Below are 57,671 nucleotides of genomic sequence, written 5' to 3'. Positions count from 1 at the left end.
AGATCAATATTCCGACAGTGCATTCAATGGTTTTGTTGGTATTGGTGCTAATTATTGGGATAGCCTCTATCCTACTGCTCGCCCAGAACTGCTCAAACCTTTCCCTGCGATGCAAGTGGGCAGTCGTGAAGCGCCTGCAATTGAATATGATTTATTCGTGCATATTCGCAGTGATCGTTACGACATTCTGCATCTAGTGGCTAATGAAATCAGCCAAATGTTTGAAGACTTAGTAGAGTTAGTTGAAGAAGAGCGTGGCTTTAGATTTATGGATAGCCGCGATTTGACTGGTTTTGTCGATGGCACCGAAAACCCTAAGGGGCGCCACCGCCAGGAAGTGGCACTTGTGGGTGATGAGGATCCTGAGTTTAAGGGTGGCAGCTATATCCATGTGCAAAAATATGCCCATAACTTGAGTAAGTGGCATAGATTACCAGTTAAAAAACAAGAGGATATTATCGGCCGTACTAAGCAAGATAATATCGAGTATGAATCTGAAGATAAGCCACTGACCAGCCATATCAAGCGCGTTAATCTTAAAGATGCCGATGGTAAATCAATGGAGATCCTGCGTCAGAGTATGCCCTATGGTTCGCTGAAGGAGCAGGGATTAATGTTTATCTCTAACTGCCGCACGCCAGAACATTTTGAAAAGATGCTGCATAGCATGATGTTTGGTGATGGCGCAGGCAATCATGATCACTTGATGCATTTTACTAAGGCGATGACAGGTTCATCTTTCTTTGCCCCCGCACTAGATTTTATGCTGCAGTTCGACGAATAAGCTTTCTATAATCAAGCCGGATTAGTATCAATCGAGACGCACTTAAGCTAACGCCTAAGTGCGTTTTTTATGCTAATGTGCGGGAACCCATTTTTTGATATCGAGCTGCCATTGCAGGGCGGTGAAATCGATAAAAGCGCGCACTAGATTTTGCTGATAACTGCGGGACAAATATACCGCCCACAAGGTTTGGCCTGGTGTCGTAAATTCGGGTAGGACTTCTTTGAGCTGACCACTGGCAAGGTATTGGTTAGCCAAGTCACAGGGTAACCGCACTATGCCATGTCCACGTAGCGCCGCACTGACCAACACTCCCATATCGTTAGCCCTAAGATTCCCTGTAACTTTGACGTGCTCGGCTTGCAGTTCTTTTAGAAAAGACCAGTTTTGTTGCACTGAGTGTATGAGGCAGTTGTGGGCCAGCAGATCAATGGGTTCGAGGAGTGGCGTTGCGCTATCAAGATAGCTCGGCGCCGCGCAAAGTACCGCATCTATGGTCATCAAACGCCGAGCTATGAGATTTTCATCGGGCTGCTCAGTATAACGTAGCGCCACGTCGACTCTTTCATCTACCAATTGCGCAAAACTGTCCGACATTACCAGTTGAATGTTGACCTTAGGATGAATTTTAATAAAGCGATCGACGACATCAAATAGACTGTGCTGCCCAAGGCCAATAGGCGTAGCGATACGAATACTGCCTACCAGTTCACTGTTATGGCTGTGGGCACGGCTCTCCATGGCAGCAACTTCACTTAAGATCCGCTGGCAAAATTGTAGCGCTTCCTCACCCTGCAAAGTCAAGCTGGCGCTGCGCGTGGTGCGGTGTAATAAGCGTAAACTCAACCACTGCTCCACTTCTTGAATATGACGGGAAACCTGTAGGCGGCTGAGGTCTAAATGTTCGGCAGCTTTGGTAAAGCTGCCACAGTTTGCGACTTCGACGAAACTGCGTATTGCGGCAATTTTATCCATATTAGTACCTCAAACTGAAACAATCATGCTCATTTATTGATGTTTATCACGTGAAACACTGCAAGTAAACTGGCTTCAATGTAAATCATCAGAGAGAGTTAACGAAATGAAAATCGCAATTTTAGGTGCAACAGGTTGGATCGGTGGTGCAATTTTAAAAGAAGCATTGAGTCGTGGGCACCAAGTAACAGCGTTAGTGCGTGATCCGAGTAAGTTATCCGCTACCAACGTGGCTGTGCATGCTGTGGATTTAGAGCAGCCATTAGTGGCAGAACCCTTCGCTGGCGTAGATGTTGTTATTGCCTCTGTTGGTGGCCGCGCACAACAAAATCATGGCCTAGTGGCGAGTACAGTTCAGCATTTACTGGATGTGCTGCCCAACGCTAAGGTGCCACGTTTATTGTGGGTTGGTGGTGCAGGCAGCTTAGAAGTGGCACCGGGGGTGACTTTGGTTTCTAGCCCAGATTTTCCCGCTGCATATAAAGATGAGGCGTTAGCTCAGGGTGAAGCCTTGCAGGTATTCCGTGCGGCGCAAACTGCAATTAATTGGACCTTTGTGAGCCCAGCCGCTGAGATTTATCCTGGCGAGAGTGAAGGTCCATATCGCCTTGGTGGCGACAGCTTCTTTACCGATGCTAATGGTCAAAGCCGTATCTCTGTAACCGATTACGCAAAAGCCATGGTAGATGAAGCCGAAAAGGGCGCTCACCCAAACCAGCGCATCAGTGTGGCTTACTGATATCGTTATAGTTGAGTTAGATATTGTGAGTTAGATATTGTGCTGGAATGTGTAACGTAATCGGGACAATGGCCAAATAACCAGCGCTATATTGCACTTCAAAATGTACAGATAAAATAGAACAGGTCAGCTCACTGACCTGTTTTTTTATTCTGCGTAATTGAATAAAGATTTGATGGTTTCTAAGGTATCGGCGATATCTTGGATGCTCGATGGGCAAATAAAGATAGTGTCATCACCGGCAATCGTACCCAAAATGCCTTCTGGTTTACCAATAGAATCCAATAAACGGGCAATCAGCTGCGCGGCACCTGGGCTAGTTCGCACGACGATCATAGCTTGGTTGTGATCGACGTCGAGTACCAAATTCTTCAGTGGGCTACCCGCGGTGGGTACGCCTAATTCGGCTGGTAAGCAATACACCATCTCTTGCTTAGCGTTGCGAGTCCGCACTGCGCCGAACTTGCTGAGCATGCGTGACACTTTTGATTGGTTAATATTACCAAAGCCTTCAGCTTGCAAGGCGGTGACGATTTCACTCTGAGAGCCAAAGCGCTCTTCTTTTAAAATCGACTTAAAAATTCTAACAAGGTCATCCTGATTCTTGGTTGTTTGCATAATATTATTATTCGTTATTCAAAAAAACAGGCCCATTTTGAATATTTTTAGAAAAATTGTCAACAAATAACCAGATTGGTTGAATAAAAATTCACTAAGCCCCAGTGGTTAAGCGTTTGTAGGGGGCGTAAAAATCCCAATTTGAGTAATTGTTCTACATTGCTTCTACGTTATTCCGGAATTCTTTTGTCCCACGACTAAGGGATAATTGAAATTGTTGTGACATTCCAGTAATGTGACGCCAACGCAAATTAGATCCATGTCACACATATCCGAGAAATAACGGAGATAACTATGAAAGTTGCTGTACTTGGTGCTGCTGGTGGTATCGGCCAGGCTCTTGCCCTACTGTTAAAAACTCAATTGCCTGCGGGTTCACAATTGTCTCTATATGATATCGCACCGGTAACTCCGGGTGTTGCGGTTGACTTGAGCCACATTCCAACTGCTGTTGAAATCAAAGGTTTTGCTGGTGAAGATCCAACGCCTGCCCTCGTGGGTGCTGACGTTGTTCTAATTTCTGCTGGTGTTGCGCGTAAGCCTGGTATGGATCGTTCAGATCTGTTCAATATCAATGCGGGTATCGTTCGCAACCTGATCGAAAAAGTAGCGGCAACTTGCCCTACGGCTTTGGTTGGCATTATCACTAACCCAGTCAACACGACCGTAGCTATCGCTGCAGAAGTGATGAAAAAAGCGGGTGTTTACGATAAAAACCGTCTGTTCGGTATCACGACTCTAGACGTGATCCGTTCTGAAACTTTCATCGCCGAATTAAAAGGCCTGAACGTTGCTGACGTTAAAGTCAATGTGATCGGCGGCCACAGCGGCGTGACCATTCTGCCATTACTGTCTCAAGTTGAAGGCGCGACTTTCACTGACGAAGAAGTGGCAAGTCTGACGACTCGCATCCAAAACGCGGGTACAGAAGTGGTTGAAGCTAAAGCCGGTGGCGGAAGCGCGACTCTGTCTATGGGTCAAGCGGCTTGCCGTTTCGGTCTGTCTCTGGTTCGTGGTCTGCAAGGCGAAGCTAACATCGTTGAATGCGCCTATGTTGACGGCGGCAGCGAGCATGCTGAATTCTTCGCACAACCTGTGCTGTTAGGCAAAAACGGTATTGAAAAAGTACTGCCTTACGGTGAAGTGAGTGCATTCGAAGCTAACGCTCGTGATTCTATGTTAGATACGCTGAAAGGCGATATCAAACTAGGCGTTGATTTCGTTAAATAATCTTTCGGATAATCTTTTTAGATTATGACGAATTAAAAACGGAGCCATTGAGCTCCGTTTTTTTATGCCTGCGTTTTACTCTTTCTAAAGCTCATTCAGCGGCGCTTAGTGGGAATTTGGCAGTTATCATCGCAGCGGGCTTTGCCCGTCAGTAAATAAGAGATGCGATATCTGTGTTTTGCGAATCTGAGATAGCACCAATCGGCGACAGTTTTAATCACGGGCAGGCGTAATAGTTGGATCCAAGCGCGCGTCCCTGTCAGTGCCCACGCTTTACAAGTGACATCTAACCCGAGTAACACTTCGCCCGTTGCGGTTTCGCCATGGAGAATCGTATTAGCGTAGTCTCTATCGATATGGCTGAAGCGCTTACTAAAGTCTGGCGCATTTAAATCTTCAAGCGCAATCAAGTTCTTCGGATCGCGCGCTTTCAGTTGGCGCATCTCGGCGCTACATAATGGACAATTTCCATCGTAAAAAATCCGCAGTTCCATCGGTATTACCTCTGATGACTTGATCACAATACTTGGTCTAAGCTCTTGGCTTGAGTACTTAAGCTTGGTTTTCTTCTACCCTATACGCAGAAGAAAGGGTTTTAGATCGAGGTGATTGTAGAACGGATCAGCATCTCATTTGGCTTTTTGTTAGGTTAAATTCAAATGAGTGCAGTAACATCTTGGTTATTCATCAGTTTAACTTGATTGCTGATTTTTAAGCGAACAAGGTAAAACCTGACCAATAACGACTCAAAAGGATAGGTATGACATCTCCCATCATAATCACAGGCGTGGGTAAACGCATAGGTTACGCCTTAGCTAAACATTTTCTCGCCCAAGGTCAGCGTGTGATTGGTACTTATCGCAGCCATTACGCTAGCATCGATGAGCTTAACGCTTTAGGTGCGACTCTGTATCCCTGTGATTTTTATGACGATGCCCAAGTGCAATCCTTAATTGCTGAGTTAGCTAAATTGCCGCAAATTCGCGCCATTATTCACAATGCCTCAGATTGGCTGCCTGATCCTGTGCTTACAAAGAATGAGCCTTTAAAGAGTACCACTTTTGCGCCGAGCCAAGTGCTGCAGCGGATGATGCAAGTGCATGTGAGCGTGCCCTATCAGTTGAACTTGGCCTTAGAGGCGCTGCTACGTGCGGCTGCTGGCGATGAAATCGGCGGCAGTGATGTGATTCATATTACTGACTATGTGGCAGAGAAGGGCAGTCAGAAGCATATCGCCTATGCCGCCAGTAAAGCCGCGCTGCACAATATGACGCTATCCTTTGCCGCCAAGTTTGCGCCCGAGGTCAAAGTGAATTCGATTGCGCCAGCGATGATCCTATTTAATGCGGGTGATGACGCTGCCTATCAGCAAAAAACCTTAACCAAAGCGCTGTTGCCGAAAGAGGCGGGAAATGAGGAAATTATCGACTTAGTGGAATATCTGCTGAATAGCCGCTACGTCACCGGTCGTTGCCATAATGTCGATGGTGGCCGGCATTTAAGGTAGAGAAGGCTCTAGAACGCCACGGCATGGCTCTAGATTCTAGAAGGAGCGAACGACTGCATGATCTATTTTGTTTCATACCCAATGTGACATTTTCACCCTCCAAAGTGGTCAGATGTAGGAGGTAGAATTCTTTAATAGAAAGAGTGCAGGAGCAGTTATGGAGCGACGCTCTGCTTTTTCTAGCAGCGAAGCGCCCTAGCTTCTAGTTTCTAGATCCTTCTTTTTCAAAACGTCAGTACCCGACTTGGGGTGATGATGAACGGTAAAGGCACATCCCAATGTTCGCAAGGTAAACTCGTCACTTGCTGACAGTCGTGGGCGTAACCCATTGGCAAAGGTTTACCTTTAAGCTGCCAGTTTGCCAGCGTCCTATCGTAATAGCCGCCGCCCATGCCCATACGATTTCCCATTAAATCAAAAGCCACTAAGGGCGTGATAACAACATCTAACTCTGTCACTGGGATAATGGCGCGCACATCTAATTTAGGTTCTAAGATGCCGAATTGATTGGGTTGCATGGGGGTGTCTGCGGTGTAATGCAGGAATAATAATTGTCCGGCATTGAAGGGATGTAACCTAGGCAGATAGGTGTTTATGCCCATTTGCCATAGCACAGCGATCAGCGGTGGCGTGGCGAGTTCGCCATCATGGGTGAGATATAACGCCACATGTTGCGCTTTGTTGGCCTGCAATGCATCGAGCATTCGCTGGCAGGCGTTTAAACTTGCTTGGGTTTGTTCTATTTCGGAGAGAGATTTACGGGCGGTGCGAATGGTTTTGCGTAACAGATTGCGGCTTTCTTTTGTATGGAGTGCGATATTTGCCGCATAGTTTGCGACATCTACGGCATCAGCGACTTCTACGGCAAGGTGCGCCGTGTCGCTTTGGGTATTCAAATGAGAAAGTTTGGAAGATGTAGACATAGAATTAAGATGCTCCCCAGAATGCCGCTACCGGTGTAGCCCTTGAACCGTAGGTTCAAGGCGGGTAAATGATTACCTCCTAAGGCTTCTCGGTACAAGCCGAGCATGCACAATGTCAGTAAAGCATTCACCCTGAGATAAAAATTATCGGCACAGGGACATTACCAGTTGGCATGCATCCCAGGGAGCAAAACGGTATTGAATTGCTAAAGCATTGGTTTATTTAAATAAGCCAGTTTAGCCATTCACTGTGCGTCAGTTGGTTTAACTCAATGAGTGTTAAATCACTAAGGTGCACAGTTTAAATCTATTTAGTTGAACGCTCAACTAAGGCACTTTCGAGGGTCGACTGCAGCAAGCTGATCCTGTCGTCCATCTGTTGCATGTAGTGCTTATTTTTTTGCTTTTCTTGGAACAACTCGTGTCCAATATTCAGCGCCGCCATGATCGCAATTTCTTCACGGCTTAGGCTATTGGTTCGGGTTTTTAACGCACTGAGTTGTTGTTCAACTCCCAACGCTACCGTACGTAAGGCATCCTCTTGACCTTTCGGGCAAGCGATAGAGTAGGTGCGCCCAAGTAGGGTAATTTCAACAGCACTGTTACTCATGTCGCGGGTGATCCTTTCGTTAGCCTCTTAGGGCGGACTATATAGGGCTGATCTTAAAAGTGCAAGGTAAGCCGCAAATGGATTGGTCTTTGACGGTTTTGTTTGCTGTTTGTGTGAGCAGTTGGATAGTTTTTTATCAGGGCGTGGCCGATTTCGCCATTATTGGGATTCAGTATTGGTTCAAGTCTTTATCTCTGCTAGCATTGCTGCTGGAAAAATCTTATTGGGATCTGATATGGCAACCCCTCCTTCGTTACGTATCGACAGCTTAAAACTCGCCTTAGATGCGGCTGAAATCGGCCAGCATCCGGTAGAAGTTCACGGTGCTTTAGTCGGTTTAATCTGCGGTGGTGTAGAGCAAACTGGCGACACTTGGATCAAGCCTTTATTCGACCTGATGAACGATGGTCAACCTTTGCCAGCGCAGTTGCACCAATTAGTGTGTGATTTGTTTAACGATTCAGTGACGCGTTTAGTGGATTTTGAATTTGGTTTCATGCCGCTGTTGCCCGAAGAAGAAGAGCCGCTCAGCCAACGTGTTGAAGCCTTGTCCCTGTGGACCCAGAGTTTTTTGACTGGCATGGCGATTATTCAGCCGAAACTGAATCAAGCCTCGGCAGAAGTACGTGAAGTGATCAAAGACTTGGCGGAAATTGCCCAAGTGGAATTTGATGTTGCCGACGATGAAGAATCCGAAGCCGCTTACACTGAATTACTCGAGTTTGTCCGTATTGCAGCCATCATGTGTTACTCGGAGTTTGGTCCTGAGCTTCCCCATGGCGAGGCTGATGATACTGCGGTGGTGCATTAATTTACCGCGGTTGTTTAATGTTCAATAAGTTAACACAGTAGTGGCTTCATTAGATGTCAAAGGTGGGCAAACCTGCCTTTGAGTCCATAGCACTGGTGTTTTTGAGTGCATAGCATTGATGTTTACATCTTTTATGTTTACATGCCTTAGTGTTATGCCAAAGCTTGAATGAGATCCCCATGACGGCCACAAATCACATGGATACTTCAGTTCAACACGTCGACATCGCAATTGTAGGCGGTGCGATGGCGGGGGCGACCCTAGCGTTAGCTCTCGCGCGTCTTTCTCTATCCGCAGCTCGGCCACTTTCTATCGCCTTAATCGAAGCGCACCTTCCCGATAAGCAACACCCCGGGTTCGATGCCCGCTCTATTGCTATCGCCCACGGTTCTATTTTCGAATTATCCCGTTTAGGTTTATGGCAAAAGCTCGCCCATTTGGGCACGGCGATTGAAAATATCCATGTGTCGGATCGCGGCCACTTTGGCATGACAGAACTCAATGCGGCGCAGTTTCATTTAGATGCCCTAGGCCAAGTGGTTGAGCTTGAACGGGTTGGCCAAGTGCTGTTTAACGAGTTGAATAAGAGTAATGTCAAACTCTATTGCCCCGCCAAGCTTGCCCAAGTAGAACCCGCCGTTGAAGGTCACACCTTAGTGCTCGATACGGGCGAGCGAATTCAAGCCAAACTTGTGGTCGCCGCCGATGGTTTGCAATCCAAAGTGCGCAGCAGTTTTAATTTGCCCGTGACCCAAGTGGCCTTCGAGCAAACGGCCATTATTGCCAATATTCAAACTGCCGATTTGCCAACCAATAGGCCTCATAAACATTGGGCCTATGAGCGCTTTACCCAAACGGGTCCCTTAGCCTTATTGCCTATGGCCGATATTCAAGGTCAACCTCGCTTATCTCTCGTGTGGGCGCTCGATGATGCGCGGGCTAAACAGATGCAAGCCGCGCCTAAGGCCGAGTTTTTAGCGGCGCTGCAACAGGCCTTTGGTTATCGTGCGGGCACGTTTATCGATGTCAGCGCGCGCCATGCGTATCCGCTTAATTTGTCCTATATGCCAAGGCCAATTCATCACAGATGTGTGTTTATCGGCAATGCGGCGCAGACACTGCATCCGATTGCGGGGCAAGGATTTAACTTAGGGTTGAGGGATGTGGTGAGTTTGCTCGAGGTGATCCAAAAGGCGCTAGCACAGGGCGAAGATATCGGCTCCGCCGCTGTGACCCATGCGTACCTTAATGCCCGCGAGCATGACAGAAACAGCACTATCCGAAATATCGAATTTTTAGTCCGTGGCTTTTCAAACCAATATTGGCCTATGGCGCTGGGGCGTAACTTAGGATTACGGCTCTTGTCTTGGTTTCCGCCACTGAAAACCCCCGTCGCTCAAAAGGCAATGGGCTGGAAATAACTCCGCAATTTACTGGTATCGCAACGCGAAAAGGATGTACCCATGTTAAGTTCACAAGCCTATGACATCGCCATTGTGGGTGGCGGCATGGTGGGACTCGCCACCGCGATTGGATTGGCGCAGGCCGATCTGAATGTCGTCGTTATCGATGCGGGCCACACAGAAGCCGTGAGCGGCGAGCCGCGTTTACGGGTGAGCGCCATCAATAAGGCGAGCCAGCGCTTGTTAGAAAACTTAGGGGCATGGAGTTATTTAGACACTTCCCGCGCTACGCCTTATCAAAAAATGGCGGTGTGGGATAAAGACGGTTTCGGTAAAATTGCCTTTGATGCCAACAGCATCAGCGAAACCAGTCTCGGCGCGATTATCGAAAACGATGCCATTAGCTTTGCCCTCGCCAAACGTGTCAGTGAGTTTGACAATATCACCCATATTCAAAACCAACGCTTAGAGCGCATTGCTTTTGGTGAGCGCGAAGCTTGGTTGACCCTTGCCAATGGCGCCGATTCTGAAATAGAAAGTGTCAGTGCTGCACTTGTGATAGCCGCCGATGGCGCCAACTCTTGGGTGCGTGAGCAATGCAAGATCCCGCTGACATTCTGGGATTACGGCCACCACGCAATCGTCGCAACTATTCGTACCGAAATGCCACACCTTGCCACCGCCCGCCAAGTGTTTTTGCAGGACGGTCCGCTAGCATTTTTACCTCTGTTTGAAGACAATCTCTGCTCTATCGTCTGGTCGGTGCCGCCCGAGCGCGCCACTGAGTTATTGGCAATGGATAAAGTGCAATTTGAGCGCAACTTAACCGCTGCTTTCGACGGTCGTTTAGGGATTTGCAAGCTGGAAAGCGAGCGCCACGCTTTCCCATTACGGATGCGCTACGCCCGCCATTTTGCCCGCCACCGTTTAGTATTAGCAGGCGATGCTGCCCATACTATTCATCCGCTGGCTGGCCAAGGGGTGAACCTCGGCTTTTTAGATGCGGCCAGCATTATCGAAGTGATCAGCGAATTACAGCAAGCGGGTAAAGATATCGGCGATTATGCGCAGCTGCGTGCACTTGAACGTTGGCGCAAAGCCGATGCAATGGAGATGATCGCAGCGATGGAGGGCTTTAAACGCCTATTCGAAGGTTCAAACCCAGTCAAAAAGGCGATTCGCGATCTGGGATTAAATCTGGTTGATAATGTCGCTGGGCTGAAAACAGTGTTCATACAACAGGCCATGGGCAATAAGTCGGCACTGCCTAAGTTGTGCCGTTAGCCTAGGTTGCGCTAATGTGATCAGAATTGCCGCTAATATCAGCATATTGACTGCAAGCTGCGCAAATCTGGCCTTCGCATGTAAAAAAATTACATGTTGAAGATGAGAAAATCTAATGACAATGGCTTCGGATTAGAAAAATCTCCTGTATACAAATTTGTGACGCAAGGTATAATTTCGCCGCATTTTAGACCCTAGTATCTACACCCTACACTAGGCAGAGACCTGAAAAAGGCCGCAAAAAGGGATAACAATGGCTAACAAAACTATTCTGTTTAACAAGCACTTAGAATCAAACGCTAAGATGGTCGACTTCCACGGTTGGGATATGCCCCTCAACTATGGTTCACAAATCGAAGAACACAACGCTGTGCGTCAAGACGCGGGTATGTTCGACGTATCCCACATGACTGTGGTTGATGTGATAGGTAGCGACGCTGGTGCATTTCTACGTAAGTTGCTGGCGAACGATGTGGCTAGACTTAAAGTGCCAGGTAAAGCCTTATACAGCGGCATGTTAGATGACAATGCCGGTATCATCGACGACCTCATCACTTATTACCTCACTGACACTAACTACCGCGTGGTAGTGAACTCAGCGACCCGCGAAAAAGATCTCGCTTGGATCGCCAAGCAATCCCAAGGTTTTGATGTCACTGTGACTGAGCGTCCTGAGCTGGCGATGATTGCCGTTCAAGGTCCTAACGCAAAAGCGAAAGCCGCTGCCGTGTTCAGTGCCGAGCAAAACGCCGCCATCGAAGGCATGAAACCTTTCTTCGGTAAGCAAGCAGGCTCACTGTTTATTGCGACTACGGGTTACACAGGCGAAGCGGGCTACGAAATTATCGTCCCAGAAGATGAAGCCCAAGCCTTGTGGCAAGCATTGTTAGATCAAGGGGTGAAACCTTGTGGTCTCGGTGCCCGTGACACACTGCGTCTCGAAGCCGGTATGAACCTTTACGGCTTAGACATGGACGAAACCATCAACCCATTGGCCGCCAACATGGGCTGGACTATTGCATGGGAACCAAGCGACCGTGACTTCATCGGCCGTAAAGCCCTCGAAACACTTCGCGATGCCGGAACCAGCAAACTTGTTGGTCTAGTGATGGAAGAAAAGGGCGTGTTACGCCATGATATGCCAGTATTTTTCACTGACGCAGCCGGTGTAGAGCAACAAGGCGTGATCACCAGCGGGACTTTCTCGCCAACATTGGGCTATTCTATTGCGATGGCACGTGTTCCTAGCTCGATTGGGGATACTGCGGAAGTCGAAATGCGTAAAAAACGTGTGGCTGTTAGAGTAGTGGCGCCAAACTTTGTGCGCAACGGTAAACAAGCATTTTAAAAAAACGGAACAAGGAACAAGAACAATGAGCAATATTCCGACAGAACTGAAATACGCCTCTTCACACGAATGGATCCGCAAGGAAGAAGACGGTAGCTACACAGTAGGTATCACTGAGCACGCCCAAGAGCTGTTAGGTGACATGGTTTTCGTTGAACTCCCAGAAGTTGGCGACACTGTGACTGCGGGTGAAGACTGTGCTGTAGCTGAATCAGTAAAAGCGGCGTCTGACATTTATGCCCCTATTTCTGGCGAAGTGATTGCCGTGAACGAAGCGCTGGAAGATTCGCCAGAACTCGTTAACAGCAGTGCTTACGGCGAAGGCTGGTTCTTCCGCGTAATGCCTTCTGACGAATCAGAAGTCGACGCTCTGCTGGATGCTGAAGGCTACCAAGCTGTCATCGACGAAGAATAATCGTCGACGCTAACGAAGCCCTAAGGGGCTTCGTTTGTTTTAGCGCAAGATTGACATAACAACAGTCCGTTAATCAGTACCCTACAGTTCTGAATTTCGGCAAATCTGGAACAAGGTTTATCATGACCAAGCAAACCCTCACTCAGTTAGAACAGCACGATTTATTCCTACGTCGTCATATCGGCCCAGATAGCAGCCAACAGCAAGCCATGCTGAACTATGTTGGTGCTGAGTCTCTGGACGATCTGACCGCGCAAATTGTGCCTGAGTCGATCCGTTTAAGCCAAGATCTGAGCATTGGTGATTCCTGCGGCGAAGCCGAAGGCATTGCTTACATTCGTGGTTTAGCGAAACAAAACCAAGTATTTAAGAGCTATATCGGCATGGGTTACTACGGCACTCAAGTGCCAAACGTGATCCTGCGTAACGTATTTGAAAACCCAGGTTGGTACACGGCTTATACGCCATATCAGCCAGAAATCGCCCAAGGCCGTTTAGAAGCCATTCTAAACTTCCAACAAGTGTCGATGGACTTAACGGGTTTAGATTTGGCTTCTGCTTCTTTGTTAGATGAAGCAACTGCTGCTGCCGAAGCGATGGCGCTGGCAAAGCGCGTTTCTAAAGCGAAAAAAGCCAATATCTTCTTCGTTGCCGATGATGTGTTCCCGCAAACCTTAGACGTAGTGAAAACCCGCGCTGAGTGTTTTGGTTTTGAAGTGGTGGTTGGCCCTGCATCTGAGGCCGTTAACCATGAGCTGTTTGGTGCTTTGTTCCAATATACTAACCGTTTTGGTCAAATCACTGACTTCAGCGAATTATTCGCAACTCTACGTGCGAAGAATGTGGTTGTGACTGTCGCCGCCGACATTATGTCCTTGGTATTACTGAAATCACCGGGCGCTATGGGCGCCGATGTGGTATTCGGTAGTGCGCAGCGTTTTGGTGTGCCAATGGGCTTTGGTGGTCCACACGCGGCCTTCTTCGTTGCCCGTGACGAACACAAGCGTTCTATGCCTGGCCGTATCATTGGAGTGTCAAAAGACGCCCGTGGTAACCGCGCACTGCGTATGGCAATGCAAACTCGTGAGCAACATATCCGCCGCGAAAAAGCCAACTCAAACATTTGTACTGCACAAATTCTGTTAGCGAATATGGCGTCTTTCTACGCCGTATTCCACGGCCCAGATGGCCTGAAAACTATCGCATCACGCATTCACCGTTTCGCCGACATTTTAGCGGCAGGCTTAAAAGCGAAGGGCGTGAACTTAGTCAACAGCACTTGGTTTGATACTGTTAGCATCAAAGGCTTAGATGTTGCTGCCGTCAATGCACGCGCACTGGCTGCTGAAATGAATCTACGTTTCGATGCCGATGGTATTGTGGGCGTGAGCTTAGACGAAACCACGTTGCGCACAGATATCGAAGCCCTGTTCGATGTGATCTTAGGTGCTGGCCATGGTTTAGATGTTGCCGCGTTAGACGCGCAAATCGTGAGCCAAGGTAGCCAATCGATTCCGGCGGCACTCGTGCGCCAAGATGCGATTTTAAGCCACCCAACCTTCAATCGCTATCAAAGCGAAACCGAGATGATGCGTTATATCAAACGTCTCGAAAGCAAAGACTTAGCACTTAACTACTCGATGATTTCACTGGGCTCTTGCACCATGAAGTTAAACGCAGCGGTTGAAATGCTCCCTGTGAGCTGGCCTGAATTTGCCAACATGCACCCATTCAGCCCACTGGATCAAGCCAAAGGCTTTACTCAGTTGATTGAAGAGTTGTCGACTTGGTTAGTGAACATTACAGGCTACGACGCTGTGTGCATCCAACCTAACTCTGGCGCTCAAGGTGAATACGCTGGCTTGTTAGCCATCAAGAAATACCATGAGTCACGTGGCGATGCGCACAGAAACATCTGTTTGATCCCGCAATCTGCCCACGGTACTAACCCTGCATCGGCGCAATTAGCCGGTATGCAAGTGGTGGTGACGGCCTGTGACAAGCAAGGTAACGTCGATTTAGAAGATCTGAAGACGAAAGCTGCCGAAGTGGCTGAAAACTTGTCTTGCATCATGATCACTTACCCATCGACCCACGGTGTGTATGAAGAATCTATCCGCGAAATCTGCAACATAGTGCATCAGCACGGTGGTCAAGTGTACTTAGATGGCGCCAACATGAACGCTCAGGTCGGCTTAACGTCTCCTGGCTTTATCGGTGCCGACGTATCACACCTTAACCTGCACAAAACCTTCGCGATTCCACACGGCGGTGGTGGTCCAGGTATGGGCCCAATCGGCGTGAAATCACACTTAGCCCCATTCGTTGCGGGTCACGTTGTGGTTAAACCGGGCCGCGTGAGCGACAACAACGGCGCCGTATCGGCTGCACCTTACGGTAGCGCGGGCATTCTGCCGATCAGCTGGATGTACATTAAGCTGCTTGGTTCAAAGGGCCTGAAAAAGTCGACCCAAACTGCGCTGTTAAACGCTAACTATGTGATGAAGAAGTTGTCTGAACACTACCCAGTATTGTTCCGTGGCCGTAACGATCGCGTGGCGCACGAATGTATTATCGACCTACGTCCACTGAAAGAAGCTTCAGGCGTGACTGAAATGGATATCGCTAAGCGTTTGAATGACTACGGTTTCCACGCGCCAACCATGAGCTTCCCTGTTGCGGGAACCCTGATGATTGAGCCTACGGAATCTGAGTCTAAGGTGGAACTCGATCGTTTCATCGACGCTATGGTGTCAATCCGCGCTGAAATCGCCAAAGTGGAATCGGGCGAATGGCCAGCGGACAACAACCCGCTGCACAACGCACCGCACACTATGGCCGATATCATGGACCCAGAGTTCGATACGCGTCCATACAGCCGCGAAGTGGCCGTGTTCCCAAGTGCAGCAGTGCGTACTAACAAGTTCTGGCCAACCGTGAATCGTATTGATGATGTGTACGGTGATCGTAACCTAATGTGTTCGTGTGCACCATTATCAGACTACGAGTAATAATTGCTGCTTAGGCTAGCTACTGCGGCGTTGAATCTCAGCTTTCGTGCTCATTGACAGGAGTCAACTCCGCGCGAAAGCTTTCAATCCGCCTTGCATTAGCTTCGCCAGCAACGCAATTATGGTGTAGTTGGCTTCAGCGAATTTGAAGCATAAAAAAGCGACCGAAAGGTCGCTTTTTTATTGCCTGCCGCAGGCTTCCGCATTCTTTTATATTCGCTACATCAGTGACTCGCCGGCAATAATTTAAATATTAGTCGTCCCTGTAGGCTCTACTAAAACATCATATTTTAGAAGGTCACTGGTGCAACAATGCCTGTTCTGGTGTAACGGTTTAGTACAGAGTTATGCTTGTTCTGACATTTCCCAAATACAAGACGCTGGCTGATAAAACGGAGGTGTTACAGGCTTGCCAATAAGCTATTAACAAGCTCGAAACCATACACCTCCATTGAGGTATAGTTATTATACTCAGAGACAGGGATTCGTTTAATTTCTTTCTCTCCCTTATATAGCCCTCCTGCGTAATTAAAGATCCTTAATTCGTCTTTATCTTCGGTCAGGTCTGCATGTCCAATTATCTCCCAAGAACCATTTTTTACATTTTGATTCCCAGTAAATATAACTTTCATCTCTTTCCCCATATCCATGATAGGAAGAGGGCGAAGTACGTCATCACTTTTAAAAACTTTATTATCCTGTACAAATAGGACGCAGAAACCTATGACTTGCTTAAACTTCCCTTTTGGGGCAAAAACAATTTGGCAGATGGCAAATTTACCCTCTGTAGGAATAATAAAAATATCACCTTCTTGATATCTCATTTTCACAATATTTTACCTCTTAGAATAGAAAGAGCATCATCCAGTATCTTATCACCTCAATCACAACTTTCTACTTTAGAAGGGTTAAATTGTGCCGTCCACCTTTAATGATTTGAATTTTATTTCTGCTGAGTTTAGTGCTGCGAAATAGCTTTATCATGGCTTTTGGCAACGGTATTTCCTAATTGCCTGCCGCAGGCTTTCGCACTGTTACACAAGTGACTCGCCGTAGATACATCCCTGTAGGCTCTACTAAAACATCCATGTTTTAGAAGGTCACTGGTGCAACAATGCTTAATCTGGTGTAACTGTTGAGAGGAGAGTTTTGCCTGTCCTGACTTTTGGTAATTCGGCAATTTTATTGAAAATATCTTCGTTGATATAAGTTTAGATTTTAATGCTTAATTAGATGCTTTATTTTTTCTTGATAGAAGCGATAGGAGTTAACGGGGCATTTTGAGATGTATACTCCCATTCTATTCTAAGTATTTTTAATTGCTTATTAAGCTCGTCATCATCTAATTTAGTTTTTATAGTATTAAGTTTTTCTAGTTGTCGTCTCAACTTTCCATAGCAACCTGCCGCAGAACGATGCTGCTCAGCTTTCTCGGCGAATCTAGCAAATGAAACTACTCCTGATAGTGTGGCAGATAAAATACTCATTAAAACTAGTAGTAATTTCCAACATCCTTTGGCATCCATAAAAAGCATAGCCGTCACAATTGTTGAACTAATAATCAAAGCATAACCAGTCTTATTTGCAGTAGAATAAAGTTTTTCTGAACAAGTATAGTGGCCAATTTGAGCATCATGAAGTCTAGTTAACCATTGGTTTATCAATTCATAAATTTTTGTTCTATCATTTGTCGATGTGACTTCATGTGAAACTTCAGTTTCAGGCGCATTAATGTTTTTATCTGTGTTCATTCATCGCGGCTCAGATAGTAGAAATGTTAAACGAAGAGCGCTTTAGTAAACGCTCTTCATTACAATTAAATTCTATTGTATTCAAAGACATTTTTGATATTTTGATGGTGGTAAGTTCCAGCAGAGCTAGAACTCATTAATTCTTCATAGATATGGTACGGTACATTAAAGTATTGATATGTACCACTTCTAAACTCTATTTCAAGAGTAGAAGTATTTTCATCGTAACCAACAGAAACTAAGTTGCTTGATTCAACAGGTTGTCTTTCCATGATCTTCTCCAATATATGGTGTGAGTTAATGTTTTTTTGTATCTTGTAGTCGCCAAGATGTTACTAAGTCTACAAAATTATGGTCGGTTTTGTCTTTAGACCAACTTTCTGTAACTTTAGGGTCATGACTATTAGGAAATTGCCCTTCTTTTGGAATTCGAAATTTAAATCTCATAGGAAGTTTTGCTGCTTCTCCAGTGACAATTGCTTCACCTGTTCGCAATATAGGGAGTGAATCTACAATTCCAGATAGACTGTCGGACATAGCTGATTTTACCCGTGCTCTATCTGTAGCATTACTAATGCGCAGTGAAAATAACGTTCCACACTGAGATAAAATCGTTTCATCAATCTCAGAAGGTCTTTGGCTTATTAACATTGAACCCACGCCGAATTTCCGCCCTTCTTTTGCTATCCTTCTCACCATTGATTTTGATAACCCAGAGTTTTCAGTTGATAGATATCGATGCGCCTCTTCCATAACTAGCAATAGTGGATTTTTTTTCATACCCACATTTAAATTCTTACTCCAAATCGCTGATTCAAAGAGAATGTCGAGCATGGATCCGAGTAAAAGATCTAGTCTTTCTGAAGGCATACCTGATAGGTCTAATATGGTTATAGGCTTATCTCCGCCAACCCAATTAGCTATCAGTGATGAAAGGTCTTTTTCGCATTTGTTTTCTTCATTAGGGGTCCAATCTCCTGGTTTTAGGAAGAAAGAATACTGAGAGTCAAGTAACCTCGAACGCATTAAATCTAGATTTTTTTTCCAACCGCTATTACCTGTTCCTTTCTTTACTCTTTCTTCTTTCTTAGTGCACGCTGCTTTAAATCTAGGTGGTTTGAGTTCTTTTACATTACCTTCGTCAGTATAAGCAGGTTCGGTCATGTCCTCATCTAACCAGTTAACTGAATAAGTATGAAATAATTCATACCAAATCTTATCTAATCTAAAGGGAATTGGAGTGTAAGCCGTTATCTTGTTGATGTTTATTTTTATGTTGTCATTAGCATTCACGAAATTAATTTTTTCATCGATAATGAGGTCTATAAAATTATTTTTTAGATCAGTACTTGGGCCGCAAAGAAAATCTATAAGACTATCTGGAGCAACACACCAATATGGAATGTATAGATTTTCAGCGTCATTGTCAGCATTTATTGAAAACACATTTGCAATATCGCTTAATGCTGATGAGTATTCACCATGTAAGTCGAATAGAACAATTCTTGCTGATGGCATCAAAATATTTTGAGTATGTGAAGTTATAATAGCTCTTAAGAGGCTTGCGACACTAGTTGACTTACCTGAACCTGTTGAACCTAAAATTGCACTATGTTTGTTAACTAAATTATCTAGATCAATACTGACATTAATACTATCTGAGCTAGATAATTTTCCTATGACAATTTGACCTTTTTCCTGTGTCCCATAAATTTTCTTTAAGTCTTGTTCGGTTACAAGGTGAACCTCTTCTGAAATAGAAGGAAACTGACTTATGCCTCGTTCAAAATCATTACCAATAGCCTCACCAACCAACTCAACTTTAAGTTGTCTACGAGTGTTTATTTTCCCTGATAAATCAATTGAATCTGTATTTTCAACTGTTTCAGAGATAATGCCATAAAGGTTGTTGTAGCCTTGAGGTATTCTTACGAAGCTACCTACTTGGCCAATTCTGTGAGTTTTACCTTCAATAACTAGCAGGCCAGACATTACTTGTGGAGTCAACTCTACGAAAATCGAAGCTCCAGAAACTGATATAACTTTTCCTAAATATGTCGGTGGCTTAGTCATTGTCACTACCTTCGTCAGTTTCACTTTTAGCGACTTTTTGGGTTAAAGATAACGTCCCCCCTGAACTGGCTAGAAACTTAGTGAATGTGACAAAATCACCGAGTTTGAAATGTCTAGATGTAGGTGACCAATATTCATTTCTGATAATATCCCAATTCTTACTCGGTGGCTCACCTATGACCCACGGTGCTCTAACTCCATTAATCACAGCTCCATCAGCGCAATAAACACTAATATTTGGTGTTCTCATTGCTGCTTTTATCGCGAAAGGTTCTTCTTCTAATTTTCTGTATTGAAAAGCAAAAATCGCAGAGGATCTATTCTCTGATAAACACTCATCTAATTTGGCGGTGATATGAGCATCTGCGAATGAGAAGCCTGTTGTTAAAAGTAGGGTGTCAGGTTCGAGAAGAAAATTCTTTAATCGTTCAAACAGTGAAGAAAACGGTGCTGATTGTGTTTGGTCATATTTAATGTGTGAAGGATAAACCATAGTCCCTTCAGCTTCACTATTTCCTCTTATGATCTCTCCGTTATCATTTCTAGTCCAGTTTATGGAACCATGAAGCTTCCACAGCCGAATCCATTTTGCTGGTAGATCATTACTTGAAATACTGGAAGGGTCAAAAAAAGCATTTTTGGCACCTGAAAAACCATCGAAATAAGGGGTTCTGGCTCTTTCCATTGCTTCTTCTAAAAGAAGATCATAATTAGTTGTAAATATTTCAACAGCTGAATCACGATTGATACCATTAATCCATGATATTAGATGACTATAGGGGTTTTCATTTTCAGGGAGCTGCTTATTAACAACTTCTTTTATTATATGGCATATTTTCTTTGAGAGATTTTGATACCCTTGAGCATCAAGACCATGAACTTTAAATATCCCTATTACTTCAGCTAGCGAGCGAACTCTTGAAAGTATAAGCTCAATGTTCTTGTCACCGATTTCGTGGGCTAATGCATCAAAGGCAGGTTTTTCTGTTACTTCCTCCAATCCTAGATACACAATCCTAGTTAGGCCTGCAATATCAGGAATTAACGGTTCCCTTTCTGCTGCCCCAGCCTCAGCTACATTAATACTGAAAGGTGCACCAGCACCGATTAGTATGCCAATCTTCTTTTTACTGTGTGCGAGTACATGACGAAAATCGTACATGTACTGATCTGGATTATGTACCGTTGTAGTTGGCATATGACTTTCCTTGGTCAAAGCAGTTTGATATGTGTGGTCAGATTTAACTTTATTATGATCATTTCCCTACCTCGCTTTTACTCAAACATCTTTGGGCGACTTGGTAGATGATGGTGTCGACTTGTTGCTGGGTAAGGGCTTGGGTTCTGAGTGTTGGGATCGTGCCGACTAATTGTTTGTGGTTAACGATCGGGAACGGTGGCTTGGTCTGGCAGGTGACAAACCAGCCGGGGAATACGAGTACTGGTGTGGCGGCGACGGGTGTTCCTGTGGCTTTGGTTAACCATTGGCTGACCCATTTGCTTTGCCGTTCGGCTTGTTCTATGGGCTTGGTTTCAGTCCATGAGGGGAAGTTTAAGCGCCCGTCTTTATAAAATACTTGATAGCCTTTTTTGCCAGAGCTTGAGCCATTGCCATTGGTTTGGAGTAGGTCTTTGTTCCGTTTATGGCGGCCTTTGGTTTCAATGGCGAATACGCCATTTTTGCCTACGACAAGATGGTCGATGTTAAAGCCGTCGGCTTGGACATCGTGAAACACTTGATAACCCAATGCTTGTAAGCCTATGAGTTCATTGGCTGTGGCGATTTCTGCTGTATGACCTAGGCGTAACTTGGTGAGCTTTGAAAAGTTTTTCCATGTTTTAAAGCCGCAATAGGTTAAGCCCATTAATGCTGTGATGCTTAATAACCAAGGGAATTTACCTACGGCGATATGTGCTTGAATGCTGTTGAGTGCAAAGGGGAAGCAAAAAATCACGGCTCCCATCATCATGTAGCCCATTAAATCTAATTGCAGATCTTGGATTTGCTGTTGTAATCCATAGGCGGGGATGCGGATCAACTGCTCACGATCAACGGGTAGGGTTAGCGTTGCATCGCGATATTTAAGAAACACATGTAACACTCCAGCGCCGACAAACAGACTGGATAGAATAATTACAACGGATAATAGATTGCTGCCGAAGTCTGCCATTTACGTCCCTGAAGTAATGCGAGTCAACAGCCAATCTAATGACATAACCCGCTAATAAAATGTACTTATTATTTTGGAAAGTGGTGGCAGACTTGTCTGTTTAGAGTTTGGGCGCACATTGCTGATTTGCTTCTTCTTCCCTAAATGGCGTGCTCGATGATTGAGTTCGAGTTTGCCCTGCATTTTCCTTAAGTGGTCACACTTTTTACTTTGTGGTCACACTTTAACCTGCTCAATACGGTTTAATCAATGCGCTTTATCACAAAAATGTATTTTAAATAACAACTTGTATACAAGTTACTCTGCGGAAAAGATCTGATAGGCATCATTTGTCGCGTCGCGTTTTTAGATTCTGATATTTTTCCTTACTAAACTTGCCGATCTACACAAGTGTTAAACAAGATTAAGCACTTCATGTAAATAACTGCCCGTAGTAAGGATATTTTATATCACCTCATCGGACTAGTTTCAGGTGTCAACATACTAATTATAATATTTTTTTGAGTTTTTTATCATTATTCTCCCATACTTAATATTTATTCTGATATTGGCTGTGACAAAACTTATTAGTCTGTTGAATGACTAGGTTTCTCAATTTTAATTTTATGGCCAATTTATGTGTGTTGATTTTATTTTTGTTAAGGAAATGTATGAATAAGGCTTTATTATTTTTTTCATTAACCCTACCTTTTTCAGCTGCTTGGGCTGCTAATGAAACGTTTAGGGATGATATGGAGAGCCAAACTAGCATATTGGAAACGCTTAGATCTGCGGATATCGATGAGATAGATGATATAAATAATATAGATGAGACAGATGGTCCAGATAACCATTTGGAAGCTGGTCACAGTCATACTTATATTCGTTGTTGGTATAGATTAGATCAAACGCATAATAATCCTGCAACTGAACATAGGTGGGCAAAGCAAAAGGACAGTGATGAATATTATTCTATTCAAGGCGCTTGGAGACATAAGCTTTCGGGTAAAAATATGTTTTATACAGAGACGTCACAAGATGAAATCATGCAACGGTGTGTCGATACATTAGGGGTTTCAAGCAACGAAGTCGCAGATATTACCTTCTTTGCTGCTAATGAAAAATTGTCATTTAATCAGACTATCTGGACGCAAGATAAGGCGGATCAAGGGAATAAAATTAACAAAATCATCGCATTTGGTGATAGTTTGTCTGATACGGGAAATTTATTTAATGGTTCTGAGTGGCGATTTCCAAATCCTAACTCTTGGTTTTTAGGTCATTTTTCTAATGGATTTGTATGGCCGGAATATTTGGCTAAATCGCAGAATATTCCTCTGTATAATTGGTCTGTTGGCGGGGCCGCAGGTATTGATGAATATAAGGTTATTCCCGGTTTAGGTCATCAAATACAATCCTATTTTCATTATTTAAAAAAGGCTGAAAATTACCAGCCTGCAAATACGTTATTTACACTTGAAATTGGCCTTAATGATTTTATGAATTATGATCGTGAGGTTAAAGATGTGAGTCAGAATTTAAGTGATGGGTTAAAACGTTTAGTTGATGAAGGCGGGGCTCAGCATATTATTTTATTCACGTTGCCTGATGCTACGCGTGCACCACAGTTCAAGTATTCTACTCAAGAAAACATTGTGAAAATAAAATCAAAAATTGAAGAGTTCAATGGCTTTATTAAACAGCAGGCTCTGTTGTATCAAGCAAAAGGTATAGATCTAGTGCTGTTTGATGCTCATTCTATCTTTGATGAAATTATTCAAAATCCTAAAGAGTATGGTTTTGTTAATGTCACAGATGCTTGCTTAGATATCAATAGAGATAGTAGTAAGGATTATTTGTTGTCACACAGCTTAACAAAAGATTGTGCCTACTATGGCTCTGATAAGTATCTGTTTTGGGGGATCACTCATCCAACGACTGCCGTGCATAAAGTTTTTGCGGATAAGATTATTGAAACAGGTTTTTTTAATCGTCATTAACAGGCGAATAGTCGTCGAGTAAGATATTTTGGTTAAATATATCTCTAAATAATCAATAATATGGAGGTAAGCCAGTCAAAGCTGCTTTACTTCCATGAGTCAATTGAGTCAGTTATAATTTAAGCCAGTAAAACCACATCTTTTGCATTTTTTAGCACCGCTGTTAAATTGCCCGAATAATGCTGATACTTTGAACAGTGGTGAAATCATGTTACTTGACGTGTTGCTCGCCGAGTAGAATGAGCTGCTAAGTAGTATTAGCTAGCTTATGCTTTGTTTTATTGAAGAAATTGCTCGCAAGGCCAATCGTGAAGACAAGTATTAAAGGTGCGTTTGGGGAAGGCCGCTTTAAATCTCAAGCGCTGTTAGACGAGTAAGCGCTGCCCGCTTACATGATGTACATGAATTCAAAAAGCAGCATAAGGGTAAAAAATCGAGTCAAGCTTAACATCCTTAAACTCAGGATGTGTAGTGTTCATGGATTTAGTTTATGTTTAGTCCGCTGTCAGTATGAGTGGCGACTCTTCAGCTGCGTGAGTTTTTGCTGGTAAGGCTGCATGTATAGTGCTGCGAATAAGCTCTAGCTGATAGCTGCGTTTGGCATCGAAGCGGATTAATGGCAGTTTGGCGCTTTCGCAGGCTTGCTCGATGAGGAGGTCGCGTTGCTGAGTACGTGTTTGCTTATGGCTTTTATCGTCGAGTTCGATGGCGGCGATAACTTCAAGTGTATTTTTGTCGCAGAGTAAGTAATCGAAGTGCTTGGCTGAAATTCTATTAAAGGCAATTTGCCAGTGTTTGCGGTTCATGCCTTTTTCTGGTGTGATAACGTCGGCGATACGCACTTTGCCCAGAACTCGGAATTGTTCGCCTACAGCTTGATCTAATATCCCGAGAAAGGATCGTTCAGCACTGGAAAATAGGGCGTCTTGTTTACGGTAGCGATAGTTATTATCTGAAGATGGGATAAGCAGATTAGTGAAAATGCGTAAGAGTAGCGGCACGAAAATGATAATCGCCAAACCCAGCCCGATAAGTATTAATTGATTCGAATTCATCATTACATCCTTGTTTAGTATTGTCATTGTAACTTGCTAAGTACATATCCGTTAGCTGCTAGTACTTTTATGCCAAAAATAATGAGTCTCTGAGTGTAGTGATCACATCTTGTTAGCCACTACATCAACAGTCGTACCGATATTATCAGTACGCATACATCTTAACGATAAAATGCTTCAACTGTGCCTTTTACTGCGAGTAAAAGAGGTTGGCCACGACGGTCTAAGGATTCATTATGGATGGCCATTTATTTTAATGTTTTATGCACTTTAGTTTTCGATTTTTTGAGTTATGCTAAATGCAGCATATAAATTTGCGGGTATCTCTATGTATTTTAAAAGTATCCTTGTTTCGTTGCCTTCTGTTTACGCAATTTTGTGTGTGCTTGGTTGTGGTTTTTTCGCGGGCATCATTGTCGCCGCTGAGGTGCAATCGGCTACTTTTTCTAACGTGTTGCGTGCCGATTTTCGGCATCGTCCTCCTGAGATGGTGCTTGATGAGCGAACTAATACTATGACGAGTCCGTTAAAGGATATTCTTGAGGAAGCGGCGGCTAAGGTCGGTTATCGCGTCGAATGGAGCGCGCGTCCTTTTGCACGCAGCATTCATGAGTTGCGGGTAGGCACGGTCGACATTGTGCCGCGCACGATACGAGACGAAGAGCGAGAGGCATTTGTACGGTTTCTTGGTCCTATCGGCACTCAGACTCGCGATATTTTGTTTCTCGTAAAAGCCGGCGAGGAAGGACGGATTAAGTCCTATGAGGATTTGTATCAGGTTACTGTAGGGGTTAAACGGGGCACAGTTTATTTTGAGCGTTTTAATACAGATCCCGCGCTACGTAAAATTGAGTCTACCGATGATGAAAACATGGCTCGCATGTTTATCATGGGGCGTTTTGACACTATGGTGGTGCTCGATCGTGCCGCCATTGAGAATGCCTTCAAGCAGCTCGGTTACGATCGTTTTAGCTATGCCGATTACCGTCAGTCGAATCGGATCGAACATTATTTTGGTATGTCCCGTAACTCTACCCATGCTGCTATTTTCGATGAACTTAATCGGGCGCTGCTTGATATGGCTGCATCGGGCCGTGTAAAACAGATTTACCAGGCCTATGGTTTAGCCGCAGAAGTAGAATAGGCAAACAAAAACGGCCAATATTAATTGGCCGTTTTTATGATCTAGCTCTTTGCAAGCTTAACGATAAAAGGCTTCAACTGTGTCTTTTACTGTGAGCAAAAGAGGTTGGCCGCGACGGTCTAATAATTCATTATGGATGGCCATTTATTTTGTCTTTATTTTGTCTGCCATTTATTTTTTTATAAACAAAATGCTTGCTGCGATAGGGATGATTTGTTATTACTGGCGCATGAAAAAAATATACGTAAGCGCAATTAACACCACCACTACCACCACGAGAATTCTCGGGGGGTAGTTTTTTGCGTCTTTAAAAAAACCCTCTGAGCGACATCGCCAGAGGGTTTTTTTATACCTTGGTTTTGTATTTCGCTCAGATTTTACTCAGATTTTACTCAGGAGAGAATGATGAAAACACATCGCGAAATTGCAGAACAACTTGACCTATTTCACTCTGAACCACAGGCGCCGGGTATGATTTTTTGGCACCCGAATGGCTGGGCGTTATTCCGAGATATTCAAGAACACATGAGGCGCGTGTATCGCCGAAATGGTTTTGAGGAAGTGAACACGCCTGTTTTTATGAAGAAGGAGTTATGGCAAACGTCTGGGCATATGGACATGTTTGCAGAGAACATGTTTTTCGGTGGCGGAAAGGAAAACATGGATGAATATGTTTTAAAACCTATGTCTTGTCCTGCCCATATTTTGCTGTTTAAGCGCGGGGTACATAGCCATAGAGATTTGCCACTGCGACTATTTGAGTTTGGCTTGGTGCACCGTAATGAATCCTCAGGCTCGTTAAATGGTTGCCTGCGCGCACGCCAGTTCACTCAGGATGATGCCCATGTTTTTTGCTGTTGGTCTCAGGCAGAGGAGGAGATACGTGGTTTTCTCCAGCGTGCAAAGCAGGTTTATGGTGATTACGGCTACCATAATTTAGACGTAAAAATATCGACTAAACCTGAGAAGGCATTAGGCAGCGATGAGCAATGGTGCCGAGCACAAAAGCTATTGGATTCAGCCTGCCAGATTGAGGGCTTTGATGCCGAGTATCAAGCTGGCGAAGGGGCTTTTTATGGTCCCAAAATTGAATTGTCACTGACAGATTCTATGGGAAGACGCTGGCAGTGTGGCACTATCCAGTTTGATTTCAATTTGCCTGAAAGATTCGATGTTCAGTACACAAATGAGCAAGGGGAATTCGAACGGCCAGTGATTATGCACCAAGCTATGTATGGCTCTATCGAGCGTTGGTTGGGGATTCTCTTGGAAGTCTCACAGGGTAACCTTCCTGTTTGGTTACATCCTGTACCTGTTGCTATTGCCTCTGTAAATGAGTCAAACAGCCAATTTGTCCGTCAGTTAGCCGCACTATGTTTAGCACGAGACATGCGAGTGTTGGTTGATATCAGTCAAAACTCAGTTGCCCGCAAAATGAAACGCTTTCACAAGCAAAAAGTGCCTTATATCTTAACGGTTGGGGATAAAGAAGAGGCCGAGAAGTGTGTGTCAGTTAAGTGCCGCAAAGACGGTGTGATGACACACATCCCTCTTTCTGAATTAGCTGACTATCTTGCGGATAAACTAGTGCGCAAACAATAACCTAAGGAAGGCGGTGTTTGTTATCTAAGGCTAGCTAGGGTTCCCACGGCTAGCCTTTACTCATTTTATGATCCGGCTCTTTGCGCTAAGGCTTAACGATAAAAGGCTTCAACTGTGCCTTTTATTGTGAGCAAAAGAGGTTGGCCGCGGCGGTCCATGATTTATTGCGGATGACCATTTATTTTTTGTTTAAATTTTTTCAAAGGTAACATTTTTAGGAGGGAAACTATTAGGTAATGATCCTGATCTTATTTTTCTTAACAATAAACCAGTCAATAGAGAGGTTATATTTTCATCAAAATATTCTACATCTGGCGATCTAGATGCGATTATTGCAGTGCCCCATGTCTCACTGTCTTTTAGATCGGAAACAACCCAAAATATGCAATCACCATTATCCGTTACGCCTATTGGTAAAAGGCCATTAATTTCTGGATAGAGGTTATATTTAAAATACTCTGGGTCTTCATTATTAAGGTAATTGAAATCCTCAATGATTGATTTCTTCTGCTCAAAAAAATCAAGGTCACAATTCGTAGTAAATGGATTGAATATCGCTATAAAATCGGCAATTCTTCCTGTGCCATAACGATTAATAAACGCAATGTAATCCCTGGGAAAACTAAGACCTTCATCTATAGAAGGCCAAACTTTACCAATCCCAGATTCATTAGGGAAGTTAGGGGGAGTTAAAATGCTATTTAATACTGATAGGGTCATGATCTACATTCCACGAGGATTAAGAAGAGCAATGCTTTCAAAGAAACCATCACTATCTTGAGCATTTACTGTTATACCTGCCGATATTCTGGAAGGACCTTTATATATTGGAGTTACCGAGACATCAACTATTTCTCCTCTCTCTAACGCTTTCTCTAGCGAATCCCCAAATAAACTTGATGATATTCAAATAAGTAGGCATGCATAATGCTATTTGATTTAATCCATTTCGCCAAAAATCGACTAAATAGCTGTTCCGAATAGTAGGCCAGTACACTGGTGCAGTTTCAGCAAGTAGTATTGAGTTAGTATCACTTGCTGCTGGGCAAACAAAAACGGCCAATTAGATTGGCCGTTGTTATGATCCTGCTCTTTGCGCTAAAGCTTAACGATAAAAGGCTTCAACTGTGCCTTTTACTGTGAGCAAAAGAGGTTGGCCGCGACGGTCTAAGGATTTGCTTGGCACTTTTACCCAACCTTCACTGATGCAATATTCTTCGACATCAAAACGCTCTTTGCCGTTGAGCTTAATACCGATATCGTGCTCGAAAATTTCTGCCACATGGTGTGGGCTGCGTGGGTTAACGGAAAGGCGATCCGGTAAAGCAGGTAATGATGTTGTGTCGGTCATGGTCGTGATCTGTCGTTGTCTATAGTGAAAAAGCGTGCGCTATTGTAGGCAATCCCAGCGCAACGCTCAAGACTTTAACAGTGACTGATTACGCGCCTTGCGTTACAAGGTTAGGTTGTCCTGTTAGGACACTGCTGTTAAGACACTGTGCCGCAGCTGGAAAAGGCTTTCAGCACTCGGCCGTTTTCTCTGCCCATGACTGATCGCAAATAAACCTTGGCTAATGTGTCGGCATTGATTGCACTAAAACCGGGAAAATAGTCCTGATAGCTCGCTAACGACTCGCTTAATACCGTTGGGCTGACAATGTTTATTCGCTGCTGCGCAGGTAATTCTCCCGCGACGGCGGTAACAAAATGCTCAAGTGCGCCATTGATTGTGGCTGCACTGATGCCATCTTTTACTGGGACATCGGCAATAATGCCACTGGTCAGTGTAAAACTGCCCCCAGCGTTGAGGTATTGGCTACCTATTTGCACTAACTGTATTTGCCCCAATAACTTACTTTGGAGCCCTGTATACCAGTCTGCTTGAGTCATAGCGTTGAAGGGTTTAAACACGACGTCACCCATGGCCGAAATCATTGCATCGACTTTACCGATTTTTTCTAGCCCTTGATGGAGTGAATGTTCATCCCGAATGTCTATCAGGACATCCCCCGTTGTTCGCCCTACCTGAATCACTTCATGCTGAGTTGAATGGAATAAGCGGACTATGGCTTGTCCGATTGTGCCTGATGCACCCACTACGACTATTTTCATGACATGCTCCTAAATTGAATACGAATTGAGGATAGTCTGGTTAATTAAATAGAAAAAGCGCATATAATCACCACATTGTTTCGTTAATAGGTTTAATTGATGAATCTCACTCATCTGCAGTCATTTATGCTGGTTGCCAAAATGCACAGTTTTAGCGCTGCGTCTGAACAACTCGGTGCTTCTAAAGGCTTAGTGTCGCGCCATGTTAAATCCCTTGAAGATGAAATGGGTTGTCAATTACTCCACCGAACCACTCGGCGAGTATCAATGACCGAAGCAGGGCAAGCGTTATATGGTAAAGCCTGCGAAATCGAGAGGCTGGCCAATGAAGCTGGACGTTTAGTGCAGGATTTAACGCAGGACTCCTGTGGCACTTTAAAATTCACCGCTCCAACGGAACTGGGCAAAAAATTGCTGAGTCCTATGCTGCTTCAGTTTATTGCTGCGTATCCTCAAGTGAAACTCGAACTGTGTTTTGAGCAGAATGTTCAAGATGTTGAGTTCGGTAAGTTTGATCTCGCCTTAAGAACAAGCATTGCGCACAGCGATAATCTGATCGCCAGATATCTTGGCAGAATTCGCCATGTCTTAGTGGCTGCGCCCGCACATCCCGCCGCAGAGGTTCGTCACCCTGATGATTTACGCCATTATCGTCTATTGTCTTCGGGCGAAACACAGTGGGTGTTTGAACCGCTCGCAGGGGACAGTCTCACGCTCACTTTTGAGCCTGCACTGTGCAGTTCAAACTATGCCACTACGCATCTGCTTACTTTGAGTGGTACAGGTATCGCTAGCCTGCCTTATTATTTGGTAGAGGAGGATATCGCTCAGCACAAACTCACTTTGCTCGTTCCCCAATGGCAATGCTATCCACATGAGTTGTATATGGTTTATGCCAAGCAGAGCCATTACCCAAAGAAGCTGCGCGATTTACAACATAAGCTACAAACTTGGTGCGAAACTCACTCAAAATATGTGGGTTAATGAGTCATACCAATCACATTAAATATCTAATCAGTTCAGAGCCTCACAGGCATTTCAATCCAAGGCGCATTGACGCAGAAATGGTCATTCCCTTTTAAGTCAATGCAACACGGGAGTGGGATGCCTGTGAGGCTCCCGAAGGGCGGGTTTCAACACGCTTTATACTGCGTTTAAGGCTTTCGACAGAGCACCACTATGCCTTCAAGCCTTCGCCTTGTCTAAAGCGCGTTGAACTCCCGCTGAATGAACAGATATTTAATACGATTGGTATCAAAGCGTCATCGCATCAAATCTTATCCGGCAGAGGGCGGAGCTTTTAGAATAAAGTGAGTCAGAGTACACTGCCGCGCATTGAATTTTTGTATTTGAATCTAAAGTCGAGCATGCTTTTCCCATGCAGGCATAAAAGAGCGGCGATGAACCAAGCGTTATGAACGACGACATTAGTATCTCGCTGCCCTCGCTGATTCATCGAATTGGACGGGAGGCGGTTAAACAAGCTCAAGTGATTGCAACCCAATATGATTGCGAGCTTAAGCGTGTGCGGCGTTCAAGGAATTGGTGCATTGTTGGCGCGGCGATCAAGATCCAATCCTGCTGTGTGCATTTACAAAGTGAGCCATTGCTGGCGCAGCAGTTAACAGCTAAAGATGGCCAGTTTGGTTATCTTATCAAAAAGTTGGAGTCAGCCTTGCTGCAACATGCGGACAAGCTAGAGCCCTTAGAGGCTAAGTTGATTCGGCTTATCACAGAAAACCCTGCGATTACCTTAGGTGAGTTGATGCAATTGACTCAATGCACAGTCACAGAGGCCAGATTGGCACGTTTTCAAGCTGACTCTTGGTAGTTTGTCCGCTGAGTGTTTTTGCTTTGAAGGTTTATTTATGGCTTGTTGTTTCTAACACTTTTATTTGATTTTCGATTTGCTCGGCTTCAGCGGTCAGCATTGAGTAGGATCTAATATCGCCTTTTCTCTGGGCATGCATAGCTTGTTCAAGCTTGGCGTTATATTGCTGAGTTAATTTTTTTAAGGGATTTTTCTTAAATATTGAGAACATGGCCATTTCTATTGGATTGGGTAGTTGGACTTATATACGTAGGCAATGGGATTTAAGTTTTACTTTTTGAAATTAAAAAATCCCACAATCCTTCAATTCCACTGCCATCGGCCTTAGCAAGGCTGAGACCTTATCTTACATTTGCAGCAAACTAATGGGTTGCTATGTCTTATTTAGCTTACAACCCATTGAAAATATTTTAAATCTTAAACTGACCGACGAGCTTACCTAAGTTAATACCTTCCTGCGACACGGTTTGGCTGACTCTGGCAGCATCTTCGCTGGAATGGAGTAACTCATTTACTATCTCTTGGATGGCGAACACATTACGGTTGATTTCTTCGGTCACAGAGCTTTGTTCCGTGGCCGCCGTCGCAATTTGGGTGCTCATGTCGTTAATTGCCGTGACCGCCGATGTCACTGAACCAAGGCTTTCAGAAATTGCACGGGAAGAGTCTACCGAGCGCACGCAGCTTTGCTGACTTTCTTCCATCGTTTTTACTGCCAGTGCGACAAGCTTGTGCAGTTCAGATAGCATCTCATTGATTTCTAAAGTACTTGATTGCGTTCGGCTCGCTAAGTTACGCACTTCATCGGCCACCACGGCAAAGCCTCGGCCCTGTTCTCCGGCGCGGGCAGCTTCGATGGCGGCATTTAATGCCAATAGGTTAGTTTGCTCAGCAATACCGCCAATCACTGACAGCACGTTGTTGATTTTTTTAGACTGTTCGCTCAAGGATTGAATACTGCCCGCTGCATTGTTGATTTGCGCCATGAGTGCCGAAATTTCTTCTAAAGAAGCATCGACGCAGCGCTGAGCATTGGCTACATCGCCAGTGGCAGCGTGAGTCGCTTCAGCCACTTGCGTGGTATTTTGCGCTACTTCGCTGGCGGTGGCTGACATTTCAGTAATAGCGGTAACCACTTGATCAGTTTCATTGTTATGACTGATGAGTTGGCTCGACATGACTTTGGTTTGATCGTGAATCGCGTTGGCGGCGGTTTTAACTTTAGCCGTCGCGTTTGCCACATCGCCTATGATGGTTTGGAGTTTATCGACAAACAGATTAAAGGATTGACCTAGTTGTGCAATTTCATCTTCACCTTTCACTGTGAGGCGTTTAGTTAAATCGCCTTCGCCTTTGGCGATATCGTTTAAGTTGTCCGCCATATTTTTAATTGGCGCGACCATACGTTGGGCAGTGATCAGAATAACAACGGTAGTAATCGCGGCGAGTAACAGCGCAATTAACAGAATGGCATAGGATTTTTCGATCATCTGCTCAGTGACCGTCGCACGATAATCCTCAACGACAGTGTCGATATCATCGATATAGACTCCCGTGCCCAGCATCCAGTCTGTGCCAGGGATCATCATGGAGTAACCGATTTTTTCAATTTGCTCATTGGTATTGGGTTTTTGAAAGTAGAACGAGAAGTTACCGTCCCCTTTTTTAGCGGCATCGAGTAAACCGACAATGATTTTAGTGCCGCGGGGATCTGTCATATCAATTTTATTTTGCCCTTCGAGGTTGGGCATGACGGCATGGAACAGGTTTTTACCTTGGGAGTCGTAAATAAAGAAGTAACCAGAACTGCCAAAACGGATATCACGTAGCGCTTGGTTTACATTGCCATTTTCTTTTAAAGACAATTGATACTGCACTATTCCTGCGGCAATTTCGGTGGCTTCTTTTATTTGTGTTTTACGTTCACCGATGAGCTTAGTTCTAAAGGTCGTCACTTCATCTGCAAGGGCGTCTTGTTCGACATAGTAAGAAACTGTCATGAGTACGAACAAAGTAAAAATTAAAGGGAATAACGACAACAGCAGTAATTTATTACGTAGGCTGAAATTAGACATGCTTGACGACTCCATGATGAACATCTCTTTTATTGCAGGGCAGTATAGCTAATTTCCCATATTCTTAAGTGCTTAAGTTAACAAAAATATAATGGAAACGACAAAAAATACGCTTTTTCTTATGCCTTATGGGTTAAGTTGGGTCACTTGGGTTGATTTTAATCAAGGCCCTCTGGGGTAAATGCGTTCACTATATTAGTTAAATTTGATGCAAATGGCGGCTAGGATTTTGCAAACCTTGAGCAGATATCTAAACTTGCAGCGGGTCGGCAGCAAAGCTACATAGCGGCGAAGGGTAAGGGCGGAACAGTGACAAATGAAAAGTTGATCCTAACGCTGAAAATCTGCATTACTGTAGGCATTTGTCTTATTGCGCTGGGCATCTACTTGCATAACTTTAATGAAACTGTTGAGGCGATGGGCGTGCAAGGGATTATTATCAGCGCCATGTGTGTCGCCTTTGGCATGGCCTTGTCATTACCGACTAAGATGTATTTAACCTTCCTGTTGGTTAAGCGCGAAACTGAAAAACATCCATAATGTGTTTTTGCACAGAGTGTTACTCTGCGACTCATTGGTTTCCTCGCCTTCTTGATTCTCAATCTAAGTACTCGCTTAACCCTACTATTCAACCCACCAAGCTCAGCCGTAAATGCCCTGATTATGGTTTTTAACATAATTAACCCAAGACTAATGGGCCAAAAACACCGATAATTCCCCCTTAATGACTCATTACCAATGACGCGACTTGGTCGATGGGCTGCTACAGACTCGCATATTTAGTGGAAATCATATTCAATGGAAATCAAAGTTAATTTTCTCGACAATCTTAGACTTGAAGCCAAGTTTGATGATTTTACCGTGACCGCCGATCAGCCAATCCGCTACAAAGGGGATGGTTCTGCCCCTAGTCCGTTTGACTATTTCTTAGCATCGTCAGCCCTGTGTGCGGCCTATTTCGTGAAGGTATATTGCAAAGCCCGTGATATTCCAACGGATAACATTAGATTGTCGCAGAACAATATTGTCGATCCAGAAGATCGCTACAACCAGATTTTCCAAATTCAAGTTGAGTTACCCGAAGATATTTCGGAGAAAGATCGCGAAGGTATTTTGCGCTCGATTGACCGTTGTACGGTTAAAAAAGTGGTGCAAACGGGTCCAGAATTTAAAATTGAAACCGTCGAGAACCTAGATTCAGACGCCAATGCCATGTTAATGGGCCAGCCTAATGGCGCATCGAGCACCTTTATTCTGGGTAAAGATCTGCCGCTGGAGCAAACCATTGCCAATATGACGGGCATGCTCGCCGATCTTGGAATGAAGATTGAGATCTCTTCATGGCGTAACATAGTGCCGAACGTGTGGTCACTGCACATTCGTGACGCCGCTTCGCCAATGTGTTTCACCAATGGTAAAGGCGCGACCAAAGAAAGCGCGCTGTGCTCGGCACTCGGCGAGTTTATTGAGCGTCTGAATAACAACTTTTTCTATAATGATCAATTCTTCGGGACTGAAATCGCCAATAGCGAATTTGTGCATTATCCCAATGAAAAGTGGTTTGCGTTAGAGGAAGATGATGCGCTGCCAGCGGGTATTCTCGATGACTATTGCTTAGAGATTTATAACCCAGATGACGAGCTGTGCGGCTCGCACTTGATTGATACTAACTCAGGGAATATTAAGCGCGGTATCTGTGCGATTCCTTACACCCGTAAATCTGACGGTGAAACGGTTTACTTCCCGTCGAACCTGATTGAAAACTTGTTCTTAAGCAATGGTATGAGTGCGGGTAATAACCTGCAAGAAGCCCATGTGCAGTGCTTGTCAGAGATTTTTGAGCGTGCTGTAAAACGCCAAATCATTGAGCAAGAAATTGTCCTGCCCGATGTGCCTATGTCTGTACTAGAAAAGTACCCAAGCATCCTCGCGGGCATTAACGGCTTAGAAGAGCAAGGTTTCCCAGTTGTGGTTAAAGATGCCTCACTCGGCGGCCAGTTCCCAGTGATGTGCGTGACCTTAATGAACCCGAAAACTGGCGGCGTGTTTGCCTCCTTTGGCGCGCACCCAAGCTTTGAAGTGGCGTTAGAGCGCAGCCTAACTGAATTGCTGCAAGGCCGTAGCTTTGAAGGCTTAAACGATGTGCCAAAACCGACCTTTAACAGCATGGCGGTCAGCGAGCCAGAAAACTTTGTTGAGCACTTTATTGATTCAACAGGAGTGATTTCATGGCGCTTCTTTAGCAGTAAATTTGATTATGAATTCTGCGAATGGGATTTTTCTGGCACCAGCGAAGAAGAAGCTGACGGCCTGTTTGGGATCTTAGAAGCGTTAGGTAAAGAGGTGTATATCGCCGAGTTTACCGATTTAGGCGCATCGGCGTGTCGTATTTTAGTTCCTGATTATTCTGAGATTTATCCAGTTGATGACTTGATTTGGGATAACACCAACAAGGCGCTGGCGTACCGTGAAGATATCTTAAATCTGCATTCGTTAAGCACTAAGCAATTGGCTAATTTGGTCAACCGTTTAGAAGAAAGCCAACTCGATAACTACACGGATATTCGCACCTTAATCGGCATTGTATTTGATGAAAATACTGTGTGGGGAAAACTGACGATTATTGAGCTTAAGATCCTGATTTATTTGGCACTCGGTGCACACGAAGACGCGATTGAGCTGGTCGGTGAGTTCCTACAGTTTAACGACAATACCGTTAAACGTGGCCTGTTCTACCAAGCCATGAATGCTGTGCTGGAAGTGACCTTAGATGAAGAGTTAGAACTTGATGATTTTATCCATAACTTCAACCGTATGTTCGGTAAAGAAGTGATGGATAATGTCGTTGGCTCGGTCACAGGTAAAGTGCGTTTTTATGGTTTAACTAAAACCAGCATGCAGCTCGAAGGTATTGAGCCGCATTTAAGATTGATTGAAAGCTATAAGAAGCTGCATCAAGCCCGTAAAGCTGCGAAAGACCTGAATTAATTCTGTTATTTGGCATTAGCTTAATGTGTTTAAAAGCGAACCTTTTGGTTCGCTTTTTTGTTTGTTGCTCTTTTGATTCGCGCTTCTTATGAGCACTTGTGGCTATCACTTATTAAGGACGCTTGTTATTGCTATGTGTGGTTTGAAATGTTCAGTCCACTCAGGCTGTATTTGATATAACTCGATTTTTGCCGTTACGTTTAGCTTGATACAAGGCGGCATCAGCCCGCTTAAGCGTTTCTTCATAGGACTTATCCAATGGTTCGATAGAAGCGACTCCAATGCTTACGGTAGCAAACAAGCCATTGACCGCATATTTTTGCAGTTCAGTGTAAAAGCAATCGCAGAGGTATTCTGCAAATTCAACCGCTTGCGAATGCTCTACCCCAGGTAGGGCAATCACAAATTCATCGCCACCAAAACGATACGCGCTATCGGTTTTTCTAAATTGAGTTCGGCAGGTTTCGGCAACTGCGATGATGATTTGATCGCCTGCATAGTGACCCAACTGATCATTGATGGACTTTAAGTGGTCTAAATCGAGGATCAAGATTGAGGTGGGAATACGGTGGCGCTGAAATATATCGAATTGGAAGGTTAAATCACGTTCTAAGCGGCGACGGTTATAAAGCCCTGTCAGTTGATCGGTATCGCTTAGTTGACGAAGTTGCAGTTCAAGCTCATGCCGCTTGGAAATATTACTGGCGACCCAAAGCACCACTGGCTCATCATCAACCAGAAAGTCTAGTGCTTGAATGCGTCCCTCAAACCAAATGGGTTGTTCGGGGCCTATATCGGGTAAGCCTTTGACATCTTTATTGCTCAATTCATATTCTTTGATCAGTAATTTTCGGCTGGTTAATGCACTTTCGATAACCTGTAAAAAGTAATTGAGTTTATCAGCCTTTAACACATCGTTAAGATACAAGCCGATTAGGCCGCTACCATCGTGGTAATAACGGTCATCTTTACCACCGAAGACGGCAATGTATTTACCACTTTTTGACAGAACAAAAGTAGGATCAGGAAGTGCATCAAGGACTAAAGCCATTTCTTCTATTTTGATCATCGATTAAAATCCCTGTGGAAAATCACCCAACCTTAAGTCCGCTTGTCCAAGTTATCATAGATAAACTACTCTTTGGCGCTTTAGCTGCGAATGCATCCTGCGAACTCATTACAATTTAGCCGCTTTTGTGGGTAACAACAAACCATAACAATATGCCGTACAATTTATTTGTCGTCGCGATTTTACCAAGGCATCAGAGCGTTTGATGGCGCAGAGTTGTATCCCTGTTGAGGCTTAAAACCTAAGCCTTGCGATCGTATCGAGTCAGTCGTGATGTCTTGAACTTTAGCGTTTGTGCTTATGTTCAAAAAGCTTCATTGCGGTGTTTAGTAGACAGATGATTTTCGAGTAGAATCTAGGGCCTTAATTGTGGTTTTAATTTTACACTGGGATTTATAATGCATACTGCAGATGATTTTATTGAACATTTAGCGCTAGAGCAGCATGTTGAAGGCGGTTATTACCGCTCATCCTATCGTTCAGAAACGGTATTTGATCAGACTCGGGCATTATGGAGCAGTATCTATTTTTTGCTGCGTACGGGAGAGGTTTCCCATTTCCATCGTCTGACAGCTGATGAAATGTGGTATTTCCATGCGGGGCAATCGCTGACGATTTACATGATTGATCCTGATGGGGTGCTAACGACGGCGCAATTAGGGCTTAATTTAGCTGCGGGCGAGCGGCCACAGTTTTTAGTCCCTAAGGGCTGTATCTTTGGTTCAGCCATGAATCAAGATGGTTTTTCATTAGTGGGCTGTATGGTATCGCCCGGTTTTACCTTTGATGATTTTGAGCTGTTTAGCCAACAAACTTTATTAGCCCAATATCCACAGCATAGTGACATCATCCAACGTCTGAGCAGGTAGGGAATCGCTAAAGTCAGTTAAATTTAGCCAGTTGATTCGTTAAATGGTAACTTGGTTGACATTGCCTCATTCGGCAAAACCAAGGTCGCTCTGAGTCATTAAATTTGACTCAATAGTAAGATATCCCCGCGACAAGGCTTGTCTATTGGCGTTTAACCACGTAAAACATGCTTTTTGGCGTACCTCTATGTACCAAGTGTTATGGAGTAATTGAATTTGGAACACTTAGTGTGGGAGCTCGATCCTGTATTAATCTCGTTTATGGGACTAAAAATACATTGGTATGGAGTCCTGTTTGCTGTTGCTATTACTGCTGGTTTTCAGGTGATGAAGCGGATTTATATCAAGGAAAATCTCGATCTTGAGTCCCTTGATAATTTACTGATTTATTGTGTGGTTGGCATTATTGTGGGCGCGCGTTTGGCCCATTGTATGTTCTACGATCCGACTTATTACTTTGCTCATCCGCTTAAGATCTTGGCGATTTGGGAAGGCGGACTCGCCAGCCACGGTGGTGGTTTAGGCGCGATTCTGGCCTTGTATTATTACCAACGTAAAGTGAAGCTACCCTTCCTGTTTTTGTTGGACAGACTCGCGATCGCAACCGCCATTTTTGGCTTTTTTGTGCGTATGGCAAACTTCGCCAACTCAGAAATTTTAGGCGATCCTACGACTCAACCTTGGGGCATTATATTTGCCCGTGTCGACATGTTGCCAAGACATCCAGCACAGCTCTATGAGGCTTTCGCTTATTTAGCTATCTTTATTGGTCTGTATGCTTTGTATCAATACACGCAGATTAAACAAAGACATGGGGCTATTTTCGGCCTGTTTCTGGTATCGGTGTTTAGTGCGCGAATTGCGATTGAGTCGATTAAAGTTAGCCAAGCGGCTTACTCTGAAACTTTCTTAAGTGCGGGACAACTTCTGAGCTTACCGTTTTTAGCCGTAGGTATAGTCTTGTTGTTCTTGGCGTATCGAAAGAAAACCGTTTAAATTTAAATATCAAACGGTTAAAAAAGGCTTTCTATCTAGATAGAAAGCCTTTTTTATGAATTAATCATCAAGTATGACGTTAGGCTGTCTTCACTATATTGGTCACCTGCACCATGGCATCCCGAGCGGAACGGCTCACGCCCGAGAGTTGGAAGAAACCATGGATGACGCCAAGATAACGACGGCAGTGGGCATTTACGCCAGCCTCTAATAGATTCCTAAATAGCTGTTCACCTTCATCGACGAGTGGATCGAATTCGGCGGTGATGATATGGGTTTCGGGTAAGCCTGCTAAGTCATCACGGCGTAGTGGACTGGCTTCGGCATCGGTTCTGGGGTGCCAATCTAAATACAGATCGAAACCTGTTAGCAAGGTGTCGCGGGTGATGATGTATTTCTCGCCATTGTCGCTATAGCTTTGGCTCTTCGCGGTGGCATCGAGCATAGGATAGATAAGCACTTGTTTGTGTGGCAACCATTGCCCTTTGGCTTTTAAACGCAGGCAAGTGACTAGGGCTAAATGGCCGCCGGCGCTGTCGCCCATTAGGGTGATCTTAGTGTTATCACCGCCCCATTGGTGACAATGTTGATAGATGACTTCTGCGGCATGGCAGGCATCGTCGTGGGCAGCGGGATAAACATGTTCTGGGGCGAGGCGATAGCGAACGGCGATCACCAGTGCGCCAGAATCATTGGCGAGTTTTCGCAGTTGTTGATTGTGGGTTTCAACGCCGCCACTGACAAAACAACCACCATGGTAGTAAATGACGATAGGTAAATTGTCTGCCGCCGAAGGTTTGAACAGAGTTAATTCTGCGCCATCGATGGAAATTGCGCGCACCTCGAACACCTCTTCAGGCTCACCTGCGAGTACAGTGCTGGCAATATAACCTTGTCTACGTTGCTCAATACTTTGCTCTCGCACTGATGGGCAACCCGCCGCGATAAACTCGCTAACCAATTGCTTAATTCCCTCTTCTAAATAGAGTTGGCTCATTTAATACTCCCTCAATTTTTAGTGCGCTCGGCTGTTCTGCAATGGGCTGAGTTTATCGGCAGCTTAATTGAATTGGTAGCCTAGATTCACACTCAGCCATGAGCTCTATCATGATTGCGGAAATTAACTTTGGTATTAACTTAGTAATGAATACGGTTGCAGTCGGCATCTTTTTCACTATTACAGATTGAGTTGTAGGGTGTCTTGTAAGAAAATTACCAACTTAATTGACTGTCAGGCTTAATGCGCTTAAATGTCCGCCTGATTGTGCGTTCGATAGCACTTTGATGTCTATTTGTGAAAGTGGGTTTCAGTCTCTTGGCTAAAATATAGGTTGCCAAGATGCTGTTTGAGCGACACATTGAGCCAGCGATCACACTCGTTATTCGTTCTCTATTTGCAGGAATCTTTCGTGGCAAAAGCACCCAAAACATTGCAACAGCGCATGGGCATAGTTGCCCTGACGTGGCCGATTTTTATCGAGACCTTGTTGCAATCTCTGCTTGGGATCAGCGATATCTTTATGCTGAGCCATTATTCCGATAATGCGGTTGCCGCGGTGGGACTCACGACTCAGCTGATGTTTTTCATGATGGTCATGTCCATGATGGTGAGTACAGGCGCGAGTATTTTGATTAGCCAAAGCAATGGGGCAGGCCAACCGCAGCAGGCTATAGACATAGGCGTGGCGAGTGTCGTATTGAGTTTGGTATTAGCCTTGGTCATGGGTGCATCTATGTTCTTTTGTGCTAAGAGCATTATCGGCTTATTTGCGCTTGAGCACGATGTGGCTGGTTTTGGATATGACTATTTGGTGATTTGCGGCAGCTTGAGCATAGGGCTAGTGATGAACATTGCCTTCGCCGCTATTTTGCGTAGTTACGGCTTTACCCGCTCGGCTATGCTCGTCACCTCAAGCACAGGCTTGATGAACGTCATCGGTAATTATATTGCCCTGTATTCTCCCTTTGGTTTACCTGTTTATGGGGTAACAGGGGTGGCTATTTCCACCGTCACCAGCCAGATCATCGGTGCCGTGATCATGCTGATGGTGATCCGCTATAAAAAGATCCCGTTGCCACTGCAACGGCTTAAATTATTACCGCGCAGCACCTATTGGAGCGTGATGCGTATCGGCTTGCTCAATGCCGGTGAGATGTTGTCTTACAATGTGGCGCAGATGACCATCATCTATTTTATCAGTCAGATGGGGACGTTATCGCTCACGGCTTATACCTATGGCCTAAACATCAGCCGGTTTATTTATTGTTTTGCGGTGGCGCTCGGGCAGGCGACGCAAATTCAGACCGGGTACTATGTCGGCAAACAATGGTTCGATGAAATCACTGTGAGAGTGCAATGTTACTGTCTGGTGGGTTTTATCGCTTCGCTGGTCATAGTCTTAGTCTTCTACTGGCAGCGATTCACTATCGTTGGCTGGCTTAGTGAGAACGAGGAAGTCATCCAACTGACGGCGTTATTACTGGCAGGTTCTATCGCGCTTGAAACGGGGCGGGTGTTTAATCTGGTGATTATTTCGGCATTAAAAGGGGCGGGTGATGTGGCGTTCCCTGTACGGGTTGGCCTCTTTAGCATGTGGGGCATAGGGGTATTATTGGCTTGGTTCTTTGGCCTTCACTTAGGCTATGGCGTACTCGCCGCTTGGCTTGCCGTCGCCGCCGATGAGTGGATACGCGGCCTGATTATGGTATACCGCTGGCGCTCGGGTCGCTGGCAGCGTTTTACGCGTATTCCGCCAGTAACCCCAGCTTAAACTGTTCTGATATCAAAAGGTCAACGCTTATTGGTTGCCCCATTTGCCCGATTTCAGTAGTTCATTTTTAAATTGTAGATACCTTGGGTGCCCTTCATAGGTTTCGATTTCCATAGTGCTATAAGGGGCAAAAATAGCCCCTGGAATTTGGCATCCTCTAGTAATAACGTCTTCTAATGAGGGCATAAAACATTCTTTAATCGGGTCAAAATGGATTTTATAACTGGCATAGCCGCGCGCAACAAATCTATCGGTTATGGTTTTGAATAGCTGTCCAAAAGGTGTATCGAGCGTTTCCGGCGTGGAGTAATAAAAGCCTTGCCCGTACCAGTAAAGTAATAAGGCGGTACCTGCATCGCAGAGTGGATGTTCGATAATCGCCCTGACCATGTTTGGGTCATGATCGTCCCAATTCAAGTTCCCCGCGACAAAATGCAATTCCTCCATACTTTGTAAGTCACTGATACAGGTGATTTGTGTCGCCGCTTTGCCAAAGTAGGTACTGTCTTGATGTAAAAAGTCGTAATCGGGATCGGCGAGTAATTTGGCGAGTTGTTGTTGATTGGCAAAACAGCCAAATTCTGCGCATTCATAGGCGCGAATAAATTGTTCCTGGGAGAGTAATTTAGCCAAGGGAATCCTTTCTTTTTATAGAAAACACAGTTTATAAAAAATACAACGCCAGCCTTTACGTAGTAAAAGGCTGACATCGAAGAAAAGGAGCGTAAAACGTTACGCTTGCTGCTTCAACAAGGTACGACATAGCTTGATAAAGTCCGATGACGTGACGATACCGAGCACCTTTTTATCGGCATCGACGACGGGTAAGCAGCCGAGTTTGTTTTCGATAAAATATTCCACCACCACAGTTAAAGGCTCGTCGGCGGTAAGATGCTGAAAGTCTTGGTCCATCACGGTTGTGATCGGCGTGTATCGTTCTTTGCGCTCGAGCGCGCCTTGGCCGTACTTGTTCAACATAGTCATCACGCTGGCGATCATCTTTTTATGGGTGAGTACGCCAACGAGGGTGCCATCAATTTCAGAAATCACAGGTAAGTGGCGTACGCCACGGGTTTGCATCAGATGGTGGGCATCTTTCAAACTGGCGCCATCGCTGATGCAGATGACTTGATCACTCATAATATCGCTGACTTTCATTGTTAAATTCCTTTTCTTGCCATTCTTAGACGTGCATTTAACACGCTGCGTTAGCCTGCACCGATGTTAGCAGCTTCCTTGTTCGCTGCGCCAGTCCTGCATAAATAAAGTACGCCATTCAGTATAAGTATTTGAATTGATAGAAATCATAAAAGGCTGACAAAGATGTCACAAATGTGTAACAGTGATGTCTCACAATCGGGGTCTCATTAGACCTCATACCAGTGAAGCCTTTTCTAACAAGGAATAATAATAATGAATCGTACCGTAACTCGTCGTGACTTTTTGGCTATGTCGGCCAAAGGTGTTGGCGTTGCTGTGATCTCTTACGGCTTGATGGGCTGTAGTGATAGTAATGATGATAATTCTGTACCTGCACAATTTTTACATGGAATTGCCAGTGGCGATCCTGCGATTGATGCTGTGATCCTTTGGACCCGTGTCACGCCTGAATCTGAGGGCGATGTAAAAGTGAGTTGGCAAGTGGCAAGCGATGCGGCTTTTAGTCAATTAGTGACCACGGGTGAGATGGTCACTAATGCAAGCCGTGACTACACGGTTAAGATTGATGCCCGCGGCTTACGTGCTGGCCAAAACTATTTTTACCGCTTTATGACAGGTGACAAAACCTCAGCCGTGGGTAAAACCCGTACTCTGCCTGAGGGCGATGTGAGTTCTGTCAAATTGGCGGTGATGTCCTGTGCGAACTTTCCAGCCGGATACTTTAACGTCTATGAATTAGCGGCGGCGCAGGATGACTTAGATGCCGTTGTGCATTTAGGCGATTACATCTATGAATATGCCCGTGGCGGTTATGCCAGTGAGCATGCTGCAGAGCTTGGCCGTGAAGTCTTACCAGCCACTGAGTTGCTGACATTAGGCGATTATCGCACCCGTTATGGGCAGTACCATACCGATGCGAGTCTGCAAAAGTTACACGCGAAAGTGCCTTTTATCACAGTGTGGGATGATCACGAAGTGGCCAACGATACTTGGCGTGATGGCGCAGAGAATCATAACGAAGGCGAAGGCGATTTTGCCGTCCGCAAAGAAGCGGCACTGCAAGCTTATTTCGAATGGTTGCCTATTCGTCCATGGCGCGAAGGGAACCATGAAGAGATTTACCGCAGCTTCAGTTACGGCAATCTTGTCGATCTGCACATGCTCGATACCCGTGTATTGGCCCGTGATAAACAGCTCGATTATGCCGACTATATGGATCCGACAACGGGTTCGTTTGCGGGTGAGCGTTTCCTTGCCGATGTGACTTCGACCACTCGCACTATGCTGGGTCTGACGCAATTGTTATGGCTGCAGGGCACTTTGCTGCAAGCAACGGGCAAGTGGCAGGTGTTAGGGCAACAGATTTTGATGGGCAAGATGTCATTGCCGGCGGCGATTGCGACGCAGCAGATGAGCATTCCCCAATATGCTATGTTAGGCGCGTTAGCTAAGTTAGCGGCGCGTGCTGCGGCAAATGATCCCACGCTGACCGCCCAAGAGTTGCAATATCTTCAGGCTAATCAAGCCTTATTAACCCCAGAAGTTATCGCACTGCTGCAATTACCTGCCATTCCATACAACTTAGATGCTTGGGACGGTTATGCCTATGAGCGTGAGGTGATTTTAGGTACGGCTAAATCGAAAAACCTCAATCTAGTCGTGATCGCGGGTGATACCCATAATGCCTGGGCTAACGAGCTTAAAGATGTGAATGGCGATACCGTTGGGGTGGAGTTTGCGACCAGCTCAGTGTCTTCACCAGGTCTTGAGTACTATTTGAATCTGCCCGCTGAGCAGATCCCTGCGACTGAGGCGGCGATCGTCGAGTTAGTGCCAGATCTTAAGTACGCTAACTTAAAAGACCGAGGCTTTATGACGCTCACCTTTACCGCTGATGAGGTGCGCAGCGACTGGCATTATGTGGATACCATTCTGTCGAAGGATTTCCAAGCGGCAACGGCACGTGGTTATAGCGCCAAAGCAAAAGTGGGCGAGCATGTGATTACGCCTATCGTTTAACGCAGGTATTTATTCGCTGTTTTTAGGCCACCTTAGGGTGGCCTTTTTGTTGCTTTTTGCCTAAAAAGGCAAAATAAATGTCTGTTGTCACGCAAGTTCTTACTATTACTGCAGCACAGCGCATTTTTTTGGTATAAAATTCGCTCCCAAAATTCGGCGGCTGCCTACACTTGCTAAGGCCAAGCTGTTTTAGTGTTTTGGGAACCTTTACCCGCCGAACAGACCTTACAGGGGTCATAAGCTTTAACGACCTAAGAATAAAATCAATGTGATGGGGACTGTGTCATGTCAGAAAAGTATTTTGTTACCGCGCAGCAATTGCTGGAAGATTCATTTTTATTAGCTTCGCAAGTGTATGAGAGTGGCTTTCGTCCGCAGTTTATCGTGGGTATTTGGCGTGGTGGCGCTCCAATCGGGATCGCGGTACAGGAATTTTTCGACTTTAAACAAGTAGAAACCGATCACATTGCCGTGCGTACTTCTTCCTATTATGGGATTGGTACCGACAAGCAAAGCAAAGAAATCAAAGTTCACGGTCTGCATTACATCGTTGAAAATGCGAACGCTAGCGACGGTTTATTGATTGTGGATGACGTGTTTGACTCTGGCCGTAGTATCCATGCATTAAAAGAAAAACTCGGTCAGTTGATGCGCCTGAATATGCCAACCGATATCCGTATCGCTTGCCCTTATTACAAGCCAAAAAATACCGCCGTGCCTTTAAAGCCTGACTATTACATCCATGCCTCTGAAGACTGGTTAGTTTTCCCGCATGAAGTCACAGGTTTAACGCCGGAAGAAATTGCCGAAGGCAAGGGCGATTTAAAGAATATCCAGCACCTGTTTAAATAGCTTGCTCGCGGCGAAATATAGACTATTTTCGCAATAAAAAATGCGTTAACGATTAATCGTTAACGCATTTTTTGTTTTCTATATCGACGACTTATAAATCCATACAGTTCGCATAGTAAGTCACAGTGGCGGGCCAGTCGGAGAACACTCCAATCACACCGACATCTTTAGCTAATACATCGAGTAATTCAAAGGTATCGCCTTCGTTATCTATGGCTTCGGTAATGCTTTGATAATAAAAGCCGCCGCCATTTTTTAATAATCCAGAACGTTCCAGCGACCAAGTGATGATCTTAAGCCCAGCGCCTTTGGCGGCCTTAGCGTATTCCGAAGGGATGATCTTTTTGTCCGCATCTAAGGCGACTAAAACCCAGAGTGGCGGTGCGATAATTTCGACGCCTTGGGTCTTCAAATCCGCCATTGATGGTGACCAAGTGGCAGAGTTTTGCGGATCGAAAGCGCTGTTATAATCGTATCTGTCATCGAGAAATACGGCTTGTTTCGCAAACTCAGGTGCATTGGCAACCCAATATTTGATGTCATCTAAGATAAATGATTGAGGGAATACTTGCGAAGCATCGACGCCTGCCGCCGTGTATTCATCTAACATTTTTTGCGCGTAATCCTGCTGAGTAAAACCATCGAATGGCATAGATACGCTGGCGGCTTTGAGCTCTGGCGTCATCTTCACACCGGCTTTTTTAAACATTTCAATACTTTCAGCGTGGGTCATCAAGGTGCCATTGCCAGCGTAGAGATCGGTGCGCCAGCTTGGAGTGCCATTGATGAATTCGGCCGCAATGGTCGCTTTAGGATTGCTGCCTTCCATCTTGCCTTTGAGGGTTTTAAATTCGGCGAGGGTGATATCGCTAGTGCAACAGGTCGCCGATGCGCTGACGCCATTGGCGGCATCAGCAGGAGTGAATGGGGTCGAGCATTTATTAGCCAGTTCAGGCACGGCTAAAATGTTGGTCGTGCTGGCAAGATCGCACTGTGAGTGGCGGCACACTAAGGCTTTATCAGCGGTAAAAGTGACATCACACTCGACGATCCCCGCGCCCGAATCGATAGCCGCTTGGTAGGATTCCTTTGTATGCTCAGGGAATTGCATTGGTGCGCCACGGTGACCGATGGAAAACTCGCTGCGATAAAAATTGTCAGTGGTACATTGTTCTAAGCGGGTTTTAAGTGCGCTGTCTTGCATTTGACGCACGAGGAATAAAGGTCTTTCTCCCACTTGAGCTGGAACAGGTTTGCTGGCAGGTGGCGTGACTTCTGTGTTGTTATCGTCACTATTGCAACCAGCTAATAAAGCGCTGGTGGCAATTAACAGGCCGAGTGAGAGCGACGAAATAGGGCGTAGTTTCATCAGATTTACCTATGAGTAATGATGTAAATTATTAATATTAATCAGAAACTCTAAAGTGTTAATGTGACTGAAAAAGCCTACTTTTATGACATAAACAAGAATATATACCGTTTGCACGACGATTATCTAAGGCGTGTGTGTTTGCGCTAGCTCGCGATAAACATCCATAGATAGAGGATGAGGGGGATATATGCGCAGTGTTGTTTTAGACTTGAGAATTGACTCCACTGGGCGAGTCGATGAAACTGGCATGAATATTTTCATCTGGGCGATCTTTCTGGGCCGAAATCAAGTACACTGCGCTCCTTTTGTTTTATGATGAGCGTTTGGTTCGCTTGATAAGACAAACGTGACAAGCATCATTTAGGAAATAGAGCAGAATGAGCAAGGGCAAAAAATACGATTTTCGCGTGACACAGGGCGACAACGGTTGGAAAACTGAAATCACTCGTCGCATGACATCAACTAAAACAGTTGTGTCTAAGAGCCATGATGGCTTTGCGACTGAAGCCGAAGCGCAAGCTTGGGGCTTAACTGAATTACAAGTGTTTTTAGGCACGTTAACTGAGCGCAATAAACGTCGTTCAGAGAAACAAGCTAAAGCAAAATTAGCCGCAGCATTAGCGGCTGAAGCGGCTACTGATGCCGAAGATCTTGATGAAGATGATTTCGACGAAGAGTAACACTCATTCGTTTAACCTTGTCTTATCAAGCCAGTGTGATCGTAAGGGAGCGTTCAAAGCGTTCTGAAACGTCACTCTGGCGATGAACAGCAAAAGGCAGATCTTAAGATCTGCCTTTTGTGTTTTTGTCGCTCGCGAAACTGTGCATATCAATTCATTTCATCCTATTTCCTCGTTTATCTTCATACACTCTGTTCGGCTGGACTGATCTACTGATGCTGTCATTAGCTTGTTTTTATCGCATTTAGTCGGAATTACGTACCCTATACCACTAATAATTAACGATAACTATTATCATTTGATTTACTTAGATGCTGCTCTGTGCTCATATGTAAGGAATTCGAACGCACGTTTAACTTTATCAAGGTAAGGGAACTCCTATGAAACTACTTCAATCCAGTTTATTGCTGTGTTTGTCGGCTTCGGCAACCCTGAGTTATGGCCAAGCCTTAGATGGAGAGGCGTTACGCTTACTACAAGCGTCGCTAAAGGATTCGACTTTGGATGCACAAGCTCAGTTAACCAATACAAAGCGGGCATTGGCGTTAGATTTAAGCCATCAATATGCGCAGCTTGCGCCTATCTTACAGACTGAAATAAACCAGTATCAGTTAGCAGTGAATGCCGATGACATTCTGTCTCAGCATAGGCTCAATGATAATGTGATCACCAAAGCCGATGCGTCGATTCGCCGAGTGAAGGGCTTAAGTGCCAAAGCAGATTCTCTGGTGCAAGTGCGTCTGGCGGATGAAACCATGTTAACCCCATGGCAGCAAGGTGAGTCTCCTTTATTTGCCTATGAGCCCGATGGTGACGAGAGTCAGTGGGATTATATTGAAGCCTTTGATATTCATGGGCAAGTGCATCAATTAGACGTGTATAACCTGCCGCAGCAGCCAGTGTTTGTGGTCGGTATCGATAGCAAAAAAGCCTTTGTGGCTGGCTTAGAGGTGATGCGGGCGACATTTGCCGAGGCGCAGTCAGCGAAAAAAGAGGGCGCGCTACTGAGCCGTGCGCAAACACAGGCGGTGGCAGATAAGCCGATTTCAACCACAGTGATCAAACAAATATCCTTGAAGGATGACCATGAGCCGTGGATTTCTGGTCGTGCCGAAATTTACGGCATAGTGACTGGGGTTGATCCAAGCCGTGAAGAGCCTGTGCTCGATATCGTCGAAATGCCCTATTTAGATTATGCGGATACGACCTATTATCCGAATCAAATCATCATACATTGGGAGCGTTATCGTTGGGCTGCTGCGGACATGATCTTAATGGAGCATGACGATGGTACTAACTATAAAGTGTTGGCCACTAAGCTGTTGGAAGCGGCGGAGCAGATCTTAAAGTCGATCCCCGATCCTGAAGCTCAGGGTTATGCGCTGATCCCGCAAATTACCAATGGTATTTTAAGTGTGATGCCGGATGCTTGGTTCACCAATGACGATGACTTTGTCGACGTGTATTACACCTTGCAGGAAGGGGTTGAATATCCCAACTTGAACGGTGCTAACGGTAATGCAATGACGAGCTTTGCGCCATTAGTCATCCAACCAAGACCATGATGGATTAGTGCGGCTAAATGCAATGGCTGAAATGTAAAAGCGGATCCTAAGATCCGCTTTTTTGTTTTTATCACTTAACGTTAGGCTAAGCCATTCACCTTAAGCTTTTAACTTGAAACTGCCTTGCATAATCGCCCAGTGACCTGGGAAGCTGCAGAAGAATTGGTAGGCTTCGGTGGCGCTCATACCGGCAGTGCTAAAGGTGATCGACGTTGATTCGCCACCGCCCACTAAATCTGTGTGTGCGATAACGCGCGTATCACCGGCTTTGACATAGGCTGCATCAGGACCGGCGCTCATACCTTCGGTCGCTACGGCTGACATATCGGCAGCCTTAGTTAATACCCAGTTATGGCCCATTGCTGCTTTTGGCAAGGTGCCTGAGTGGGTTAAGGTTAAGGTCACTTCTTTACAGCTTGCAGGTACAGACAGCTCTTTAGTGTCAAATTGCATTGCATCAGTGGCGGCAATTTTCAGTTCACATTCGTTGGCACTCGCTTGGCTAGCGAATAATAATCCTAGGCCGATTAGGCTAGTGCTGGTCACGTTACGTAAAGCTGTGCTTTTTGCTTTCATCTGGTACTTCCTTATTTGAACAAGGGTAGCCGAGCCGTTTTGACTCGGACATGCACCTGCTAGCATAAGCAATCTTCATTAAATGGGAATGAAATCAGCGTGTAAATTATGTATATGCAACTTTAGGTTGAAAGCTTGCATCGTTATTGGCGGCAAAATTGTTAGCGGTAAACATAGGTGAGTACTTATTTGGAGTGAACTAAGTACTCAGGAACTATTATTTATGTGTTTGATTTATAAATTATAATTTTTTGTTCTAACGCAGGGCGTCTACTTCAGAACGTCTTACGTTTTTAGTACGAAAGCTCCTGTCGATAGGGAATCGCACGTTGTGCGCCTGGGCGAGTGACAGTAATGGCACTGGCTGCATTGGCAAATCCCACGGCTGCAGCAATCGACATGCCCTCGCTTAAGCCCACAACTAAGGCGCCATTGAAGGTATCCCCTGCGGCGACTGTGTCTATGGCCTGCACTTCAAACGCAGGTATTAGCCCATTAAAACCTGGGCTGCTGATAAATGCGCCACGGCTACCTAAGGTAATGACCACAATCTTTACTCCCTGCTGGTGGAGAAGTTGCGCTGCCATGTGTGCATCATCAATATGGTTGATCTCAACTCCCGTTAAGGCTTCTGCTTCGGTTTCATTGGGGGTAATAATATCTACCCACTTGAGTACATCTTGGCCAAGTGCCGTCGCTGGAGCAGGATTTAGTACAGTCGTCACGCCAAGATTCTTGGCTATTTGCAGCGCCTTTGCCACTGTGGCAGCGGGCGTTTCCAATTGTGTTAACAAGTACTCCGCATTAGCAAACAGGGCGTAATGAGCTTCTAAGTCATCGGGTGAAAGGCTGGCGTTGGCACCTGCGGCAACGCCAATCGTATTCTCACCGTTATCACCGATAAAAATCATGGCAGTGCCAGTGCTCAGTCCGGTTATTTGGCGGATCCCTTCTGCACTGATGCCATCTTTCATCCAGCTTTGACGCATATCATCGCCGATACTGTCTTGGCCGAGATGGCAGATAAAATCAGTGCGTGAACCTGATTTGGCTAAGCGCGCGCAGGCGACGGCTTGATTGGCCCCTTTGCCGCCCTGTTCGAGGCGGTAATCTCGGCTCATTAAGGTTTGCCCTGCAGCGGGCAGGTACTCAAATTTCATCACATGGTCGGCATTTGCACTGCCGATAACGAGTATCTGGCTCATAGAAGACTCACTGTCATTTTTATCTGCGATTGAGATAAGTTGCATCATAGACGCGTAAACTGTCTACCAGTAAATCGACAAAGCCTTGCCTATCGATCCCAAACAGCACAGTCGCATTGGCGGCTTTACCTGTGAGCTGATAGCGATCGACCACTGTCATGCCTAAGGTCAACTCACTTTGGGTTTCAATGCTTACCCAGCAATCTTGCGCCTCAAATAGCTCAGGTTTAAGCAACCAAGCGATAGTGCAGGGGTCGTGCAATGGCGCACCAATAAAGCCCCATTTAGGATCTCTGTGGTAAATCATAAAGAAATCCAATAATTCGGCGACGCACTGAGCAATTGGATTTTGAATCGCGCGAATACGTTCTATGTCTTCATCCATGATTTGCGCCTGATGAGTCACATCGAGCCCACACATAGTAATGGGAATACCTGACTTAAAGACAATATCGGCGGCTTCAGGGTCGACAAAAATATTAAACTCGGCGGCAGGCGTCCAATTGCCGACACCGGCTGCGCCGCCCATTAGCACTATGCGCTCGATCTTGGCGTGTAATTCGTGGTGGCTGGCGAGCAAAAGCGCGATATTGGTGAGTGGTCCTGTGGGAATTAAGGTTACTGGCTGATGACTTTGGCGAATTTGCTGCGCCATTAGTTCAACTGCGGTAATGGCTTGAGGACTAAAACTTGGATTAGGCAATGCAGGGCCGTCGAGTCCGGTTTCACCATGGACATTGTCGGCAATGATTAATTCGCGAGCTAATGGCTTGACGGCGCCGCCAGCGACAGGAATATCACTGCGATTTAATAAGGTTAAGATCCGCAGGGCATTATTGAGCGTTTTATCCGGCGTTTGGTTACCGGCGCTGGTGGTGACGGCCAGTGGAACCAGCTCTGGATGGGCGAGAGCTAAAATGAGCGCAATAGCGTCGTCATGGCCGGGATCGCAATCCAGAATAATAGGGCGAGTCATACTGTTACTCCTTTAAACAGCGGTGATGGGGGCTTAGAATAGCATGCCATCAGTTAGGCGTTAGCCTGTGTAGGGGACTTGCAGAGTAAACTGTGAGCATTTTCGTCTTTTTATCAACAAGCTGCTAGAATTCTGCCCATTTTTGACATTAGGCGATGTTAGGTAAATCCATTCTCGCTCTGTCCGCTGCACAACATTGAATGACATCTCCAAGCAAATATAAGGAAATAAGTAATGCTCACTCATCGAATCACTTGGCCTAAGGTTTTACTCGTGGGCATGGTTGCCATGCAGATCTCTGGTTGTAGCGATCCTCAACCTATGGCCGTTGTGGAAAGTAATAACGAGTCATTGCTACAGTTTGATAACGGTAAACTCATCCAATTTAAGGAAAATCCGAGTCCACAGTATCGCCATATTCCCTGTGATTTACCCGCAGTCGAGACTGTGGTCACCAACAGTTCGGCCTTTGCGGCGTTAACACAATCTGGTGAGGTGATCACTTGGGGTGACAGTTATGCTGGCGGTGATAGCCGGGAGGTGACGGAGCAGCTTAAGCAAGTTAAGCAAATCGTCCCAGTCAAGGACGGGTTTGCCGCGCTACGTCAAGATGGCACTGTGGTTTACTGGGGTAATGTAGGGAAATTGAGCCTCGACAAAGCCCTGCAAAACCGCATGACCAATATTACCAAGTTGTTCGCTAATCAAGAGGCCATTGCGGCCCTTGATGCTAATGGCAAGGTGCATACTTGGGGTTATGGCCCCTACGGCGGCAATAGCTTACATGTGCAGGATCAATTAGTTGATGTTGTCGATATCTTTGCCAGAGGACGCAGTTTTGTCGCCCTCAAAAAAGAAGGTAGCGCGGTGATTTGGGGGCAGGTTGAAGAGTCGACCAATATGAAAAAGTTACTCCCGCAGCTTACGGATGTAGCGAAGATCGAATATTTTCAACACACCTATGCCGCCTTGAAAAAGGACGGCACTGTGGTGAGTTGGGGTTGGCGCAGTGATGCTTACTCGATCCGCAGTGCTTTAAAGGATGTGGCGAGTATGACGGCAAACAATTGTGCCTTTGCGATTTTAAGTCCTACGGGGGATGCGCATTTTTGGGGCGATGGGATTAACTGTGGTGTCGATTGGATTAAAAAAACCGATATCACAGGGGTAAAAGAGATTATCAGCATCGGCTCAGGCTTTTTATTACTGCGGGATAAGGCCGTGCCGCAAATTGTGGCCGACGATACTGATTACGCTCATATGTTTGGGTTTCACTATGCCCAAGACATTCTTGATAAATATTGGCAGGAAGGCAGCGTCATTACTCGAGGGCCTGCCTCCTTTGTGTTTACGCGTCCCGATGGCAAAGTGGTGCCTGTTGGTTATCGCGCCAACCGTGATAATGTGGAAAAGTTAATGGCACGTATTCCGCGACTCACTTGGTTAGATGGCGCAGATGACGGTTATGTTGGCATCAGCGAAAAGGGGGAGCTGGTCTCTTGGTCGATGAATTTGCCCATGTTCGACAAGTCGCCAGTGCAACCTGCTGACTCGTTAGTGATTAAACCGCTGGATTTTACCCCCGTTGCCCAATGCGAAACCCCTGAGCAGCGTCAGGCGATTTTGAGCAAAGACAGACCAAAACCTGCGGCAAAAAACTGGGATGGTGTTTTCTAGCTCATGTGAGTTTTCTCGCTAACTTGAGATTAATGGACTTTCATCCGTATAGACGTCTATAATGCGCGCGCTCAGGTCTGATATGCCCTGAGCCTTGTTGGGCGTTAACAGATTGTACGCCCTTTGAACCTAATTTTGAGTCAACCTTCTGTGGTGCTTACGATGATAGTGTCGTGAGATAATCGGGAAGCCAGTGAAATTCTGGCACTGCCCCCGCAACGGTAAAAGGTGAGAGAAGACCGCGTTTGATTGGTGTGTTCAAGACTGAACCCGAAAGTCAGAATGTGAAAGGTCAGTCTCGCGTTAATCTAACTTTTAATGGATTAACATAGCCTAAGTCCGGAGACCGGCCCTGAAGGTGTTTTTGAGATTTCGGTGGGCAGATCTCAAAATGCGATAATCACCGTCAGTATTTACGACTGAATTAACGGTATCGTGGCGTCAATGCCCCGTTTTCCTTGCAGGAGTTAAAGGTAAAATGGGAATAAATCCAACAAAAATCGCGCTGCTGATCGGCAGCCTTTGCAGTTTTTCAATTATCGCGCCTGTTATGGCGGCTGACGATACCAGCACAGCTAAAGTCGACGAGCATCTTGTCGTGATCGGCCGCTCTGATAAGACCCCGTTAAATATTGCCGCCAATGTGAATGTGATTGATGCCGCGGCTATTGAAATGAGTGGCGCAACTAATTTGACCGACGTCTTACGCGGTCAAAGTGGTATTCAAATTTCGGATAACAATATTGGAACTAGCTTTGCGATGCGTGGTTTTAGCGCCAGCACTGCCGTTAATAACACGCTGATTTTACTTGATGGTCGTCGTCTCAATAATATCGATATCGCCGCACCTAGCCTTAATGCCATTCCGCTTAATCAAGTGGATCGTATTGAAATTTTATCGGGTAGTGCAGGTGTACTTTATGGCGATCAAGCCGTGGGCGGGGTGATTAATATTGTCACTAAGTCCCCTGAAAATACTGGCGGCAGCGTGCAGTTATCCGGCGGCAGTTTTGATACCTATGAAGGTCGTGGTGATGTGTCTGGCGCGATCAACAAAGATTGGCGTTACTTTTTCACCGGTAGTTACAACCAAGGTGACAACTATCGCCAGCATAATGCCAACGAAACCGGCTCTATTCTTGGCCGCATTCAATATAAAACAGCCACAGACTCATTCTTTGTTGAAACCAGCTACTACGATAACGATCGTGAAAATCCGGGCTCGCTTACTGAAAAGCAATTTAAAGACGATCCCCGTGCTTCATCAAATAAGGTAGAGTATGCCCACGAGATGACCACTGCGGCGCGAACGGGTTACCAGCATCAGCTTAATCAAAACTGGGCGCTGGCGGCGGATTTAGATTACAGCGATACCTTAGTGTCTTCTCTTAATTGGGGGGCGAACAGCCATAACACACGCTCACTGTTAATGTTTAGCCCTAAAGCGTTAGCGAATTACAGTACGCGTCAAGGCGAGCTAAACCTAGTCACAGGTTTAGACATCAGCCGTGGCAAGGCTGATTTTGACACTATGGCGCGCAGTAATGTGCAGCAAATGCAAAGCGCCTATCTACAAGCTACAGTGCCTTTAAGCCATACTTTAAGTTACGTTGTGGGTGGCCGTTATGCGCGGGTGACCGACGAGTTAGTCGATGGCAATGTCTATCCTAATGGCATGGATTTAGATGAAAATGCCCATGCATTCGAACTGGGTTTAAATTACCGACCAACTGCGGAGCACAGACTCTATGTGCGCGCTGATGATAACTTCCGTTTTGCTAAAGTGGATGAGCAAGCTTATACATCGCCGGGCGTATTTGGCTTAAAGCCGCAAACAGGCCGTTCCTATGAGGCGGGTTGGGATTGGGCTGTCGCTAGTCAAACCCTACGAGTCAGCCTATATCGTCTCGATTTAGAGGATGAAATTGTTTATGACTCGAGTGCAGTTAAACCCATAGGTGGAAATTTCAACGGTGCAAACGTTAATGCCGACGCTTCTCGTCGTTATGGCGCGGGTGCCGATTGGGATTGGCAGATCACTAAAGCGCTGCAACTCGGGCTGGAATATAACTATACCGACGCCGAATTTACCGATGGTGCTAACGATGGCAAAGAGCTGTCTTGGGTGGCAAAACACACGGGACGCGGTTATGTCAGCATGGATTTTGCTGAGCATTTCCAAGTATTTGCCGAAGCTATCTACACGGGTGATCGTTTTATCGAAGGCGATAACGCTAATCAAGGTGATAAGCTAGCAAGTTACGTGCTTGGTAATTTAGCCTTGAATTATAATCGTGATGCTTGGCTTGCCAGTCTGCGTATCGATAATGTATTCAATAAAGATTATGTCAGTGCAGGTTATTACGGTGGCGATTGGGGGGATAGTTACTATTCTGGTCGAGGTCGCGATATTCGTTTCACTGTGGGCTACCGCTTCTAAATATTAATGAGCTATCTAATAACAAAGCCAGACTCAGTCTGGCTTTTTATTTTTTACGCTGAGTTCAAAGAATAAATCTTAAAATAGGTATAGTCTTGAATATCGTTTTAGTAGAGTAGTTTAATTGTCGTTATCTATAGTGTGTTAGCGGGCAGTCATCACTAAATAGGAGTAATTTATATTTTACTCTGCTGTTTATGGCTGAAATTCTTAGTATTTTAGGTATGATGTGAGCTGTAACCGAATCATCTTATTGTTAATAAACAGGTGTAAAGTGTCTTATGACTGATCTTGAGCAACAGGTTTTTACTCAAGTTAGAGCTATCATAGCGAACGAAGAGCAAGTGATTGGCCGCCGAGGAATTCTAATTCCACTCAAAAAAGCGATCCTTGCTGAAGGTGACATTCGTAATGTGATTGACATTATCTCGAGCGATCCCGCATTGGCAGCGCACATGCTTATGCGCAGTAATTCCGCGCAGGCTGCTGTAGTGGAAAATCACAAAACTCGCTCGTTGAAAGAAGCTTTGATCCGCTTAGGTCAAGTTAATATCTATCGCTACGCCTTTACGTTCTATTTAAAAGAACGCCTCGATGAACTGCCACAGCCCTATAAAAAGTTGGTCCAAGGTTATTGGAAGCTGACTGAAGATATTGCAACGGATGCGGTAGATAGCTTAGCGGATATGGAAGGTGTGGAGGTTGATGCTGACGAAGTGCAAACCTTAGCTCTGTTCAGTGTGTTCGGCCAAATTATCGCACTGACCGCATTTGCCTATTTAAATGCTAATGCCGAACAGTCATTTCCTTTAAGTGTGATTAAGTCATTGATTGATAATCAACAACAGACCTTAACCATCGAAGCGTTCGAGGCGTTAGATCTCGATCAGGATCTGCGTCAAGAATTTATGATCGCCCATAATTTGCGTCAGACCCGTAATCCTAATTCATCAGGGTTGATACTGCGCCGTGTCTTGTCTATGCGTGGATTGTTGATGAATCCG

Annotated in this window: 52 protein-coding genes, 1 other RNA gene, 2 pseudogenes and 1 riboswitch (2 of these 56 cut by a window edge); of the genes and pseudogenes, 27 read left to right on the top strand and 28 right to left on the bottom strand. The window is 45.2% G+C overall.

Annotation, left to right across the window (positions count from 1 at the left end; translation table 11 throughout):
* Positions 1-784, top strand: the 3' portion of a protein-coding gene (locus KO531_RS03850; protein ID WP_173496718.1) for a Dyp-type peroxidase. The gene continues 152 nt to the left of window position 1, outside the view; 784 of the gene's 936 nt are visible here — the last part of the coding sequence; its start codon lies off the left edge, out of view; its stop codon occupies positions 782-784.
* 72 nt (positions 785-856) lie between these two features.
* Here the strand turns inward: KO531_RS03850 and KO531_RS03845 are convergent, their stop codons facing one another.
* The gene (locus tag KO531_RS03845) at positions 857-1,759 is read right to left on the bottom strand and encodes a LysR family transcriptional regulator (RefSeq protein ID WP_219250428.1); all 903 of its coding nucleotides are present in this window, start codon (positions 1,757-1,759) and stop codon (positions 857-859) included.
* Between the two features lie 106 nt (positions 1,760-1,865).
* On the opposite strand from KO531_RS03845, the gene KO531_RS03840 reads away from it, so the two are divergent.
* Complete coding sequence (locus KO531_RS03840; RefSeq protein ID WP_219250427.1) at positions 1,866-2,498, top strand: NAD(P)-dependent oxidoreductase; 633 nt, start codon at positions 1,866-1,868, stop codon at positions 2,496-2,498.
* A 147-nt stretch (positions 2,499-2,645) separates the two neighbouring features.
* On the opposite strand, the gene argR is transcribed toward KO531_RS03840, so the two are convergent.
* Entirely contained in the window at positions 2,646-3,116 is a 471-nt protein-coding gene (gene argR / locus KO531_RS03835) for a transcriptional regulator ArgR (protein WP_006080175.1), read from the bottom strand.
* Between the two features lie 294 nt (positions 3,117-3,410).
* Between argR and mdh the strand changes: the two genes are divergently transcribed.
* Positions 3,411-4,346 (top strand): malate dehydrogenase, encoded by a 936-nt coding sequence (mdh, locus tag KO531_RS03830; protein WP_105250210.1) that lies wholly within the window; start codon positions 3,411-3,413, stop codon positions 4,344-4,346.
* A 95-nt stretch (positions 4,347-4,441) separates the two neighbouring features.
* Here mdh and KO531_RS03825 read toward each other — a convergent pair whose 3' ends face one another.
* Complete coding sequence (locus KO531_RS03825) at positions 4,442-4,840, bottom strand: DUF393 domain-containing protein (RefSeq protein WP_212599683.1); 399 nt, start codon at positions 4,838-4,840, stop codon at positions 4,442-4,444.
* Between the two features lie 266 nt (positions 4,841-5,106).
* On the opposite strand from KO531_RS03825, the gene folM reads away from it, so the two are divergent.
* Positions 5,107-5,853 carry a dihydromonapterin reductase gene (gene folM / locus KO531_RS03820; RefSeq protein ID WP_219250426.1) on the top strand — a complete coding sequence of 249 codons (747 nt, stop codon included), beginning with the start codon at positions 5,107-5,109 and terminating at the stop codon, positions 5,851-5,853.
* A 224-nt stretch (positions 5,854-6,077) separates the two neighbouring features.
* Here folM and KO531_RS03815 read toward each other — a convergent pair whose 3' ends face one another.
* From KO531_RS03815 to KO531_RS03805, 3 genes are all read right to left on the bottom strand, one after another.
* Positions 6,078-6,776, bottom strand: coding sequence for a 5-formyltetrahydrofolate cyclo-ligase (locus KO531_RS03815; protein ID WP_219250425.1), 699 nt, complete (start codon positions 6,774-6,776; stop codon positions 6,078-6,080).
* Between the two features lie 9 nt (positions 6,777-6,785).
* Positions 6,786-6,966: non-coding RNA, 6S RNA (ssrS, locus tag KO531_RS03810), on the bottom strand.
* Between the two features lie 117 nt (positions 6,967-7,083).
* Positions 7,084-7,386: a cell division protein ZapA gene (locus KO531_RS03805; protein WP_105250206.1), complete on the bottom strand. Its 303-nt coding sequence runs from the start codon at positions 7,384-7,386 to the stop codon at positions 7,084-7,086.
* A 235-nt stretch (positions 7,387-7,621) separates the two neighbouring features.
* Here KO531_RS03805 and KO531_RS03800 point away from each other — a divergent pair, with 235 nt between their 5' ends.
* From KO531_RS03800 to gcvP, 6 genes are all read left to right on the top strand, one after another.
* On the top strand, positions 7,622-8,197 hold the full coding sequence (locus KO531_RS03800) for a UPF0149 family protein (RefSeq protein WP_105252998.1): 576 nt from the start codon (positions 7,622-7,624) through the stop codon (positions 8,195-8,197).
* Between the two features lie 179 nt (positions 8,198-8,376).
* Positions 8,377-9,618 (top strand): 2-octaprenyl-6-methoxyphenyl hydroxylase, encoded by a 1,242-nt coding sequence (ubiH, locus tag KO531_RS03795; protein ID WP_219250424.1) that lies wholly within the window; start codon positions 8,377-8,379, stop codon positions 9,616-9,618.
* 42 nt (positions 9,619-9,660) lie between these two features.
* The gene (locus KO531_RS03790) at positions 9,661-10,884 is read left to right on the top strand and encodes an FAD-dependent monooxygenase (RefSeq protein ID WP_219250423.1); all 1,224 of its coding nucleotides are present in this window, start codon (positions 9,661-9,663) and stop codon (positions 10,882-10,884) included.
* Between the two features lie 253 nt (positions 10,885-11,137).
* Positions 11,138-12,232: a glycine cleavage system aminomethyltransferase GcvT gene (gene gcvT, locus KO531_RS03785; RefSeq protein WP_219250422.1), complete on the top strand. Its 1,095-nt coding sequence runs from the start codon at positions 11,138-11,140 to the stop codon at positions 12,230-12,232.
* 25 nt (positions 12,233-12,257) lie between these two features.
* Complete coding sequence (gene gcvH, locus KO531_RS03780) at positions 12,258-12,647, top strand: glycine cleavage system protein GcvH (RefSeq protein ID WP_011845766.1); 390 nt, start codon at positions 12,258-12,260, stop codon at positions 12,645-12,647.
* 122 nt (positions 12,648-12,769) lie between these two features.
* Positions 12,770-15,658: an aminomethyl-transferring glycine dehydrogenase gene (gcvP, locus tag KO531_RS03775; protein ID WP_212599689.1), complete on the top strand. Its 2,889-nt coding sequence runs from the start codon at positions 12,770-12,772 to the stop codon at positions 15,656-15,658.
* A gap of 401 nt (positions 15,659-16,059) precedes the next feature.
* Here the strand turns inward: gcvP and KO531_RS03770 are convergent, their stop codons facing one another.
* From KO531_RS03770 to KO531_RS03745, 6 genes are all read right to left on the bottom strand, one after another.
* The gene (locus KO531_RS03770; protein ID WP_251068834.1) at positions 16,060-16,482 is read right to left on the bottom strand and encodes an Imm26 family immunity protein; all 423 of its coding nucleotides are present in this window, start codon (positions 16,480-16,482) and stop codon (positions 16,060-16,062) included.
* A 414-nt stretch (positions 16,483-16,896) separates the two neighbouring features.
* Positions 16,897-17,409 carry an SLATT domain-containing protein gene (locus KO531_RS03765; RefSeq protein ID WP_219250420.1) on the bottom strand — a complete coding sequence of 171 codons (513 nt, stop codon included), beginning with the start codon at positions 17,407-17,409 and terminating at the stop codon, positions 16,897-16,899.
* A gap of 65 nt (positions 17,410-17,474) precedes the next feature.
* A complete protein-coding gene (locus tag KO531_RS03760) occupies positions 17,475-17,681 on the bottom strand; it encodes a KTSC domain-containing protein (protein ID WP_219250419.1) in 207 nt (68 codons plus the stop codon).
* A 25-nt stretch (positions 17,682-17,706) separates the two neighbouring features.
* Positions 17,707-19,482 (bottom strand): ATP-binding protein, encoded by a 1,776-nt coding sequence (locus tag KO531_RS03755; protein WP_219250418.1) that lies wholly within the window; start codon positions 19,480-19,482, stop codon positions 17,707-17,709.
* Positions 19,475-20,680: an SIR2 family protein gene (locus tag KO531_RS03750; RefSeq protein WP_219250417.1), complete on the bottom strand. Its 1,206-nt coding sequence runs from the start codon at positions 20,678-20,680 to the stop codon at positions 19,475-19,477. The genes KO531_RS03755 and KO531_RS03750 overlap by 8 nt, the downstream gene beginning before the upstream one ends.
* Before the next feature lie 58 nt (positions 20,681-20,738).
* On the bottom strand, positions 20,739-21,653 hold the full coding sequence (locus KO531_RS03745) for a nuclease-related domain-containing protein (RefSeq protein ID WP_219250416.1): 915 nt from the start codon (positions 21,651-21,653) through the stop codon (positions 20,739-20,741).
* 650 nt (positions 21,654-22,303) lie between these two features.
* Here KO531_RS03745 and KO531_RS03740 point away from each other — a divergent pair.
* Entirely contained in the window at positions 22,304-23,632 is a 1,329-nt protein-coding gene (locus KO531_RS03740; RefSeq protein ID WP_219250415.1) for an SGNH/GDSL hydrolase family protein, read from the top strand.
* A 494-nt stretch (positions 23,633-24,126) separates the two neighbouring features.
* Here the strand turns inward: KO531_RS03740 and KO531_RS03735 are convergent, their stop codons facing one another.
* Positions 24,127-24,687 (bottom strand): DUF2726 domain-containing protein, encoded by a 561-nt coding sequence (locus KO531_RS03735; RefSeq protein ID WP_212599695.1) that lies wholly within the window; start codon positions 24,685-24,687, stop codon positions 24,127-24,129.
* Positions 24,688-24,848: 161 nt separating this feature from the next.
* Positions 24,849-24,929, bottom strand: a pseudogene (locus KO531_RS03730) (DUF3297 domain-containing protein); the annotation flags it as partial.
* An 86-nt stretch (positions 24,930-25,015) separates the two neighbouring features.
* On the opposite strand from KO531_RS03730, the gene KO531_RS03725 reads away from it, so the two are divergent.
* Positions 25,016-25,831 carry an ABC transporter substrate-binding protein gene (locus tag KO531_RS03725; protein WP_247651519.1) on the top strand — a complete coding sequence of 272 codons (816 nt, stop codon included), beginning with the start codon at positions 25,016-25,018 and terminating at the stop codon, positions 25,829-25,831.
* 57 nt (positions 25,832-25,888) lie between these two features.
* Here the strand turns inward: KO531_RS03725 and KO531_RS03720 are convergent.
* A pseudogene (locus KO531_RS03720) lies at positions 25,889-25,975 on the bottom strand (DUF3297 family protein); the annotation flags it as partial.
* A 204-nt stretch (positions 25,976-26,179) separates the two neighbouring features.
* Here KO531_RS03720 and thrS point away from each other — a divergent pair.
* A complete protein-coding gene (thrS, locus tag KO531_RS03715) occupies positions 26,180-27,433 on the top strand; it encodes a threonine--tRNA ligase (protein WP_346345240.1) in 1,254 nt (417 codons plus the stop codon).
* A gap of 189 nt (positions 27,434-27,622) precedes the next feature.
* Here thrS and KO531_RS03705 read toward each other — a convergent pair whose 3' ends face one another.
* The 3 genes from KO531_RS03705 to KO531_RS03695 form a co-directional block, all read right to left on the bottom strand.
* Positions 27,623-28,153, bottom strand: coding sequence for an SMI1/KNR4 family protein (locus KO531_RS03705; protein ID WP_173496734.1), 531 nt, complete (start codon positions 28,151-28,153; stop codon positions 27,623-27,625).
* A gap of 385 nt (positions 28,154-28,538) precedes the next feature.
* Positions 28,539-28,784, bottom strand: coding sequence for a DUF3297 family protein (locus KO531_RS03700; protein WP_006080205.1), 246 nt, complete (start codon positions 28,782-28,784; stop codon positions 28,539-28,541).
* A gap of 137 nt (positions 28,785-28,921) precedes the next feature.
* A complete protein-coding gene (locus tag KO531_RS03695; protein WP_131523768.1) occupies positions 28,922-29,545 on the bottom strand; it encodes a short chain dehydrogenase in 624 nt (207 codons plus the stop codon).
* Between the two features lie 99 nt (positions 29,546-29,644).
* On the opposite strand from KO531_RS03695, the gene KO531_RS03690 reads away from it, so the two are divergent.
* Positions 29,645-30,529 (top strand): LysR family transcriptional regulator, encoded by an 885-nt coding sequence (locus tag KO531_RS03690; protein WP_219250413.1) that lies wholly within the window; start codon positions 29,645-29,647, stop codon positions 30,527-30,529.
* 430 nt (positions 30,530-30,959) lie between these two features.
* Positions 30,960-31,376: a ribosome recycling factor family protein gene (locus KO531_RS03685; protein WP_219250412.1), complete on the top strand. Its 417-nt coding sequence runs from the start codon at positions 30,960-30,962 to the stop codon at positions 31,374-31,376.
* Between the two features lie 31 nt (positions 31,377-31,407).
* Here KO531_RS03685 and KO531_RS03680 read toward each other — a convergent pair whose 3' ends face one another.
* Together KO531_RS03680 and KO531_RS03675 are read right to left on the bottom strand one after the other, a co-directional pair.
* Complete coding sequence (locus KO531_RS03680; protein ID WP_028759324.1) at positions 31,408-31,587, bottom strand: DUF6435 family protein; 180 nt, start codon at positions 31,585-31,587, stop codon at positions 31,408-31,410.
* Positions 31,588-31,786: 199 nt separating this feature from the next.
* On the bottom strand, positions 31,787-33,451 hold the full coding sequence (locus tag KO531_RS03675; protein ID WP_219250411.1) for a methyl-accepting chemotaxis protein: 1,665 nt from the start codon (positions 33,449-33,451) through the stop codon (positions 31,787-31,789).
* A gap of 309 nt (positions 33,452-33,760) precedes the next feature.
* On the opposite strand from KO531_RS03675, the gene KO531_RS03670 reads away from it, so the two are divergent.
* Positions 33,761-33,991, top strand: a complete 231-nt coding sequence (locus KO531_RS03670) for a hypothetical protein (RefSeq protein ID WP_113939077.1) — start codon at positions 33,761-33,763, stop codon at positions 33,989-33,991.
* Between the two features lie 258 nt (positions 33,992-34,249).
* Entirely contained in the window at positions 34,250-36,439 is a 2,190-nt protein-coding gene (locus tag KO531_RS03665) for an OsmC domain/YcaO domain-containing protein (protein WP_219250409.1), read from the top strand.
* A gap of 160 nt (positions 36,440-36,599) precedes the next feature.
* Here KO531_RS03665 and KO531_RS03660 read toward each other — a convergent pair whose 3' ends face one another.
* The gene (locus KO531_RS03660; RefSeq protein WP_219250408.1) at positions 36,600-37,508 is read right to left on the bottom strand and encodes a GGDEF domain-containing protein; all 909 of its coding nucleotides are present in this window, start codon (positions 37,506-37,508) and stop codon (positions 36,600-36,602) included.
* Between the two features lie 398 nt (positions 37,509-37,906).
* On the opposite strand from KO531_RS03660, the gene KO531_RS03655 reads away from it, so the two are divergent.
* Together KO531_RS03655 and lgt are read left to right on the top strand one after the other, a co-directional pair.
* Entirely contained in the window at positions 37,907-38,377 is a 471-nt protein-coding gene (locus KO531_RS03655) for a cupin domain-containing protein (protein ID WP_113939074.1), read from the top strand.
* A 216-nt stretch (positions 38,378-38,593) separates the two neighbouring features.
* A complete protein-coding gene (gene lgt / locus KO531_RS03650; RefSeq protein WP_131523760.1) occupies positions 38,594-39,373 on the top strand; it encodes a prolipoprotein diacylglyceryl transferase in 780 nt (259 codons plus the stop codon).
* Positions 39,374-39,452: 79 nt separating this feature from the next.
* Here the strand turns inward: lgt and KO531_RS03645 are convergent, their stop codons facing one another.
* Positions 39,453-40,370 carry an alpha/beta hydrolase gene (locus KO531_RS03645; protein ID WP_219250407.1) on the bottom strand — a complete coding sequence of 306 codons (918 nt, stop codon included), beginning with the start codon at positions 40,368-40,370 and terminating at the stop codon, positions 39,453-39,455.
* Between the two features lie 412 nt (positions 40,371-40,782).
* Between KO531_RS03645 and KO531_RS03640 the strand changes: the two genes are divergently transcribed.
* Positions 40,783-42,144 carry an MATE family efflux transporter gene (locus KO531_RS03640; protein WP_219250406.1) on the top strand — a complete coding sequence of 454 codons (1,362 nt, stop codon included), beginning with the start codon at positions 40,783-40,785 and terminating at the stop codon, positions 42,142-42,144.
* A 27-nt stretch (positions 42,145-42,171) separates the two neighbouring features.
* Here the strand turns inward: KO531_RS03640 and KO531_RS03635 are convergent, their stop codons facing one another.
* Positions 42,172-42,777, bottom strand: coding sequence for a DUF4274 domain-containing protein (locus KO531_RS03635; protein ID WP_219250405.1), 606 nt, complete (start codon positions 42,775-42,777; stop codon positions 42,172-42,174).
* 99 nt (positions 42,778-42,876) lie between these two features.
* Positions 42,877-43,302 (bottom strand): CBS domain-containing protein, encoded by a 426-nt coding sequence (locus KO531_RS03630; protein ID WP_219250404.1) that lies wholly within the window; start codon positions 43,300-43,302, stop codon positions 42,877-42,879.
* A 255-nt stretch (positions 43,303-43,557) separates the two neighbouring features.
* Here KO531_RS03630 and KO531_RS03625 point away from each other — a divergent pair, with 255 nt between their 5' ends.
* On the top strand, positions 43,558-45,324 hold the full coding sequence (locus tag KO531_RS03625) for an alkaline phosphatase D family protein (RefSeq protein WP_219250403.1): 1,767 nt from the start codon (positions 43,558-43,560) through the stop codon (positions 45,322-45,324).
* Positions 45,325-45,609: 285 nt separating this feature from the next.
* Positions 45,610-46,176 (top strand): phosphoribosyltransferase family protein, encoded by a 567-nt coding sequence (locus tag KO531_RS03620; protein WP_006080219.1) that lies wholly within the window; start codon positions 45,610-45,612, stop codon positions 46,174-46,176.
* A 91-nt stretch (positions 46,177-46,267) separates the two neighbouring features.
* On the opposite strand, the gene KO531_RS03615 is transcribed toward KO531_RS03620, so the two are convergent.
* Positions 46,268-47,545, bottom strand: a complete 1,278-nt coding sequence (locus KO531_RS03615; RefSeq protein ID WP_219250402.1) for a glycerophosphodiester phosphodiesterase family protein — start codon at positions 47,543-47,545, stop codon at positions 46,268-46,270.
* Between the two features lie 380 nt (positions 47,546-47,925).
* Between KO531_RS03615 and KO531_RS03610 the strand changes: the two genes are divergently transcribed.
* Together KO531_RS03610 and KO531_RS03605 are read left to right on the top strand one after the other, a co-directional pair.
* Complete coding sequence (locus KO531_RS03610; RefSeq protein WP_105250177.1) at positions 47,926-48,228, top strand: DUF3622 domain-containing protein; 303 nt, start codon at positions 47,926-47,928, stop codon at positions 48,226-48,228.
* A gap of 380 nt (positions 48,229-48,608) precedes the next feature.
* The gene (locus tag KO531_RS03605; protein WP_219250401.1) at positions 48,609-49,793 is read left to right on the top strand and encodes a DUF3103 domain-containing protein; all 1,185 of its coding nucleotides are present in this window, start codon (positions 48,609-48,611) and stop codon (positions 49,791-49,793) included.
* 99 nt (positions 49,794-49,892) lie between these two features.
* Here the strand turns inward: KO531_RS03605 and azu are convergent, their stop codons facing one another.
* From azu to rihA, 3 genes are all read right to left on the bottom strand, one after another.
* Positions 49,893-50,369: an azurin gene (azu, locus tag KO531_RS03600; protein WP_028759449.1), complete on the bottom strand. Its 477-nt coding sequence runs from the start codon at positions 50,367-50,369 to the stop codon at positions 49,893-49,895.
* A 293-nt stretch (positions 50,370-50,662) separates the two neighbouring features.
* Positions 50,663-51,574: a ribokinase gene (rbsK, locus tag KO531_RS03595; RefSeq protein ID WP_106651895.1), complete on the bottom strand. Its 912-nt coding sequence runs from the start codon at positions 51,572-51,574 to the stop codon at positions 50,663-50,665.
* Positions 51,575-51,593: 19 nt separating this feature from the next.
* Positions 51,594-52,550, bottom strand: coding sequence for a pyrimidine-specific ribonucleoside hydrolase RihA (gene rihA, locus KO531_RS03590; RefSeq protein WP_105250175.1), 957 nt, complete (start codon positions 52,548-52,550; stop codon positions 51,594-51,596).
* 234 nt (positions 52,551-52,784) lie between these two features.
* On the opposite strand from rihA, the gene KO531_RS03585 reads away from it, so the two are divergent.
* The 3 genes from KO531_RS03585 to KO531_RS03575 all read left to right on the top strand — a co-directional run.
* Positions 52,785-54,227: a hypothetical protein gene (locus KO531_RS03585; protein ID WP_219250400.1), complete on the top strand. Its 1,443-nt coding sequence runs from the start codon at positions 52,785-52,787 to the stop codon at positions 54,225-54,227.
* A gap of 134 nt (positions 54,228-54,361) precedes the next feature.
* A riboswitch (cobalamin riboswitch) is annotated at positions 54,362-54,597 on the top strand.
* 108 nt (positions 54,598-54,705) lie between these two features.
* Positions 54,706-56,667, top strand: a complete 1,962-nt coding sequence (locus tag KO531_RS03580) for a TonB-dependent receptor (protein WP_219250399.1) — start codon at positions 54,706-54,708, stop codon at positions 56,665-56,667.
* Positions 56,668-56,948: 281 nt separating this feature from the next.
* Positions 56,949-57,671 carry the 5' portion of an HDOD domain-containing protein gene (locus KO531_RS03575; protein WP_105250172.1) on the top strand. The gene runs 6 nt beyond the window's last position, so 723 of the gene's 729 nt are visible here — the first part of the coding sequence; its start codon is at positions 56,949-56,951; the stop codon falls past the right edge of the window.

This window comes from Shewanella sp. NKUCC06_TVS, assembly GCF_019345515.1.
Taxonomy (GTDB): domain Bacteria; phylum Pseudomonadota; class Gammaproteobacteria; order Enterobacterales; family Shewanellaceae; genus Shewanella; species Shewanella oncorhynchi.
The sequence above is the reverse complement of the archived record's forward strand: the minus strand, read 5'-3'. Positions and strand labels throughout refer to the sequence as shown.

Coding starts and splice junctions, on each gene's coding strand:
- KO531_RS03685 (WP_219250412.1), top strand. CDS start 30,960: ATGAACGACGACATTAGTATCTCGCTGCCCTCGCTGATTCATCGAATT.
- KO531_RS03665 (WP_219250409.1), top strand. CDS start 34,250: ATGGAAATCAAAGTTAATTTTCTCGACAATCTTAGACTTGAAGCCAAG.
- KO531_RS03615 (WP_219250402.1), bottom strand. CDS start 47,545: ATGAAACTACGCCCTATTTCGTCGCTCTCACTCGGCCTGTTAATTGCC.
- KO531_RS03705 (WP_173496734.1), bottom strand. CDS start 28,153: ATGACCCTATCAGTATTAAATAGCATTTTAACTCCCCCTAACTTCCCT.
- KO531_RS03735 (WP_212599695.1), bottom strand. CDS start 24,687: ATGAATTCGAATCAATTAATACTTATCGGGCTGGGTTTGGCGATTATC.
- KO531_RS03750 (WP_219250417.1), bottom strand. CDS start 20,680: ATGCCAACTACAACGGTACATAATCCAGATCAGTACATGTACGATTTT.
- KO531_RS03605 (WP_219250401.1), top strand. CDS start 48,609: ATGAAACTACTTCAATCCAGTTTATTGCTGTGTTTGTCGGCTTCGGCA.
- azu (WP_028759449.1), bottom strand. CDS start 50,369: ATGAAAGCAAAAAGCACAGCTTTACGTAACGTGACCAGCACTAGCCTA.
- KO531_RS03825 (WP_212599683.1), bottom strand. CDS start 4,840: ATGGAACTGCGGATTTTTTACGATGGAAATTGTCCATTATGTAGCGCC.
- mdh (WP_105250210.1), top strand. CDS start 3,411: ATGAAAGTTGCTGTACTTGGTGCTGCTGGTGGTATCGGCCAGGCTCTT.
- argR (WP_006080175.1), bottom strand. CDS start 3,116: ATGCAAACAACCAAGAATCAGGATGACCTTGTTAGAATTTTTAAGTCG.
- KO531_RS03765 (WP_219250420.1), bottom strand. CDS start 17,409: ATGAACACAGATAAAAACATTAATGCGCCTGAAACTGAAGTTTCACAT.
- KO531_RS03655 (WP_113939074.1), top strand. CDS start 37,907: ATGCATACTGCAGATGATTTTATTGAACATTTAGCGCTAGAGCAGCAT.
- KO531_RS03840 (WP_219250427.1), top strand. CDS start 1,866: ATGAAAATCGCAATTTTAGGTGCAACAGGTTGGATCGGTGGTGCAATT.
- KO531_RS03700 (WP_006080205.1), bottom strand. CDS start 28,784: ATGACCGACACAACATCATTACCTGCTTTACCGGATCGCCTTTCCGTT.
- KO531_RS03580 (WP_219250399.1), top strand. CDS start 54,706: ATGGGAATAAATCCAACAAAAATCGCGCTGCTGATCGGCAGCCTTTGC.
- KO531_RS03800 (WP_105252998.1), top strand. CDS start 7,622: ATGGCAACCCCTCCTTCGTTACGTATCGACAGCTTAAAACTCGCCTTA.
- KO531_RS03805 (WP_105250206.1), bottom strand. CDS start 7,386: ATGAGTAACAGTGCTGTTGAAATTACCCTACTTGGGCGCACCTACTCT.
- KO531_RS03625 (WP_219250403.1), top strand. CDS start 43,558: ATGAATCGTACCGTAACTCGTCGTGACTTTTTGGCTATGTCGGCCAAA.
- KO531_RS03660 (WP_219250408.1), bottom strand. CDS start 37,508: ATGATCAAAATAGAAGAAATGGCTTTAGTCCTTGATGCACTTCCTGAT.
- KO531_RS03645 (WP_219250407.1), bottom strand. CDS start 40,370: ATGAGCCAACTCTATTTAGAAGAGGGAATTAAGCAATTGGTTAGCGAG.
- gcvH (WP_011845766.1), top strand. CDS start 12,258: ATGAGCAATATTCCGACAGAACTGAAATACGCCTCTTCACACGAATGG.
- KO531_RS03845 (WP_219250428.1), bottom strand. CDS start 1,759: ATGGATAAAATTGCCGCAATACGCAGTTTCGTCGAAGTCGCAAACTGT.
- KO531_RS03790 (WP_219250423.1), top strand. CDS start 9,661: ATGTTAAGTTCACAAGCCTATGACATCGCCATTGTGGGTGGCGGCATG.
- KO531_RS03695 (WP_131523768.1), bottom strand. CDS start 29,545: ATGAAAATAGTCGTAGTGGGTGCATCAGGCACAATCGGACAAGCCATA.
- KO531_RS03620 (WP_006080219.1), top strand. CDS start 45,610: ATGTCAGAAAAGTATTTTGTTACCGCGCAGCAATTGCTGGAAGATTCA.
- KO531_RS03680 (WP_028759324.1), bottom strand. CDS start 31,587: ATGTTCTCAATATTTAAGAAAAATCCCTTAAAAAAATTAACTCAGCAA.
- KO531_RS03755 (WP_219250418.1), bottom strand. CDS start 19,482: ATGACTAAGCCACCGACATATTTAGGAAAAGTTATATCAGTTTCTGGA.
- ubiH (WP_219250424.1), top strand. CDS start 8,377: ATGACGGCCACAAATCACATGGATACTTCAGTTCAACACGTCGACATC.
- KO531_RS03740 (WP_219250415.1), top strand. CDS start 22,304: ATGAATAAGGCTTTATTATTTTTTTCATTAACCCTACCTTTTTCAGCT.
- KO531_RS03585 (WP_219250400.1), top strand. CDS start 52,785: ATGCTCACTCATCGAATCACTTGGCCTAAGGTTTTACTCGTGGGCATG.
- KO531_RS03610 (WP_105250177.1), top strand. CDS start 47,926: ATGAGCAAGGGCAAAAAATACGATTTTCGCGTGACACAGGGCGACAAC.
- gcvP (WP_212599689.1), top strand. CDS start 12,770: ATGACCAAGCAAACCCTCACTCAGTTAGAACAGCACGATTTATTCCTA.
- KO531_RS03725 (WP_247651519.1), top strand. CDS start 25,016: ATGTATTTTAAAAGTATCCTTGTTTCGTTGCCTTCTGTTTACGCAATT.
- KO531_RS03690 (WP_219250413.1), top strand. CDS start 29,645: ATGAATCTCACTCATCTGCAGTCATTTATGCTGGTTGCCAAAATGCAC.
- KO531_RS03630 (WP_219250404.1), bottom strand. CDS start 43,302: ATGAAAGTCAGCGATATTATGAGTGATCAAGTCATCTGCATCAGCGAT.
- KO531_RS03760 (WP_219250419.1), bottom strand. CDS start 17,681: ATGGAAAGACAACCTGTTGAATCAAGCAACTTAGTTTCTGTTGGTTAC.
- KO531_RS03745 (WP_219250416.1), bottom strand. CDS start 21,653: ATGGCAGACTTCGGCAGCAATCTATTATCCGTTGTAATTATTCTATCC.
- KO531_RS03770 (WP_251068834.1), bottom strand. CDS start 16,482: ATGAGATATCAAGAAGGTGATATTTTTATTATTCCTACAGAGGGTAAA.
- rbsK (WP_106651895.1), bottom strand. CDS start 51,574: ATGAGCCAGATACTCGTTATCGGCAGTGCAAATGCCGACCATGTGATG.
- gcvT (WP_219250422.1), top strand. CDS start 11,138: ATGGCTAACAAAACTATTCTGTTTAACAAGCACTTAGAATCAAACGCT.
- KO531_RS03815 (WP_219250425.1), bottom strand. CDS start 6,776: ATGTCTACATCTTCCAAACTTTCTCATTTGAATACCCAAAGCGACACG.
- rihA (WP_105250175.1), bottom strand. CDS start 52,550: ATGACTCGCCCTATTATTCTGGATTGCGATCCCGGCCATGACGACGCT.
- KO531_RS03675 (WP_219250411.1), bottom strand. CDS start 33,451: ATGTCTAATTTCAGCCTACGTAATAAATTACTGCTGTTGTCGTTATTC.
- folM (WP_219250426.1), top strand. CDS start 5,107: ATGACATCTCCCATCATAATCACAGGCGTGGGTAAACGCATAGGTTAC.